Annotated in this window: 50 protein-coding genes (2 of these 50 only partly in view); 21 read left to right on the top strand and 29 right to left on the bottom strand. The window is 53.7% G+C overall.

Features of this window, described 5'->3' with window-relative positions:
• The 5 genes from BXP70_RS12780 to BXP70_RS12760 form a co-directional block, all read left to right on the top strand.
• Positions 1-2,484: the 3' portion of a sensor histidine kinase gene (locus BXP70_RS12780; protein ID WP_179197678.1), read on the top strand. It extends 609 nt beyond the left edge of the window; only the last 2,484 of its 3,093 coding nucleotides appear in the window; the start codon falls outside the window, past its left edge; it ends in the stop codon at positions 2,482-2,484.
• Between the two features lie 193 nt (positions 2,485-2,677).
• A complete protein-coding gene (locus tag BXP70_RS12775; protein WP_086594462.1) occupies positions 2,678-3,334 on the top strand; it encodes a response regulator in 657 nt (218 codons plus the stop codon).
• Between the two features lie 397 nt (positions 3,335-3,731).
• On the top strand, positions 3,732-4,526 hold the full coding sequence (locus BXP70_RS12770) for a 3'-5' exonuclease (RefSeq protein ID WP_245849621.1): 795 nt from the start codon (positions 3,732-3,734) through the stop codon (positions 4,524-4,526).
• Between the two features lie 181 nt (positions 4,527-4,707).
• The gene (locus BXP70_RS12765) at positions 4,708-5,985 is read left to right on the top strand and encodes an OmpA family protein (protein WP_086594461.1); all 1,278 of its coding nucleotides are present in this window, start codon (positions 4,708-4,710) and stop codon (positions 5,983-5,985) included.
• A 188-nt stretch (positions 5,986-6,173) separates the two neighbouring features.
• Entirely contained in the window at positions 6,174-7,451 is a 1,278-nt protein-coding gene (locus BXP70_RS12760; RefSeq protein ID WP_179197677.1) for an OmpA family protein, read from the top strand.
• A 357-nt stretch (positions 7,452-7,808) separates the two neighbouring features.
• Here BXP70_RS12760 and BXP70_RS12755 read toward each other — a convergent pair whose 3' ends face one another.
• From BXP70_RS12755 to nuoK, 5 genes are all read right to left on the bottom strand, one after another.
• Positions 7,809-9,206, bottom strand: a complete 1,398-nt coding sequence (locus tag BXP70_RS12755) for an NADH-quinone oxidoreductase subunit N (RefSeq protein WP_086594459.1) — start codon at positions 9,204-9,206, stop codon at positions 7,809-7,811.
• Positions 9,207-9,319: 113 nt separating this feature from the next.
• Complete coding sequence (locus BXP70_RS12750) at positions 9,320-10,777, bottom strand: complex I subunit 4 family protein (protein ID WP_086594458.1); 1,458 nt, start codon at positions 10,775-10,777, stop codon at positions 9,320-9,322.
• A complete protein-coding gene (locus BXP70_RS12745) occupies positions 10,777-11,124 on the bottom strand; it encodes a superinfection immunity protein (protein ID WP_218779786.1) in 348 nt (115 codons plus the stop codon). Before BXP70_RS12745 ends, BXP70_RS12750 begins: the two co-directional genes overlap by 1 nt.
• A gap of 11 nt (positions 11,125-11,135) precedes the next feature.
• Entirely contained in the window at positions 11,136-13,085 is a 1,950-nt protein-coding gene (gene nuoL / locus BXP70_RS12740; RefSeq protein ID WP_086594456.1) for an NADH-quinone oxidoreductase subunit L, read from the bottom strand.
• An 83-nt stretch (positions 13,086-13,168) separates the two neighbouring features.
• The gene (gene nuoK / locus BXP70_RS12735; RefSeq protein WP_086594455.1) at positions 13,169-13,501 is read right to left on the bottom strand and encodes an NADH-quinone oxidoreductase subunit NuoK; all 333 of its coding nucleotides are present in this window, start codon (positions 13,499-13,501) and stop codon (positions 13,169-13,171) included.
• Positions 13,502-13,974: 473 nt separating this feature from the next.
• Between nuoK and BXP70_RS12730 the strand changes: the two genes are divergently transcribed.
• From BXP70_RS12730 to BXP70_RS12720, 3 genes are all read left to right on the top strand, one after another.
• A complete protein-coding gene (locus BXP70_RS12730) occupies positions 13,975-14,772 on the top strand; it encodes a hypothetical protein (RefSeq protein WP_086594454.1) in 798 nt (265 codons plus the stop codon).
• A 151-nt stretch (positions 14,773-14,923) separates the two neighbouring features.
• On the top strand, positions 14,924-15,526 hold the full coding sequence (locus BXP70_RS12725) for an RNA polymerase sigma factor (RefSeq protein WP_245849620.1): 603 nt from the start codon (positions 14,924-14,926) through the stop codon (positions 15,524-15,526).
• A gap of 76 nt (positions 15,527-15,602) precedes the next feature.
• Entirely contained in the window at positions 15,603-15,989 is a 387-nt protein-coding gene (locus BXP70_RS12720) for a hypothetical protein (protein ID WP_179197676.1), read from the top strand.
• Between the two features lie 73 nt (positions 15,990-16,062).
• Here BXP70_RS12720 and BXP70_RS12715 read toward each other — a convergent pair whose 3' ends face one another.
• The 15 genes from BXP70_RS12715 to BXP70_RS12645 form a co-directional block, all read right to left on the bottom strand.
• Entirely contained in the window at positions 16,063-16,575 is a 513-nt protein-coding gene (locus BXP70_RS12715) for an NADH-quinone oxidoreductase subunit J family protein (RefSeq protein ID WP_086594453.1), read from the bottom strand.
• A gap of 94 nt (positions 16,576-16,669) precedes the next feature.
• Complete coding sequence (locus tag BXP70_RS12710; protein ID WP_086594452.1) at positions 16,670-17,245, bottom strand: NuoI/complex I 23 kDa subunit family protein; 576 nt, start codon at positions 17,243-17,245, stop codon at positions 16,670-16,672.
• Positions 17,246-17,312: 67 nt separating this feature from the next.
• Entirely contained in the window at positions 17,313-18,386 is a 1,074-nt protein-coding gene (nuoH, locus tag BXP70_RS12705) for an NADH-quinone oxidoreductase subunit NuoH (RefSeq protein ID WP_086594451.1), read from the bottom strand.
• 3 nt (positions 18,387-18,389) lie between these two features.
• Positions 18,390-19,397, bottom strand: a complete 1,008-nt coding sequence (locus BXP70_RS12700) for a 2Fe-2S iron-sulfur cluster-binding protein (RefSeq protein ID WP_086594450.1) — start codon at positions 19,395-19,397, stop codon at positions 18,390-18,392.
• A gap of 113 nt (positions 19,398-19,510) precedes the next feature.
• The gene (gene nuoF, locus BXP70_RS12695) at positions 19,511-20,851 is read right to left on the bottom strand and encodes an NADH-quinone oxidoreductase subunit NuoF (protein ID WP_086594449.1); all 1,341 of its coding nucleotides are present in this window, start codon (positions 20,849-20,851) and stop codon (positions 19,511-19,513) included.
• A 30-nt stretch (positions 20,852-20,881) separates the two neighbouring features.
• Positions 20,882-21,457 (bottom strand): NADH-quinone oxidoreductase subunit NuoE family protein, encoded by a 576-nt coding sequence (locus BXP70_RS12690; RefSeq protein ID WP_086594448.1) that lies wholly within the window; start codon positions 21,455-21,457, stop codon positions 20,882-20,884.
• 22 nt (positions 21,458-21,479) lie between these two features.
• On the bottom strand, positions 21,480-22,742 hold the full coding sequence (gene nuoD / locus BXP70_RS12685; protein ID WP_086594447.1) for an NADH dehydrogenase (quinone) subunit D: 1,263 nt from the start codon (positions 22,740-22,742) through the stop codon (positions 21,480-21,482).
• Positions 22,743-22,759: 17 nt separating this feature from the next.
• Positions 22,760-23,224, bottom strand: coding sequence for an NADH-quinone oxidoreductase subunit C (locus BXP70_RS12680; RefSeq protein ID WP_394334987.1), 465 nt, complete (start codon positions 23,222-23,224; stop codon positions 22,760-22,762).
• Positions 23,225-23,404: 180 nt separating this feature from the next.
• Positions 23,405-23,962, bottom strand: coding sequence for an NADH-quinone oxidoreductase subunit B (locus BXP70_RS12675; protein ID WP_086594445.1), 558 nt, complete (start codon positions 23,960-23,962; stop codon positions 23,405-23,407).
• 75 nt (positions 23,963-24,037) lie between these two features.
• Complete coding sequence (locus tag BXP70_RS12670; RefSeq protein WP_086594444.1) at positions 24,038-24,436, bottom strand: NADH-quinone oxidoreductase subunit A; 399 nt, start codon at positions 24,434-24,436, stop codon at positions 24,038-24,040.
• Between the two features lie 418 nt (positions 24,437-24,854).
• Positions 24,855-26,525: an L-glutamate gamma-semialdehyde dehydrogenase gene (gene pruA, locus BXP70_RS12665; RefSeq protein ID WP_086594443.1), complete on the bottom strand. Its 1,671-nt coding sequence runs from the start codon at positions 26,523-26,525 to the stop codon at positions 24,855-24,857.
• Positions 26,526-26,613: 88 nt separating this feature from the next.
• Positions 26,614-26,970, bottom strand: a complete 357-nt coding sequence (locus tag BXP70_RS12660; RefSeq protein ID WP_086594442.1) for a hypothetical protein — start codon at positions 26,968-26,970, stop codon at positions 26,614-26,616.
• Between the two features lie 4 nt (positions 26,971-26,974).
• Positions 26,975-27,673 carry a YjjG family noncanonical pyrimidine nucleotidase gene (locus tag BXP70_RS12655; protein ID WP_086594441.1) on the bottom strand — a complete coding sequence of 233 codons (699 nt, stop codon included), beginning with the start codon at positions 27,671-27,673 and terminating at the stop codon, positions 26,975-26,977.
• Between the two features lie 50 nt (positions 27,674-27,723).
• Positions 27,724-28,041 (bottom strand): (2Fe-2S) ferredoxin domain-containing protein, encoded by a 318-nt coding sequence (locus BXP70_RS12650; protein ID WP_086594440.1) that lies wholly within the window; start codon positions 28,039-28,041, stop codon positions 27,724-27,726.
• Entirely contained in the window at positions 28,038-28,433 is a 396-nt protein-coding gene (locus BXP70_RS12645) for an ArsR/SmtB family transcription factor (RefSeq protein WP_086594439.1), read from the bottom strand. Before BXP70_RS12645 ends, BXP70_RS12650 begins: the two co-directional genes overlap by 4 nt.
• Positions 28,434-28,542: 109 nt before the next feature.
• On the opposite strand from BXP70_RS12645, the gene BXP70_RS12640 reads away from it, so the two are divergent.
• Positions 28,543-29,232 carry a carboxypeptidase-like regulatory domain-containing protein gene (locus BXP70_RS12640; protein ID WP_086594438.1) on the top strand — a complete coding sequence of 230 codons (690 nt, stop codon included), beginning with the start codon at positions 28,543-28,545 and terminating at the stop codon, positions 29,230-29,232.
• Positions 29,233-29,437: 205 nt separating this feature from the next.
• On the top strand, positions 29,438-30,817 hold the full coding sequence (locus BXP70_RS12635; protein ID WP_086594437.1) for an NAD(P)/FAD-dependent oxidoreductase: 1,380 nt from the start codon (positions 29,438-29,440) through the stop codon (positions 30,815-30,817).
• Positions 30,818-30,872: 55 nt separating this feature from the next.
• Here the strand turns inward: BXP70_RS12635 and BXP70_RS12630 are convergent, their stop codons facing one another.
• Together BXP70_RS12630 and BXP70_RS12625 are read right to left on the bottom strand one after the other, a co-directional pair.
• Positions 30,873-31,247, bottom strand: a complete 375-nt coding sequence (locus tag BXP70_RS12630; protein ID WP_086594436.1) for a PH domain-containing protein — start codon at positions 31,245-31,247, stop codon at positions 30,873-30,875.
• Between the two features lie 42 nt (positions 31,248-31,289).
• Entirely contained in the window at positions 31,290-31,721 is a 432-nt protein-coding gene (locus BXP70_RS12625) for a hypothetical protein (RefSeq protein WP_086594435.1), read from the bottom strand.
• Positions 31,722-32,468: 747 nt separating this feature from the next.
• Between BXP70_RS12625 and BXP70_RS12620 the strand changes: the two genes are divergently transcribed.
• Both BXP70_RS12620 and BXP70_RS12615 read left to right on the top strand, forming a co-directional pair.
• Complete coding sequence (locus BXP70_RS12620; protein WP_218779781.1) at positions 32,469-33,581, top strand: glycoside hydrolase 5 family protein; 1,113 nt, start codon at positions 32,469-32,471, stop codon at positions 33,579-33,581.
• Positions 33,582-33,603: 22 nt separating this feature from the next.
• Entirely contained in the window at positions 33,604-34,683 is a 1,080-nt protein-coding gene (locus BXP70_RS12615) for a glycoside hydrolase family 43 protein (RefSeq protein ID WP_086594434.1), read from the top strand.
• A 315-nt stretch (positions 34,684-34,998) separates the two neighbouring features.
• Here the strand turns inward: BXP70_RS12615 and BXP70_RS12610 are convergent, their stop codons facing one another.
• A complete protein-coding gene (locus tag BXP70_RS12610) occupies positions 34,999-36,720 on the bottom strand; it encodes an arylsulfatase (protein ID WP_086594433.1) in 1,722 nt (573 codons plus the stop codon).
• A 759-nt stretch (positions 36,721-37,479) separates the two neighbouring features.
• Here BXP70_RS12610 and BXP70_RS12605 point away from each other — a divergent pair.
• From BXP70_RS12605 to nhaA, 5 genes are all read left to right on the top strand, one after another.
• Complete coding sequence (locus BXP70_RS12605; protein ID WP_086594432.1) at positions 37,480-37,956, top strand: hypothetical protein; 477 nt, start codon at positions 37,480-37,482, stop codon at positions 37,954-37,956.
• 111 nt (positions 37,957-38,067) lie between these two features.
• The gene (locus BXP70_RS12600; protein ID WP_086594431.1) at positions 38,068-40,554 is read left to right on the top strand and encodes a glutaminase family protein; all 2,487 of its coding nucleotides are present in this window, start codon (positions 38,068-38,070) and stop codon (positions 40,552-40,554) included.
• A gap of 232 nt (positions 40,555-40,786) precedes the next feature.
• Complete coding sequence (locus tag BXP70_RS12595) at positions 40,787-41,023, top strand: hypothetical protein (protein ID WP_086594430.1); 237 nt, start codon at positions 40,787-40,789, stop codon at positions 41,021-41,023.
• A 214-nt stretch (positions 41,024-41,237) separates the two neighbouring features.
• Positions 41,238-42,641 (top strand): chloride channel protein, encoded by a 1,404-nt coding sequence (locus BXP70_RS12590; protein WP_086594429.1) that lies wholly within the window; start codon positions 41,238-41,240, stop codon positions 42,639-42,641.
• 474 nt (positions 42,642-43,115) lie between these two features.
• On the top strand, positions 43,116-44,432 hold the full coding sequence (gene nhaA, locus BXP70_RS12585; protein WP_086594428.1) for a Na+/H+ antiporter NhaA: 1,317 nt from the start codon (positions 43,116-43,118) through the stop codon (positions 44,430-44,432).
• Positions 44,433-44,608: 176 nt separating this feature from the next.
• On the opposite strand, the gene BXP70_RS12580 is transcribed toward nhaA, so the two are convergent.
• The 4 genes from BXP70_RS12580 to BXP70_RS12565 form a co-directional block, all read right to left on the bottom strand.
• Positions 44,609-46,969 (bottom strand): M1 family metallopeptidase, encoded by a 2,361-nt coding sequence (locus tag BXP70_RS12580; RefSeq protein WP_086594427.1) that lies wholly within the window; start codon positions 46,967-46,969, stop codon positions 44,609-44,611.
• A gap of 125 nt (positions 46,970-47,094) precedes the next feature.
• Entirely contained in the window at positions 47,095-47,706 is a 612-nt protein-coding gene (locus BXP70_RS12575; protein WP_086594426.1) for a HupE/UreJ family protein, read from the bottom strand.
• Between the two features lie 217 nt (positions 47,707-47,923).
• Complete coding sequence (locus tag BXP70_RS12570) at positions 47,924-50,536, bottom strand: pectinesterase family protein (protein WP_086594425.1); 2,613 nt, start codon at positions 50,534-50,536, stop codon at positions 47,924-47,926.
• A 351-nt stretch (positions 50,537-50,887) separates the two neighbouring features.
• Positions 50,888-51,892, bottom strand: coding sequence for a hypothetical protein (locus BXP70_RS12565; RefSeq protein ID WP_086594424.1), 1,005 nt, complete (start codon positions 51,890-51,892; stop codon positions 50,888-50,890).
• A gap of 259 nt (positions 51,893-52,151) precedes the next feature.
• Here BXP70_RS12565 and BXP70_RS12560 point away from each other — a divergent pair, with 259 nt between their 5' ends.
• Positions 52,152-52,646 carry a hypothetical protein gene (locus tag BXP70_RS12560; RefSeq protein ID WP_086594423.1) on the top strand — a complete coding sequence of 165 codons (495 nt, stop codon included), beginning with the start codon at positions 52,152-52,154 and terminating at the stop codon, positions 52,644-52,646.
• Between the two features lie 14 nt (positions 52,647-52,660).
• Positions 52,661-53,233 carry a hypothetical protein gene (locus tag BXP70_RS12555; RefSeq protein ID WP_086594422.1) on the top strand — a complete coding sequence of 191 codons (573 nt, stop codon included), beginning with the start codon at positions 52,661-52,663 and terminating at the stop codon, positions 53,231-53,233.
• Between the two features lie 193 nt (positions 53,234-53,426).
• Here the strand turns inward: BXP70_RS12555 and clpB are convergent, their stop codons facing one another.
• Positions 53,427-56,042 carry an ATP-dependent chaperone ClpB gene (clpB, locus tag BXP70_RS12550; RefSeq protein WP_086594421.1) on the bottom strand — a complete coding sequence of 872 codons (2,616 nt, stop codon included), beginning with the start codon at positions 56,040-56,042 and terminating at the stop codon, positions 53,427-53,429.
• 281 nt (positions 56,043-56,323) lie between these two features.
• Positions 56,324-56,950: a porin family protein gene (locus BXP70_RS12545; protein WP_086594420.1), complete on the bottom strand. Its 627-nt coding sequence runs from the start codon at positions 56,948-56,950 to the stop codon at positions 56,324-56,326.
• A gap of 194 nt (positions 56,951-57,144) precedes the next feature.
• On the opposite strand from BXP70_RS12545, the gene BXP70_RS12540 reads away from it, so the two are divergent.
• Together BXP70_RS12540 and BXP70_RS12535 are read left to right on the top strand one after the other, a co-directional pair.
• On the top strand, positions 57,145-57,417 hold the full coding sequence (locus BXP70_RS12540; protein ID WP_086594419.1) for a barstar family protein: 273 nt from the start codon (positions 57,145-57,147) through the stop codon (positions 57,415-57,417).
• A gap of 121 nt (positions 57,418-57,538) precedes the next feature.
• Positions 57,539-57,671 carry the start of a carboxymuconolactone decarboxylase family protein gene (locus BXP70_RS12535; protein ID WP_086594418.1) on the top strand. Its footprint extends 302 nt past the window's final position, so only the first 133 of its 435 coding nucleotides appear in the window; it begins with the start codon at positions 57,539-57,541; its stop codon lies off the right edge, out of view.

Raw genomic sequence — 57,671 nt, 5'->3', positions numbered from 1 at the left:
GGTACGGGTGAGGGGAGGGTCAGCCGGCTCGACCCGCGCACCAATCAGCTGGTGCCACATCCACGTTGGCAAGCCGCCAGCTCTATTACTTCCTTATTCCCCGATTTGCAAGGAGGCCTGTGGGTTGGTACTGAAACGGATGGTATTGCGTACTTAGGTGCCCACGGGGAAGCGGCGCAAGTAATCAGGGCTACTAACCAACCTGGCGGTTTGCCCAGCAACAACATCCACGCCTTATTGCTGGATAAGCTAGGTACTATGTGGGTGGGTACTGCCACGGGCCTAGCCCGCTACCGACCGCAGGACAAGAATTTTGACACGTTCCTACACGCGCAGCATGACCCGCATTCGTTGCCTGGCAACGTAGTGCAGTCGTTGTTTGAAGACCGCACAGGTCTGTTGTGGGTAGGGACCGAGGCCGGCCTGAGTAGCTTCAGTGGGCAGCCCGCCGCTTTCGCGAGCTACCCAATTAGTAAGCGTGGAGGCGGGCCGTTGTGGGCGGTGTGCGAAGATGTGGCTGGCCGCGCTTGGGTCGGGACGGAAAGTGAGGGGTTGGTATGCTACAACCCTAGCACGGGGGCGCGCAGCGAGTTTCGCCACAACCCACAAGACCCTGGCAGCCTCAGCGAAGACCATGTGCGAGCAATATGGTTTGACCGCAAAGGTCGTTTGTGGGTAGGTACCCAAAGCCAGGGGCTAGACTGCCTAGAGCCGGGCAGTACCCAGTTCCGCCATTACCGCCACGACCCGGAAGCGCCCTACACAATCAGCGATAATTTTATTCGGGCGCTGTACGAGGACCGGCAGGGACGCCTGTGGATTGGTACCGAAAATGGCCTAAACCAGTATGATGCTACCTCTGGAAGATTCATCACTTTTCAGAACAATCCGAAAGATCCGGCTAGCCTAAGCAACAACTTTGTGCGGGCTATTTGCCAAGATCATCAGGGCAGGCTTTGGATCGGGACAGGTGGTGGCGGCTTGTGCCAATTTGATGCGCAGGCAAGAAAGTTTCGAGCCTTTAAAGCCAATACCCGGCGGACGAAAACGCTGAGTAGCAACTTCGTGCGTGCCATCTTGGAAGATCGGACGGGCACGTTATGGATTGGGACGGAAGGTGGCGGCTTTTGCCGACTTGATGATGCCCAGCAGGGTTATTTTACCACGTTCCGCGAACCGCAGGGCTTGCCCAATGATATGGTGTATGGCCTGTTGGAGGACGCACAGGGCAACTTATGGCTTTCCACCAACAAGGGCATAGCGCGCTTTATGCCACGCACGCGGCAGTTTCACAACTTCGACACGCGCGACGGGTTGTTGCAGGACGAGTTCAACGCGGGCGCCTGCTACCGGGGCCGCAGCGGCCGCTTCTACTTTGGAGGCGTGAGCGGGTTGGTCGTCTTCCGGCCCGGTGAGGTGCGCGTTAACAACACGCCGCCGCCAGTCGTGCTAACAGAGTTCCGCAAGTTCAACGAGCCCGTGACGCTGGATACGTCTATTACGGAGCGTCACCTGATCCGCTTAAGCCCCCGCGACTATTTCTTTTCCCTACGCTTTGCCGCCCTAAACTTCCGGCGCCCCGACAAAAACAAGTATGCGTACCGGCTCGAAAACTTTGATCGGGGCTGGGTAGTAACGGGTAGCCGCAACGAAGCCACTTACACCAACTTAAGCCCTGGAACTTATACTTTCTGGGTGCGGGCCACTAACAACGATGGCGTGTGGAACCAAGCCGGCACGGCGCTTATCATTGTAGTAGAGCCACCTTGGTACCAAACGTGGTGGTTTCGGGTGCTTGGCAGTTGGGGCGTGTTTGGGGTGTTGTTCTTCGCGTACCGGGTGCGGGTGCGCCAATTGCTGGCTATGGAGCGGGTCCGCCACGGCATCGCCCGCGACCTCCACGACGATATGGGCTCCACGCTCAGCAGCATCTCCATCCTAAGTCAGCTAGCCCGCGACCACCAGCAGCACCAACGCCCCGAGCAAGCGAGCCACTTACTGGAGCAAATTGGAGACAGTTCGCGGCGTATGCTCGACGCCATGGACGATATTGTGTGGGCCATCAATCCTGCCCACGACTCGCTAGACGATGTAACGGCCCGCATGCGCCGCTTTGCCTCCGAAGTGCTCGAGAGCCGCGGCATCGACTTTAGCTTCCGAGTGGCACCATCTGTACAAGGACTGCGCCTGGATATGCAGGCCCGCCGGGAGTTTTTCCTGCTGTTCAAAGAAGCTGTGAATAACCTAGCTAAGTACGCCCAGGCCAAGGAAGCGGCTATCAACCTCTTGTATGAGCGCAACCGTCTGATCTTGAAAGTAGAAGATGATGGAGTGGGCTTCGACCCCAATGCGCCAGCCCGGGGTGGTGGCAACGGTATGGTAAATATGCAGGCACGGGCTGCCGTATTAAAAGGTACGCTTACCATTCAAACAGCGCCCGGCCAGGGCACGAAAATAGAGTTAAGCATTCCACTAGATAGCTAGGTTGGCAAGAATAATTAGCGCGCCGAGCAAAGGGAAGATGTTGAAATAGTAAACTGATAATTAGTTTGTTAACTTATGCATATGTGCCGTTTTAGGTAACAGCAAGTAGTTGTTAGCAGCCGCGGTATCACATGATTATGCAGTCGCGCGGCGTTCGGGGCTGTCGTACCTTGGTGACATAATTCAACTCGTTATGGAAACATCGACTCGCGTACTCATTTACGAAGACAATCCCGATTTGCAGGCTAGCCTAAGTCAGCTGATAGCAGGCGCCCCAGGGTTGTCGTTAGTAGGAGCTTTTGGTAATTGCACGCAAGTAACAACCGACGTGGCCCGTCTGCAGCCCCACGTAGTGCTAATGGACATCGATATGCCTGGCATCAATGGCATTGAAGGCTTACGCCGTATAAAGGCTAATGCGCCTACCATTAATGTGGTGATGCTCACAGTGTTTGAGGAAAACGACCGGGTTTTCGGGGCTGTGTGCGCCGGGGCTGATGGCTACTTGCTCAAGAAAACGCCCCCAGCCCGTCTGCTCGAAGCTATCAGTGAGGTGCGCGCCGGCGGTGCTCCCATGACGCCCGCTATTGCTCGCCAAGTGCTACAGCTTTTTCCAAAGGCACCAGCTTCTCCTTCCGCGGGCAACGACGAATCGGCCGCCAACCTAAGCGCCCGCGAACGGGAAATCCTGCGGCTCTTGGTCGAAGGCTACAGCTACAAAATGATTGCCGCCGACCGAGGCATCAGCATTGATACGGTGCGTTCGCACATCAAAAAGATTTACGAAAAGCTTCACGTGCGCTCGATGACGGAGGCCGTTAGCAAAGCTTTGCGCCAGGGCTTGACCTAGGCCAGCTGGGGTCAACTTATCACATCATTATGTGATTGACGGCGGGTGCCAAGAATGAGTATCTTGTAGGGTTAGCAGTAGTGCTCACTTTGCAGAGCAAGTTCCATCATGAACGCACGGCGCCCCAAGGGCGCCTAAACCTCCCCTCTGTTGTATGGCAAAGCCACGTCGTCATCTCGCCCTGATTCTGTTGGGTCTCTGCCTCACCAAGCAGCCCGCCCTAGCCTGAGCTAGGTCAGCAACAAAGTGCCACCCCCGCGGTTTTCTGCCAACAGCTTATCTTCTCTGTGGTAGCCAATTGGCGGGCTTCAGCCCTGATCTGACCTAGATTCCATTGCGTGCATCGGGGTGAATAGGCTATCTTCGGAGTAGTTACATTCCGTTAGCAGCCTTTCCCATGCAGATTCTGCAAAAAACCTCGCTCGATCAGCTCTTCATTCTCGACATCGAAACGGTGCCGTGCGTGGGCTGTCACGATGAGCTGAATGATATGTTGCGGCTGCTGTGGGAGCACAAGTGCCACGCTTTGCGCCGTGAGAAAGGCTGGAGCTCGAGCCGCGCCGACGTGGAAGAAATGCCTTCGCACTTGGAGGCTGCCAGCCTCTTCGAGCAAGCAGGCATCTACGCTGAGTTTGGCCGCGTGGTGTGCATTTCGGTTGGGTGCTTTTACCTAGATAAGCAGGAGGAGCAGTGGCGCTTCAAAGTGAAAAGCTTTGCCGACCACGACGAGAAAAAAATGCTGCAGGAGTTTTCGACGCTGCTAGCGCGCAAACCAAACTACCTGCTGTGCGCGCACAATGGGAAAGAGTTTGACTTTCCTTACCTAGGTCGTCGCCTGCTTATTAATGGCTTGCAACTGCCACCTCAGCTCGACATCGCGGGCAAAAAACCCTGGGAGATACCCCACCTCGACACCATGGAGCTGTGGAAGTTTGGCGACCGGAAATCCTTCACATCGCTGGCTTTACTGGCGGCTATGTTTGGCATTCCAACGCCCAAAGACGACATCTCGGGAGCCGATGTAGCGCGCGTGTACTACAGCGACAATGACTTGCCGCGCATTGTGCACTATTGCCAAAAAGACATTATTACTACCGCCCGACTGCTCCAGCGCTTCCGCGGCGAAGTGCCCTTTGGTGATAATGCCGTGGTGTACGCCGACGAGGTTGGCGTGGTTATGCGCCGCGTATGAGATTTGCACGTCTGCCACGGGGCGTTGCGTTTGAAAGTAGGGTGGGAGTAGGCATGCAAAACGCAAGGTTGAGCTAGCTGCTAAATCCGAGTGGTAGGTGCCTGTCGTATGGATCTTTTCTTGAATAGTAATAATCAAGAAAAAAGTTGCACTAGGCTTTCGCCTTACGACCACGCTCGCCATGATCTTAACCCAAAGCCTATTAGAGGAAGTAAAGAACTTCGTGTTGCGCAACGAGCTGATGCAAGTGGGCAGCATTGCCGATGAGCGGGAAAGTGCCGCGCAGAATGCTTTAGGACGCATAGTGCCCCTAGCAGTCAGTAGTTTAATTGAATTAGCGGAGCAAGCAAGCGGCCGTGAGGTAGTGTGGAGCATGGCTCACGAAGCAGCGAAATCGGAGTTGTTAAGCAACCCTCACAAAACCTTGTACGCCACTAAATCTATTTCGAGCCGGGGCGCCAAACTAATCAGCTCACTATTAGGGGAGCGGTACGACAGCGCCGTGCAAAGCATTGCCTCAGCTACGGACATTCAACCTGCGTCGGTCACCAACCTGCTGAACATTGTAGTGCCTGTTGCCCTCGGTCTGCTGGGCGAACAGGCAAGCGAGCACAACTGGAATGCTGAATCGCTGAGCCAGTGGTTGCGCACTCAGCAAGGTCAGCATACGAGCCCATCCGGCGTTCCTACGCTGGTAATGCCAGCAGCAACCTTCAAGACGCCAACTCACTCCCAACAGCGTACCACACATTCAGCCGAAAAAACAAGTCGTTGGCTCTGGATTGCCTTGGTGGTGGCTTCTTGCGTTATCGGTTACTTGCTAGGTTATCAACCTACGCAAGAAAGCTATCCGCAGGCAGGCAACTTAGCATCTCGAGCAGCGGGCGGAACTGCTGCCGATGGGCCCTGGGATGCTGTGAACCCAGCTGCTATTGCGGCCAACGGCAATTACAGCACCGCTAACGGGAGCTACATCTACGGGCAGGCCGGCGTGCCAGCTGTGCTCAAACTCAAAGGGGGCCTACGCCAAATAATTGGTGTGAACTCTACGGAGAATAAGCTGTATCAATTCTTGGCCAACCCAGCTGCTCAGGTCGATACGCTTAGCTCGGGCAACGACTGGATTACTTTCGACCGCATTTATTTTGAACCGAACAAGGCGATCCTGACGCCGGAATCGATGTGGCAGCTATCAAACGTAGCAAGTATTCTCAATACGTTTCCCCAGGCCCATGTTCAGCTAGGGGGCTATACCGACAGCACAGGTGGGTTTGTGCTCAATGAAAAGCTGAGTGCGGCGCGGGCACAAGCAGCAAAAGCGACGCTCGTCAAGATGGGCGTTGAGGCCGCCAGTGTGAAAGCGAAAGGATATGGCTCGCGGCACAACATTGCCAGCAATACTACCGAAGACGGACGAGCACTAAACCGGCGCGTAAGTATTCGGGTAACAAAAAAATAAAACGTCTTTTTAAAGGAGGATAATGAAAAAGAGCGGCCCCATTAGCCGCTCTTTTTCATTGGGAAACGTATAAGCAGCTCGTCAGTTGGCGCTTGATTACCAAGTATTTGTAAACTAAGTATTTGGTGTTTATCCGCTAACTTTTTGTATTATCACGTCCTCAAAACGTAACTGCTAATCCTATGATTATGACGCAAAGTCTACTGGAAGAAATAAAGAGCTTTATCCTCCGTAATGCTCTTACGCAAACCGGCGACCTAGCCCGCGAGGAAGAGCTAGGTATTCGGAGTGCCCTGCGTCGCATTGTACCCCTCACGGTGAACAGCCTGATCGAGTTGGCCGAGCGCGTAGGAGGTAGAGATGTCGTGTGGGGTATGGCGCGTGAGGCATCGAAAGCGGCCGTGCTGAGTAGCCCGCAGCAAATGCTACGGCACGAGGCAGCCGTAGATGCCAACCGCGGCGTGAATCTGATCAAGTCATTACTTGAGGACCGGTATCAGGGTGCCGTGCGTAGCATTGCAGTAGCCGCTGGGATTCAAACAACTTCCGTCGCTGACCTACTCAATATTGTAGTGCCCGTAGCATTGGGAATGCTAGGGGAGCAGGTAACTGAGCACGGCTGGGATGCTGAAGAGCTGAGCTTGTGGCTGCAAAGTCAACGGGAACACCACCCGGCGCAGCCAGTAGCCGCTACGCCGTTGCTCGCCAGCATTCCTCATATAGAGATGGCTAGGCCAGCGACGGTGGCACAAACAGTTGACAAAACAAGCCGCTGGCTGTGGGTGGCACTAGTCGTGGCGGCGGCCCTTATTGGATACCTAGTGGGCTACAAGCCCGGAGCGGTGGAGGCACCTAGCTCGGCAGCGCTGACTGGTGTTGATGGGTTTGCTACGCCCGCCAACGCTACCAATAAGAAGTCAGCAACAGAAACAAACACCGCCGCGACCGTTAACGGCCATTACGATCAAGCTAGCGACAGCTACATCTACGACACTGGGCTCCCGACGGTGCTAAAGCTGAACAACGGAACCAAGCAACTGGTAGGCGCCAATTCGACGGAGAGTAAACTTTATCAATTCCTGGCGGACGCTAACACACAAGTTGACTCGGTGAACCGCACCAAGGGTTGGATCAGTTTCGACCGTGTGTACTTCGAGCCAAATAAGACGACGCTTACGGCCGAATCATTGGTACAGCTGCAAAACGTAGCCGATATTCTGAAAAATTTCCCGACGGCCAAAGTGAAAATCGGCGGCTATACCGACACGCGCGGTGATGCTTTCAAAAACCTGAAGTTGAGCGAGGACCGGGCGAAAGCTGCAATGGCTACACTGATTAATATGGGAATTGCCACAGCGCGCATTGAGGCCAAAGGTTACGGCGACAAACACGGTATTGCCAGCAACGACACCGAAGATGGTCGTGCCCTCAACCGCCGTATCAGTCTTCGCGTTACGAGAAAATAGAAGTGATTTTAGGCTTTTGGCATAGTAGTTGTAAAACCACCTATTACAACTACTTACCATACCATAATAGTTAAAGCCTATACAAAAAGTTTACTACTTTACTACTTACACAAAGGGCGACCATTATGGTCGCCCTTTGTGGTTTTAAAGAAGTTGATTGCTAAGTAGTTTGAATAACCAGTTGGCATCAGAAAGAACCTAGCTAAAGCGTGTAGATGACTCTGTAGAAGATGTTTGCCATTGACTAATACGAATTCACATTCTACTGCAAGGCAGTACGCAGAAGCCCCTTCTTGGTAGTCCCTAATTTAGGATTACCAAGAAGGGGCTTCTGCGTAATATAGATTACAACAGGTTTTACAAGAGGCTGCTTGCAATCCCTGGTAGTACGCCTAAGAGAATAGTCAACAAAGCTAGGATCACCAAGACAGCTGATTGAAACCCACTAACTACGATTGGGGTCGTGGCTGCTTCGTCAGCAGCAGGACGCATGTACATGGCAATAACTGGGCGCAGGTAATAGTAAATACCTACCATCGACATAACCACGGCAAACACGACCAAGCCAATGTAGCCTTTGTCGACAGCCGCGCCGAACAGGAAGAATTTGCCGAAGAAGCCACCCGTGAGCGGGATGCCAGCCAATGAGAGCATCGCTACCGTCAGGACGAAGGCAAGCAAAGGGTTTGTTTTTGCTAGGCCATTTAACCCGTCATAGTCTTCGCGCTGGCGTTGGTCGATGACAAGCTTGAGCACGGCAAAGGACGCGACAGTTGCAATAGAATAAGCCAGCGAATAAAAGAATATACCGTTTTCGGAAAGTTTGCCATTGAGTGCTACCAGCCCGATAAACAAGTAGCCAGCGTGCGAAATGCTAGAGTAAGCGAGCATACGCTTAGCGCTGGATTGCGCCACCGCTCCTACGTTGCCGATAAGTAAAGTCAGCACCGTCATGGCCATAATGGTCGGAACCCAGAAGCTTTGGGCCGTGCTGAAAGCAAACAGCAACAGCTTCAGAAATGCGGCGAAGCCAGCGGTTTTTACCACTGTGCTCATGAAGGCCGTGAAAAAGGTGGGCGTTCCTTCGTACACGTCGGGAGTCCAGTAGTGGAAGGGGGCTGCCGAAACTTTGAAGCCTATGCCAATAAACATCAGCAACATGCCGATGTAAAGCATAGGCATAAAGCTAGCATTGGCTGGGTTGGCAACACCGGCGCCGATTTGGGTGAGCTGAAATGTGCCCGTAGCGCCATATACCAGCGCAATGCCAAATAGTAGAATGCCCGTGGCAAATGAGCCCATGAGGAAGTACTTCAGCGCGGCCTCGTTGGAGCGCACGTTACGCTTGTCGGAGCCAGCTAGTACGTACATCGAAATGCTTAGAATTTCGATGCCTACAAACAGCATCAGCATGTTATCGTAGCTCACCATCATGATGGCGCCTACCAGCGCAAATAATAACAGTGAGTAGTACTCAGCTAGGTTTGCTTCGCCATCGTGCACATATTTCTCGGAGAAGGGGAGGAGAAGCAGTGTCGTAAGAACCACAATGCCCGTGAAAGCCACCGAATAGTTATCGATGGTGAGCATATTATTGAAGTACGACTGCGGCGCAGCTCCCCAATCCAGCACATTGGCGCCAAAAGCTAGCAACAGGATAACGAGGGCTGCTGGCAGCAAAATGCGATTGGAGCGCAAAAAGCCTAAGAACAGATTGGCAATGCCGAGAACAGAAAGAAGAACAATAGAAGTCATATCGGCTGAATGTAATGCGAAGCAGAAGCTTCACGCATCGTTGAACGACAATCGATAAAGGGAAACACAGGGCCCAGACGCCACACGAAGCGCAGGCTTCGCGCCGCTGCACACTATCGTTTTACAATATCGAGCAGCTGAATAATGCTAGGTTCGGAGATGTGCAGGAAGGTGTTAGGGAACAAGCCGATCCAGAATACTAGCACAATCAGTGGTGCCAACACAGCTAGCTCAGCGCCCGTCAAGTCGCGGAACGTGGCCGTGAGTGATGTGTCAGGGCCGAGCATCACGCGCTGGAACATGCGCAGCAGGTACACTGCCGCAAAGATGATGGTCAAGCCGGCGGCAGCTCCTAACCAGGCGTTGTACTCGTACACACCGGCTAGCAGCAGAAATTCGCCCACAAAACCCGCCGTGAGTGGCAAGGCCACCGTGCTGAGCAACATAACGAGGAAGGTGACGGACAGCACCGGTGTATGGCGGGTAAGACCACCTAGGTCAGATATTTCGCGGGTGCCCGTGCGGCGCTCAATGGCGTCGGCCACGAAGAACATACCAACAGCGTTTACGCCGTGGGCAAGCATCTGAATAACAGCACCTTGCAGGCCAATTTGCGTGAGCGAGAACACGCCCGCGGCCATCAGACCAACGTGCGAAAACGACGAGTAAGCTATCAGGCGCTTGAGGTCGCGCTGACGAATGGCGATGATGGCGCCGTAAATGATGCCAATGACCGCTAGGATCATTACCAGCTTGCTCCACTGGCTTACGCCCAGCGGCACAACAGGCAGCAGCCACCGCAACGTGCCGTAAATACCCATTTTCAGCATGATACCCGACAGCAGCATGGTTGCTGGTGCAGGTGACTCGGTGTAGGTATCCGGTTGCCAAGTATGAAAGGGAAAGATGGGCATCTTCACTGCGAAAGCAATGAAAATCAGCCAGAACAGCCAGGATTGCTGCGCAGCGCTCAGGCTCAGGTTATAAAACGCGAGTAAGTCGGAACTGCGTTCGGCACCATTAACACCCGTTTGAAAGTAGAGGTACACGAAGGCCGCCAGCATGAACAGCGAGCCAATAATGGTGTAGAGGAAGAACTTAAACGTGACTTGCACGCGCCGCTCGCCACCCCAAACGCCGGCAATGAAGTAGATCGGGATAAGTGCCACTTCCCAAAAGAAGTAGAACAGAAAGGCGTCCAGCGACACAAACACGCCAATCAGACCCGTTTGCATGAATAGAATGAGGGCGTAAAAAGCCGACGCATTCTTATAGTCGTGGCGGAAAGAAGCTAGTATGATCAACGGCACCAAAAAGGTGGTGAGCAGTACCAGCAACAAACTCAACCCATCGAGCCCGATGTGAAACCGAATGCCAGAGGAGGCAATCCAGGGTTGATCGATGGCAAACTGGGTTGCCGCTGATGATTTGGAAGCAACGGCCACTACTACCGCCAGCACAAATTCAAGCAACGCCGCCCCAAACGCCACCACGCGGGCAGTGCCACCTTTAAAGAAGTGCAGCAGCAACGCAGCCGCTAGGGGGAAAAAAAGGAGAACAGCTGTAAGCATTAGGTAAGCAAGTTATTCTTTTGACGCTCGAATTCTTCTTGCGTGAGTACGCCTTGGTTGCGCAGATCACGAAGCTTCGTGAGTTCATCAGCTAAAGAAGGAAAAGAAGGCGCAGCAGGAATGACAGTAGGAGTTTTGCGAAGAGCTAGGTAAAAAGCAGCAAACCAGCCAACTATTGACCACCCTGCTAGTAGATTCACCAGAAAAATAATTAAGATATCTGGCCGTTTACGGCCAAGAATAGACGGTAGGAAATGCAGTACTGCTCCAATAGGAAGAGCCATGAGCATAATGAGCATCAGCTCACTGCTGCTTATATCTCCCAGGAAAAGAAGGATACTGCGCATTGATACAAAGCTTAAAGCCGAAAGAGGTTAAGCGCGAGAATCAGCACGATGCCTACCACCATCAGAATCAGATACATTCCGGTAGTGCCTGTCTGGACGTAACGCAGGAGCTGTCCACCGCCAAGGGTGATACGGCCAAAGCCGTTCACAATGGGGTCGATGATGCCTTGCTCGACGAAGCGATACAAGCCCCGCGACAAAATCATGACAGGCCGCACAAACAAGGCATTATACAGTTCATCCACATAGTATTTGTGGTATACCAGACTTTCGGGCGCCGAGCGCTGGCCTTCATCCTCGGCGGGCAGCACGGCGCGGCTCACGTACTGCACGTAAGCTAGCACAATGCCAAGCACACCTGCTGCCACAGAAGCACCAATGAGCAGGAGCTCTGTGCTGTGGTCCACTTCGGCAGCAAAAGCGGCTGGGTTGAGGCGTTGTGAGTAAGTAAAAATTGGAGCTAGGTAGTCGGCTAGGTAGTGCTTGCCTAAGAACATAGGAGCGCCCATGAAGCCGCCTACTGCCGCCAGCACCGCCAGAATGATAAGCGGCAACGTCATGGAAGCGGGCGACTCGTGCAGGTGATGCTTCTGCTCCTCAGTGCCACGGAATTGACCGAAGAAAGTGAGGAACAGCAAACGAAACATGTAGAAGGCCGTCAGAAAAGAGGTGAACAGGCCGATAGCCCACATGAGCTTATTGTGCTCATATACGTGACTCAGAATTTCGTCTTTGGAGAAAAAGCCCGAGAAAGGCGGGATTCCTGAAATAGCTAGGCAGCCAATCAGAAAAGTTAAAAACGTAATTGGCAAAGCTTTCCGCAAACCACCCATGCGACGCATGTCTTGCTCGTTGCTCATGGCGTGAATTACGGAGCCTGCACCCAAGAACATCAGCGCCTTGAAGAAAGCGTGCGTCAGGACGTGGAACATGGAAGAGGTGTAGCCCATCACGCCCAAGGCCAAGAACATATAGCCTAGCTGCGACACGGTAGAGTAGGCCAACACCTTTTTGATGTCGTTTTGGGCCAAGCCAATTGTAGCGGCAAAAAAGGCAGTAGCCAAGCCCACAATGCCCACGACTTCTAGCGTGGTAGGAGCTAGGGTAAACAACACGTTGGAGCGCAGCACCATATAAATACCAGCCGTTACCATGGTTGCGGCGTGGATAAGAGCCGAAACGGGCGTGGGGCCAGCCATTGCATCGGGGAGCCACGTATAGAGCGGCAGCTGGGCCGACTTACCCATCGCGCCCACGAAGAGCAGCAGCGTAATGGCCGTGCAAATCTCCTTGGTGTATGGGCCGAATTGTGCTAATGATGCCTTGTGAAATACCTCTCCGTACTGTACCGAGTTGAAGGTGAGGTAAATAAGAAAGATACCAAGTAAAAAACCTAGGTCACCAACGCGGTTGATGATAAAGGCTTTCTTGGCGGCGTTGTTGAAGTTTTCGTGCTTATTCCAGAACCCAATGAGCAGATACGAACAGAGCCCTACGCCTTCCCAACCGATGAACAGAATGACAAAGTTGGCTCCAAGCACCAGCACCAGCATGCTGAACACAAACAAGTTCAGGAAGCTAAAGTACTTGCCCACGTTTTCGTCGTGGTGCATGTAGCCAATGCTGTACACGTGAATCAGGAAGCCAACGCCCGTCACGAGCAGCAGCATGATGAGGCTGAGCTGGTCGATTTGGTACGCAAACGGAATCTGCATGGAGCCCACCGAAATCCAGTCGAACAGCGTGACCGTGTACTGGTACTGAAAGGTGCTGAATAGGTAAGCCGAAATCAGGAACGAGCCTAAAACGGTAGTGCTGCCGATGATGCCAGCCATCGTTCCCGACAAACGTTTGTTGAGCAAGCCGTTCAAAAGAAAACCTAGGAAGGGCAGCAGCGGAATAAGCAGGTACACCAGCGTGGGGAGAGGCGCGCCGGCCGCAGGAAGAACAGTTTCTTGCATAAGTTGATGCGAAAGAGAAGTCAGATCGTCAGATTGCGCCTATCAAAATAGATAAGTAGCGCAATGCCACGGCTATAGGAAGGCTACCACTTAAGGCGATTAAGAAGGTTGACGTCCGTAGTTTGGAAGTTTCGGTAGATCATCACGATAATACCAAGGCCAACCGATACCTCGGCTGCAGCCACTGCCATGATAAAAAACACGAAAATCTGACCATTGGGGTCAGATCGATAGGCGGAGAAAGCCGTCAGCAGCACATTTACGGCGTTGAGCATGAGCTCCACACACATAAAAATGATAATGGCATTGCGGCGGGTGAGGACGCCCGTTACGCCGATGGCGAACAATGCGGTAGCAAAATAGATATAGTACTGAAGCGGGACAGTGCGGATAACTTCTGGGATATTCTGTTCCATGCAGTTGGGCGGTCCGATAAAACGGCGAAACAGCCGAAGCTCGGCTGGGGTGAGTACCTAGCAAAGGTATCCGAAATTCGGAAAAAGCCGCGAAGCCAAGAACATTCTGCGCAGAACTTAATTAGCGCAAGCGCAAAGCAGTAGGCGAAGTCTCCTTTTTGCGGGCTATCGAGTCCTTGCGAAAGCAGCTTTAGCAGAAAGAAGAAGTAAGCCGCTCAATAACGAGCGGTTTCACTAGGAGTGGATATAACATGTTGATGTGACTACAAGACGGAAAAGCTAGTCAGAACACACGTTGCATTATAAAATTATAAATAGAAGAATATCACATAATTGGGTGAGACGCGTCACATGATTAGGCGATTGACGTCAGGAAGTGGGTAGCGTAGTTTTGCATCGTTCCTAGTCGGAATTGCACTTCTATCGGGTGCTACTTTCTAATGCTTACTACTCATAACGCTCAAGTTACTACCATGAAAAAGTACTTTACTCCCGCCTTCCTGTTTTTCGCCCTAACGAGTGCCTCCGCAGTGGCCCAAACTAAAGCGCCTGCTCGTCCGGCTACCACCAAAACAACGGCAGCTACCAAAGCAACAACCGCCAAGCCAGTGTCCAGCACCAGCTTTAAAGCAACGGCCAAGCCAGTCGCCAAGCCAGCGGTTAAGCCAGCAACACTAACTCCCGCTAGCAAGCCCGTTGCTGAGGCGCCAGTTGTTGCTGAAGTTACGACTCCTCCCGCTCCTGAGCCTACCGCAGTAAACAAGATGGTAGCCACAAGCCAGCTTTTCGTCAAGGGCAGTAAGGCTGTGAACCTAGGGGTAGGCCTAGGTCTTGGCTACGGCTACGGATTGTCAGGTCTGCATTCTACCCCAGCCATGAGTGCATCCTTCGAGTATGGTATTGCCGATAACGTTGGACCGGGCACTATCGGCGTAGGTGGCATGGTAGGCTACAAGTCCTACGGCTGGAAGTCGGGAGGCTACAAGGGCTCTTGGAGCAATATTATGGTCTCGGCCCGCGGCACCTATCATTATGATGTCTTCGAAAACCCGAAGCTTGATACGTATGCTGGTATCTCGCTGGGCATCCGGCACGAACGTTACTCCGACAACGCCGGCACCGATATCTATTACTCTAAAACCAGTGCCAGCTACGTCACCTCAGGCATCTTCGTCGGTGGTCGGTACTACTTCTCTGATAAGCTAGGTGCTTTTGGCGAAGTGGGCTATGATATGTCATACCTGAAGCTAGGTCTTACCGCCAAGTTCTAGCAAGTAAGCCTTGAGATAAGCCAGCTTTTTGGGCAGGCCCACGCCACTGATCCGTGAACGATCAGCAGCGTGGGCCTGCTGCTATTGAGGCTTTCGAAAATAATTGTCGTCTTTAAAATATTTCGCAGCCATATTCGTCTGCGCTAGTAGAATGGAATCTCTAGCTCTCACCACCGGCGCAACCACGGCCACCATGACAGGACAGGACCGGCAGATACAGGAGGCTGTACAGGAGCAACGTGCTCGCTTGCTCGCCTTTATCCGCCGTCGCGTACCCGACGAAGCTGACGCCGAAGACATTCTGCAGGATGTTTTTGGAGAGTTAGTGGAAAGTTACCGTTTGCTTAAGCCAGTAGAAAAGGTCGCCGCTTGGCTGTTTCGTGTGGCCCGCAACCGCATCACGGATCTGTATCGGCGCAAAAAAACCAGTTCTCTGGAAACCGAAGCGCTCCGCTACACCGATAATGAGGAAGGTAGCCTGCTGCTGGCCGACGTGCTACCTGCACCCGACGACGCGCCCGAAAATCGATTGCTCCGCGAAACAATCATGGAGGCTCTGGCGGAAGCCTTGGAGGAACTACCTAGAAACCAGCGCGACGTGTTCGTGTGGCACGAGCTGGAGGGCAGAACCTTTAAAGAGCTTGTGGAAGAGACTGGCGTGCCACTCAAAACCCTGATTTCACGCAAGCATTACGCCGTGCAACACTTACGGCAGCGCTTGCAAGCGCTTTACACTAATTTGTTCACCGATTGATGCGACTTGCCTTGTTAAAAGCGTACTTACTAAAACAAGCAAGCCTCCCAACATCATCACCTTCGCATCTCACCCCATGGACCGTAACTTTTGGCTACTTCGTGGCCTTCGTTTTGTAGCCTTCGCTGCCTTGTTTGTGGCTGCTGCAGGCTTTGTTACTATGAGCCTTTGGAACTGGCTAGTGCCCGTACTCTTCCATGGACCTAGCATCAACTTTGTGCAGACTTTAGGACTGCTGGTGCTCTCACGCATTCTATTTGGTGGCTGGGGCCGTGGCGGCCATAGCCAAGCTAGCTGGGCACGCAAAAAGAAAATGTGGCGGGAGAAAGTAGAATCTCGCCTGGCTGGCATGACGCCAGAGCAACAAGAGAAGTTTCGGCAGAAGATGCAAGCTAGCTGTAGTGGCGCGACATGGATGCGACGCCAGCCTTCCGAAACAGCACAGCCAACTCACGCCGAGTAACGACGAGCAAAGCACAAAAAGAAAAACGGCACCTGAAAGTTCAGGTGCCGTTTTTCGTAGATCGTATCTGATTTTAAAAGTGCCGCTCGCCGGCTTCGCGCTTGCCGAGCATCACTGCGCCTACCATTGCCGTGAGAAATAACACAGAAGCTAGCTCAAACGGTAAAAGATATTTCTGGTACAGCACTAGTCCTAGCTGACCTACCATGCCAATCTGCGAGTCGAAAGTGGTAGCGTTGTAGGTTGTTCCGGGTTGCACATCGCGCAGGGCCGCAACCATTACCACGAACAACAAACCCCCTGCTATAGCCGCCGCTATTTTCGAGACAGTCGATTTATGTGGTTCCGTTTCGGCGTTCAGGTTCAGGAACATAATCACGAACAGGAACAGCACCATAATAGCACCGGCGTACACAATGATGTTGACAGCCGCCAAAAATTGCGCGTTCAGCAGTAGATAGTGCCCTGATAGCGTGAAGAACGTTAAGATCAGGAACAATACGCTGTGCACCGGGTTTTTGGCCAGCACCACACCCAACGCGCTGAACAGCGCCACAAACGACAGAAAGAAGAAGAGAGGTGACATTGCGCAGAATGTAACGCGAAGCTCCAGCTTCGTGCATCAGTGAACGGTAAGTGTCCAATCGGACAATAGGCGAAGCTGGAGCTTCGCACTGTACCTAGGCGGGTTGAGCTAGCTTAGTACTCAGAACTTGAGCCTGCTCTGGCGTGAGTTGAATGCCACGCTTAGAGCGTGCATCGGGTGCCACAGGCTCCACAAGGCGGTCTTTGCCATAGATAAACTCGTCGCGCTCAAAACGCGGTGGAGCCATCTTATCAGCTTGCAGGTAAACAGCTGCTTTAGGACACGCTTCTTCGCAGAGGCCGCAAAAGATGCAACGCAGCATGTTGATTTCGTAGCTGACAGCGTACTTCTCTTCCCGGTACAAGCCTTCTTCGCCCTTTTTTCGCTCGCCGGCTACCATCGTGATGGCTTCGGCGGGGCAAGCCACGGCGCAGAGACCACAAGCTGTACACCGCTCCCGGCCTTGCTCATCTCGTTTCAATACGTGCAAGCCGCGAAATACAGGCGAGAACGGCCGCGTCTCCTCCGGATAACGAATAGTTGCTTTCTTCGAGAAGAAGTGCCGTAGGGTAATGCTCAAGCCTTGGAAAATAGCCGGTAAGTAGGCCCGCTCGGCCAGCGTCATCGGCTTCTTCTCTAGCTTTTTGGCTCTATTGCTTAAAGGTTGCATAGTCTAAATGTTGTTCAAAGACCTAGGTTAGTATCACACCAAACCTAGGTCGACGCTAGATGAGCACTTACTGAATAACGCCGAACAGAATCAGACCACCCGTGAGGATGATGTTGAAGATAGCCAGCGGAATCAGAATCGTCCAGCCTAAGCGCATGAGCTGGTCGTAGCGGAAGCGTGGCAAGGTCCAGCGCACCCACATAAAGAAGAAGATAAACGAGAAGATCTTGATAAAGACCGCCACTACACCTAGAATGGTGATGATGTTCTGGGCCGTTACGGCTCCTTGCGACTGCGCAAGGAAGTCGCGTAGCTCATATTGGAACGGAAAGTTGAAACCACCGAAGTAGAGCACGCTCATCACAGCCGAGGCTACAAACACGTTGATGTACTCAGCAAACAGGTATAATCCCATTTTCATGGAGCTGTACTCCGTGTGGTAACCACCAACTAGTTCGGTTTCGCACTCTGGCAAGTCAAATGGCGTACGGTTCGTTTCGGCAAAGGCACACACAATGAAGATGATAAAGCCGATTGGCTGCTTCACGATGTTCCAGAAGTGCCACTCGCCGGGCACCGACTGCTGCAAAGTTATTTCGCGCAACGACAGCGTGCCCGACATCATCAGCACCGCAATTAGGGCCATACCCATTGCTAGCTCGTAGCTGATATTTTGCGAAGCTGCCCGGATAGCACCTAGCAACGAGAACTTATTATTAGAGGCCCAGCCGCCAATCATAATACCGTATACACCCAGCGACACGACGCCGAACACGTACAGCATTCCAATGTTTACCTCAATGCCTTGCAAGTGAATGATGGTGGTACCAAACTGCAAGTAATTGCCAAACGGAATAACAGCTGACGCCATCAGCGCCGTTACCATAGCTAGGCACGGGCCGAAGACAAACAGCGCCCGGTTAGCACCGGCTGGAAAAAACTCTTCTTTAGTGAAAAGCTTCACAGCGTCGGCTAAGGGTTGCAAGATGCCGAAAGGGCCGGCACGGTCAGGTCCTACCCGATCTTGCAGAAAAGCGGCAATAACCCGCTCCGCATAAGTGGAATACGTAGCGATAAGCAGCGAAATGCCAAATACCACCAATATCACAAGGGCTTGCCAGCCCAGTACAGGAAGTTCCATTGTCTAGTTACCTAATTTCATGGGTGGGTTCTGCTCTAGGTCGCGCACGGAGCTTTCAGGCAGATCAGCAATCACTTGCTGATTGAGTACCGGCAACTCATAGTGATTGGCCGAAATTACCGATGAACGGTCAATGTGTGCTGGACCTTCAATCACCCAGTCGGCCGTTTCCTTCTTTTCGAAGCGACACTCGTTGCAGATAAACTCTTTTACCTCGCCATACTGGTCCTTGCGGGCCGTTACGCGGAGCACATCCTTGCCTTTGTACCACAGCACCACGCGGCCAGGGCACTTCTCATGCGAGCAGTCGCGGTGGGCATTAACGGGTTTGGTAAACCATACCCGTTGTTTGAAGCGCCAGGTTTTATCCGTTAAAGCGCCCACTGGGCACACGTCAATAACGTTACCCGAGAAATCGTTGTCGATAACATTCTCGATGTAAGTACCAATTTCTGCCGCGTCGCCACGGCCTAGCACGCCGTGCACGCGGTTGTCGGTAATCTGATTGGCCGTGTACACACAGCGGTAGCACAGAATGCAGCGCGTCATGTGCAGCTGGATCAGCGGACCAATGTCGATTTTCTCGAACGTGCGGCGCTCTTCTTGGTAACGGGTGGTGCTCACGCCATGCTCGAAAGCAAAGTTCTGCAAATCACACTCACCGGCTTGGTCGCACACAGGGCAATCGAGTGGGTGGTTGATGAGTAGCATCTCCACGATGCCTTTGCGCACGTTCAGGACTTGCTCGGACGTGGTATTTTCGACCACCATGCCGTCTTGCACCGGCGTCACGCACGAGGCTACTAGCTTCGGCATGGGGCGTGGGTCTTTGGCTGAGCCCGCTGCTACGCGTACTAGGCAAGCGCGGCACTTACCGCCCGAGCCTTGCAGTGGCGTATAATAGCACATGGCCGGCGGCACGATGCTGCCGCCAATCTTGCGCGCCGCGTTGAGAATGGTGGTACCGTCTGGTACTTCCACCTCAACGCCATCGAATGTTATTTTAGCCATTTAGATTCTTGATTGAGAGCGTGGATGCTAGAACTTGGAGCGTAGACCGCGTTATGCAATCTTATGCTGTTGTCGTTCAGTGGTTCTACGCTTTAAGTTCTTACTTCTAAGTTCTATGCAAGCACTGCCTTACCTGGATACACAGCACCGGGGCGTGTAGCTTCTTGTGGGTGTTTCACGTGCCACTCAAACTCATCCCGGAAGTGACGCACGGCAGCCGCTACGGGCCATGCGGCTGCTTCACCGAGGGGGCAAATAGTATTGCCCTCAATTTGCTTGGCAACGCTTACCAGCAAGTCAATATCCTCCATATGGCCGTGGCCGTACTCTAGACGGTGCAGCACTTTCTCTAACCAGCCCGTTCCCTCACGGCACGGCGAGCACTGCCCGCACGACTCATGGTGGTAGAAACGAGAGAAATTCCACGTATTGCGCACGATGCAAGTGGTTTCGTCCATGGCAATGAAGCCACCCGAACCTAGCATAGTGCCCGTGATAAAGCCGCCATCAGAGAGTGACTCATAGGTCATGAGACGATTTTCACCGGCGGCAGTTTTTAGAATCAACTCTTTAGGTAGGATTGGAACAGATGAGCCACCGGCTACTACCGCCTTTAATTCGCGTCCTTTCCAGATGCCACCACAATACTCGTCGGAATAGATAAACTCTTCAACCGGAACACCTAACTCGATTTCATAAATGCCGGGCTTATTCAGGTGGCCACAAGCCGAAATAAGCTTAGTGCCTGTGCTACGACCCACACCGATTTTAGCATACTCATCACCGGTCATGTTCACAATTACCGGAATAGCAGCAATTGACTCGACGTTGTTTACCACCGTCGGGCGGGCGTAGAGGCCTTGTACAGCCGGGAATGGCGGCTTATTACGCGGGTTGCCGCGCTTGCCTTCCAATGATTCGAGCAATGCCGTTTCCTCGCCGCAGATGTAAGCGCCGCCGCCAGGATGCACGTGCAGGTCTAGGTCGTACCCTGAACCTAGGATATTCTTACCTAGAAAACCGTTGGCATATGCTTCAGCAATAGCCTTTTCTAGAATGCGTAGCACGTACAACAGCTCGCCGCGGATGTAGATGTACGAGGTGTTGGCGCCTAGGGCGTACGAACTCGTGATCATCCCCTCGATAAGCAAGTGCGGCAGCTTCGACATCAACTGCCGGTCCTTGAAGGTGCCCGGCTCCGATTCGTCGGCGTTGCAGACAAGATAACGCGGTACACCTTCGGGCTTCGCCAGGAAGCTCCACTTCATGCCGGTGGGGAAGCCAGCACCGCCGCGGCCGCGTAGCCCCGACTTCTTCACTTCTTCCACCACCTCGTCGGGTGTCATCGTTTTCAGGGCTTTTTCCACTGAGCGGTAGCCGCCATGTTTGCGGTATACCTCAAAGGTGTCGATGCCTTCAACGTTGATATGTTCGGTTAATAGCTTGCGGCCCATAGTAGTAAGCGTTGTGCTGATGGCCAGCTGTTAATTATTTTTCAATGAGTTAGGCAGGCCCACTTCTTCCCAAGGCAAAATAGGACGATGTACCTGATTACGGAGCTCGGTTAGCATAGCATCTACTGCTTCTGGGGTATCAAGCTTTTCGTAGTATTTCTCCCGAACCTGAACGATAGGAGCAAAGCCGCAAGCGGCTAAGCATTCTACCTCTTTCAGCGTAAACAAACCGTCTTCGGAGGCTGGACCGCCCACTTTAGCGCCCGTAATGCGCTCCAAGTGAGCCGTTAGCTCATCAGAGCCACGCAACATGCACGGACCTGTCCGGCAGATTTCCAGCACATGCTTGCCAACTGGTTTGAGATTGAACATGGTGTAGAAGGTAGCTACCTCATACACTTCAATCGGCTGAAGACCTAGGGTCGCAGCCACTAAATCTTGTACTTCGGGACTCACCCAACCACCAAATTCAGCTTGCGCAATGTGAAGCACCGGCAACAACGCCGACTTCTTACGGTCGTCGGGGTAGTGCGTGAGCAGGCGCTTAATTTCAACTTGAGCAGCAGGTGAGAACTGGGGTTTGGTGGGCGCAGTAGTAGGTTCCATAAGGGTCAAGTTCGGGCAAAAACTACGCGTCCAGCTCGCCGGCAATTACGTTCATAGAGCTCAGCGTCACGATAGCGTCGGAGAGAGACTGGCCGACCACCATTTCCGAATAGGCTTGGTAGTAGATGAAGCAAGGACGACGGAAGTGCAAGCGGTAAGGCGTGCGGCCACCATCCGAAATCAGATAGAACCCTAGCTCGCCGTTGCCGCCTTCTACAGAGTGATACACTTCACCCACAGGCGCTTCAATCTCGCCCATGATGATTTTGAAATGGTAGATCAACGCCTCCATGTTTTTGTACACGGCTTGCTTGGGAGGCAGGTAATAGTGTGGCGCGTCGGCGTGGTAGGGGCCTTCGGGTAGGTTTTCTAGGGCTTGCTCAATGATGCGCAGGCTCTGCCAAATTTCCTCATTGCGCACCAAATAGCGGTCATACGTATCGCCGTTGGTGCCTACCGGAATGTCGAACTCGAAGTCTTCGTAAGACGAATAAGGGTTCATCACCCGCACATCGTAATCAACGCCGGCGGCACGCAGGTTAGGACCTGTGAAGCCGTAGTTGAGTGCTTTTTCTGCCGTGATACCACCCACGTATTGGGTGCGGTCCATGAAAATGCGGTTGCGGTCAAACATGCTCTGGAACTCCCGCATAACAGCAGGGAATTCTTTTACCCACTTCCGTAGCTTCTCCAAGGCTACCGGCGTGAAGTCGCGCTCCATACCACCAATACGGCCCATATTGGTCGTCAGGCGGGCACCGCAGACTTCTTCGTAAATCTCGTACACCTTCTCGCGCTCCTGAAACACGTACAGAAAGCCCGTGAAAGCACCCGTGTCAACACCTAAGATGGAGTTACAAATCAGGTGATCGACGATGCGGGCTAGCTCCATCATAATCACGCGCATGTACTGCGCACGCTTCGGAACCGTAATGCCAAGTAGCTTTTCCACCGTCATGTGCCAACCCATGTTGTTGATGGGCGACGAACAGTAGTTCATCCGGTCGGTGAGCGGCGTAATCTGGTATAAGGGACGACGTTCGGCGATTTTCTCGAACGCCCGGTGGATGTAGCCAATGGTCGGTACGCCCGACACAATCCGCTCGCCATCCATTTGCAGGATATTCTGGAAAATGCCGTGCGTGGCCGGGTGAGTAGGGCCTAGGTTTAGCGTCGTCAGCTCCTGGTTAAAATCATTAACCGTCGGAACCAGCTGGTTGTGCTGCTGCTCGCGCGCCTCCTCAATAATTTTATGGGTGCCCGCTAGCGTGTCATTTACTGCCATAAGGATCGGGTCAGGGCCTAACGGCCGAAGAATAAGTCTGTTTTGTCTTCACGGGTACCATCTTCCAGCGGATATTCTTTGCGCATGGGATGGTAGTCCATGTCTTCCACATTCAGAATGCGGATGAGATTGGGGTGGCCGGGGAAGATAATGCCGAAAAAGTCATAGGCCTCACGCTCCATCCAGTTGGCAGTGGCATAAATGTCCGTGAGCGTAGGCACTACCGGATCAGCAATGGGGAAGAAGATCTTCAAGCGTAGTCGCACGTTGTGTACCAAGCTGTGCAGATGATAGATCATTCCTAGCTCCTTGCCCTCATGATCAGGATAGTGAATCCCGCACATGGTAGTCAGGAAGTTGAACTGCATCTCCTGATCAGCTTGCAGTGCCTCGATGATGTCGTGAATCCGCTCCCGCGTGGTTGTGGCCGTGAGCAAGCCGTATGGCTCTTCCACATCGGTGAAGGCATCTTCGCCAAACATCCGCTGCAAATTGGTCAGCACACGTTTATTAGAGAGTTTGTTCGGATCTTCTTCAGCAACAGCAGCAGCTTGAGCGGCAGCAGATTCTTCAGTCGGTTCAGCCATGAGGAGTATAAAGTACTTGGTAGTGGGTAATGAGTCGCAAAAGATAGTAGCGACTCACTACCCACTATGCACTACTTACTTGATGTTATAGGATGCTAATAGCGCCTGGTACTCGGGCGAGTTGCGACGACGCAGCGACTCGTTCTTGGCTAGGTCTTGCACGCGCATCAGGCCGTCGAGGACTTGCTCAGGGCGGGGCGGGCAGCCGGGTACGTACACGTCAACCGGGATGATACGGTCAATGCCTTGCAGCACGGAGTAGCTATCGAAAATGCCGCCTGAGCAAGCACAGGCGCCCATAGCTAGCACCCAGCGGGGCTCGGCCATCTGCTCGTACACTTGCTTCACGATGGGAGCCATCTTCTTGGCAATGGTGCCCATTACCATCAGCAAGTCGGCTTGGCGCGGCGAGAACGACGGGCGCTCGGAACCGAAGCGCGAGATGTCGTAGTGGGCACCCATCGTCGCCATAAACTCAATGCCGCAGCATGAGGTAGCAAAGGGCAGTGGCCAAAGCGAGTTAGCGCGCGCAATGCCTACTACTTTCTCCAGCGAAGTAGCAAAGAAGCCAGCACCTTCAATGCCCTCAGGGGCAGCAACAGTTTTAATTTCGGGAACTCGGATATCGTTCATGAGAGAAGTCGGGTAGGAAGTAAGGACCTATAAAGCCAACACTCGCCAAAAAGTAAAAGTTTGCTAGTGTTAGACTTAGGCGTTGGTGCCCGTCCACTTCAGAATGCCCTTTTTAATGACGTACACGAAGCCCGCCATCAGCAAGGCCAGGAATACTATCATCTGCACGAATCCTTCAGTGCCTAGCTGGCGAAAATTAACTGCCCAAGGATACATAAAAATAACCTCCACGTCGAAGAGCACAAACAGAATGGCGGTAAGAAAGTACTTCACCGAAATCGGGGTGCGGGCGTTGCCCACCGACTCAATGCCGCATTCGAAGGAGCTATCCTTCACCACGCTCTTGCGCTTTGGGCCTACTAGGTGCGACACCACCATGGCAAAAGCCACGAATGCTAAAGCAAAACCTAGCTGCGCTAAGATGGGAAGGTAATCGGAAGGTTGATATTGGGTAGCAGGAACGACAAGTAACATACGAACTGCGCGTAAAGACAAAAGTGAAAAACGGATAAAGGCAAATGTAGCAGTTCAGTGCTTGGGAACAAAGGTTTGCGGAGGCAGGGGCGTAAAGGGTATATTTGAGAGGGAAGAAGACTGCGTTCTATGGCAGAAGCACAACCACTATCAAGGGTTTACACGGTTGAGGAGTATCAAGCCGTAGAAGAAGGCTCTCAGCAGCGCCCCGAATTCACCAGGGTGAAATTATGGCAATGCCTGGTAGCACTGCTAATCACAATGAGCTTATCCTGAACTGCGCCGCTGCGCTAAGACAAGCCGTTCGTAACCGAGGCTGGGATATTCTGGAAGCGCTACTGTCTCTGTATTAAACGATAAAAATGAAGAAGCCGCTTCAGCTTGCTGAAGCGGCTTCTGGCCTGCCTTAACCTAGGTTTTAAAAACCGCCCTGGCCGGTTACATTCAGGTTCTCGCCAGTTTCTACGCCCATGAAGGGGTAGCGGTAGTCAACGGGCGGCACGAAAGTTTCCTTGATGGCGCGGGCCGAGGTCCAGCGGAGCAGGTTCAGCATGGAGCCAGCTTTGTCGTTGGTGCCGCTAGCGCGGGCGCCACCGAAGGGTTGCTGACCGACGACGGCACCGGTCGGCTTGTCGTTGATGTAAAAGTTACCGGCTGCATTCACGAGGCGCTTCGACGCTAGGTCGATGGCGTAGCGGTCTTGGGAGAAGATGGCGCCGGTGAGAGCGTAAGGCGAAGTCGTGTCGATCAGGGTGAGGGTTTCCTCGAATTTTGCATCCTCGTACACGTACATGGTCAGCACAGGGCCGAAGAGTTCCTCGCACATGGTCACGTACTTCGGGTCTTTCGCTACAATAACTGTTGGCTCGATGAAATATCCTTTCGATTTGTCGTGGCCACCGCCGGCAATGATTTCTACGCTGGAGTCAGCCTTGGCCGCATCAATGTAGCGGGCTAGCTTGTCGAAAGAACCTTCGGTGATAACGGCGTTGATGAAGTTGCCGAAATCTTCCACGTCGCCCATCTTGAACGAAGCTAGGTCTTGCTGCACGTAACCTTTCACTTCCTCGTACAAACTAGCCGGGATGTACACCCGCGAAGCCGCTGAGCACTTCTGGCCTTGAAACTCAAAAGCACCGCGCGAAATAGCGGTGGCTACTTGGCGAGCATGCGCCGATGGGTGCGCAACAATAAAGTCTTTGCCGCCTGTTTCGCCTACAATGCGCGGGTACGACTTGTACTTGTGGATGTTCTGCCCAATGAGGCCCCAGATGTTCTGGAAGACGCCCGTTGAGCCCGTGAAGTGAATACCAGCAAAGTCGCGGTGATTGAAAATCACGTCGCCAGCTACGGGACCGTCCACGTAAATCAGGTTAATCACGCCATCGGGCAGGCCAGCTTCGCGGAACAGCTCCATTAGCACGTACGCCGAGTAAACTTGCGGATAAGCGGGTTTCCACACCACCACGTTGCCCATCATAGCTACGGAGGTAGGCAGGTTGCCGGCAATAGAGGTGAAGTTGAACGGCGTGAGGGCAAACACAAAGCCTTCGAGTGGGCGATGCTCCAAGCGGTTCCACATGCCCAGCGCCGACTCTGGCTGTTGCTTGTAAATTTCCTGCATGAAGTGCGCGTTGAAGCGGAAGAAGTCGATCAGCTCGCACGCCGCGTCAATTTCGGCTTGGAAGGCGTTCTTACTCTGCGCTAGCATGGTGGCCGCGTTCAGACGAGCACGGTAGGGACCAGCTAATAGTTCTGCTGCTTTCAAGAAAATACCAGCGCGGTGCTCCCACGGCATCGCAGCCCACTGCTCACGAGCGGCGAGGGCCGCCTCAATGGCCTGGGTTACGTGACTGGCATCACCTTCGTGAAACTGACCTAACTTATACTGGTGGTCGTGGGGAGGCGAAATAGTAAGCGTATTTCCGGTGCGCACCTCTTTGCCACCAATATACATCGGGATGTCTAGGTGCTGCTGCTTTAGCTCCTGCAGAGCTTGTTGAAGCTCAGCGCGTTCCTTGGTGCCGGGGGCATAGCTTTTAACCGGTTCGTTGATCGGGGTGGGAACGTTGAAAAAGCCGTTGGCCATTGTCTTCGGGGTTGGTTAACGTAAGTGAGGGAGCAGCAAAGGTAAAATAATGGTGGGCTAAGTGCCCGGATAAAGATTGATGCCGCTTCTAAACAGAAGGATGGTCTACTCGCCATGGCGAGTTAAAGAGCGTAGGGTCTACTTCTAATTCTGCGAGTTGCTGATAAAGTTCGTTTTCATTAGAAACGAAATACCTAGCCTCGTTAATCAGGGCTAGGTCTTCATTCATTTGAAGCGCGTGAACTTGTAGCTGCTCAGCATCATAAAGGCTGTCCATAATGCAATATTGGTAGTAGGGGAGAGGGTCTGGAATGACAGCAGAAGGTAGATTAGGCAGAATAGCTATCCAACGACGGTAGCGCGCATCATTTGTGTTGATTTCTGCCGCAATAGGCGATTCTAGCAGCGCAATTCGGTTCCAAACTTTCAGTGGGATTTTCTCCATATACCTACTGCAAAATCTGCTTCAACTCGCTTAAGCAGCTGATTTCATAGGTAATCTGAGCGAAGTGGCGGCGCTTCTCGGGATTGAAATACACCTGATCAATGCCGGCGTTGAAGGCACCTAGCACATCGCACTCGAGATTGTCACCAATCATCAGGCTTTCGGCAGCAGTGGTGCCCGCCCGCTCCAGCGCATGATCGAAGATGCGGCGGTCGGGCTTGAGGCAGCCGATGTGCTCGGAGGTGACTACTTCCACGAAGTAGTCGGTAAGGCGCGAAGAAGCTAGCTTGATGTGTTGAATATCCTGAAAGCCATTCGTGATGAGGTGCATCACATACCCCTTGTCACGCAGGTAATCGAGTACTTCGTGGGTGTAAGGAAAGACGGCTGACTTGTAAGGTAGCAGGTCAGTAAACTGCGCCGAGATATCAGCTGGGTGTTCTTCCTCAGGTACTCCTAGCTTTGTTAAAGTGCGCGTAAAACGGATGCTGCGCAGTGCTTTCTGGTCGATTTTGTTGGCTTGGTACAGTCGCCATAAGGCATGGTTTACTTCACTGTAGCGTGCAATAAACGTATCCACGGAGAAACCATAGCGACCTAGGTCGTGAAGTTCAAACAGCGTTCGTAACGTCTCATCCGCATTTTTTTCAAAATCCCAGAGGGTGTGGTCGAGGTCGAAGAAGAGGTGGCGGTAGGTTTTCAAGTAACAAGAATCAGTTGACAGTTAACGGATGAAGCGGCTCGGCGAGCTAGTTAGTCTAGCAACAAGCGCTTAACAACTTGTCCTTCACCTAGGTGGTCGTGCACAATGTCGGCGGCATCGCCGGGCTTTACATCGCCGTAAAAAATACCTTCGGGATATACCACCACAGCCGCGCCAGAGCCTTTCTTGCAGTGTTTGCACAGATCGAGGCAGTTGCAGGTTTGTACCCGGTTCTTGTATTTCTCTCCATCCGCTACCACGGATTTGAGGTGTTGTTTCTTTAGCTCCTTCTTCAGGGCATGCGCAACGTCGTCGCCGACGCCGCTTTTCTGGTTCGTGCAAACGAAAAGGTGGTGGTCGAGTTTCATTCGGAGATGGTGCCGGTCCAGCGGCGGTTCTGCAGTTTGTACGCGGCTAGCTCCCGATTCGACCACAACGTTTTATAAATCTGTTGGTCGTGCATTAGCTGCGGGTCGCGTTCCATGAAGGCGAGGAGTTGTTGAACCAGATCGGCCGTTTCTTCCTTCAGGAAATAGAACACCCAGTTATCAAGCCTGCGGAAGCTGACAAGGCCCGCATTTTTGAGGTATAAGAGTTGGCGCGACGTTTTCGTTTGCGTGAAGTCAAGTACCTGTTCCAGGTCGGAAATGCACATTTCCTGGTTGCGCCAGAGCAAGTTCAGGATGCGCACCCGCGATTCGTCGCCGAATGCTTTAAATACTTGCTGGCCGAATGCAACGGTAAAGTGTTTCAGGCGCATCTTTTAGTAGAACGCGGGGCAAAAGTGCCTCGCTAACGTGAACAAATTTACGGCAAAGGGGCCGGTGCCCTCCGAAAGTGCCGTATTATTGTAGTCTATCCTACCCAGTATGTTTGGTTTTGTTCGATTTCGTTTGCTTACGGCGGGCCTGGTTCTCGCTCTAATCATAGTGTTGGTCGGCTTGGCCGCGCCAGCACGCGCGCAAGGGCAGCGGGCTGTCGTGCAGTTCACGGGTATCGTGGCCACGGGCGATAGTTTGCTAGGGGTGCCGGGTGCCTCTATCTTCGTTCCGAAAGCAGGCCGCGGTACGGCCACCAACGAGTACGGCTACTTTTCGCTGCCTGTATTAGCCGGCGATAGTATCATCATTCGGTCGTTGGGCTACCGGAATCAAACCGTGGTAGTGCCGGCCGACTACACCCGCCAAAGCTACTCGGTGATTGTGCAGCTGAAAGAAGATGCCACCATTCTGCCCGAAGTACGAATCTTTCCTTACGCTACCGAAAAGGAGTTCAAGCAAGCCTTCCTAGCGTTGCGCTTGCCCAAGCAGCGCGGCTCGCGAGCCGCTGACAACCTTAGTCCCGAGATTATGCAGCGCATCTTCAACAACGCCCCGGTTACGAGCATGGGTAACTACCGGCAAACGATGCAAATGCAACAAAATGACTTCAACCGTCGGATGGGTACAGCGCCCTCGCCCTATACGTCTAACCCTCTGTTGAACCCTTTCAGTTGGCTACAACTGATCAACCAGATCAAAAACGGTGATTTCAAAAAGAAGGATAACGGCGATGACTAAGCCAACCGCCGCCACGCACGCCCAGCTTCAGCTGGGCGTTTTTGTTGGTAGCTAAGTCGTCCTGACAAGCCATAACCTAAGCCAAAGTAGTGAGCTGGCTAGGTATACCGACAAGCCATGCGGGACAAAATTTACAGAACCAGGTGCCCACTTTTGAAGTTAAGGCTAGTGGTGCGCTAGCACTACCCTTTCTTTTTGAAGAAGTATGGATGCAAATATTCCAGTTTCTGCCCATCCGCGTGTTGTAATTGTTGGATGTGGTTTTGGTGGTCTGCGGTTGGCAAAAGAGTTGCGCGACGCTCCGGTGCAGGTCGTTATGATTGACCGCAACAACTATCATAAGTTTCAGCCGCTGCTCTACCAAGTAGCCACGGGCGCCCTCGAAGCCGATAGCATTGCCTACCCAATTCGCAAGATTTTCGCTGGGCAGACCAACTTCTTCTATCGCATGGCCGACGTGCAGTGCGTCGACTCGAAGCGTAACGTGATAGTAACGACAGTAGGCGAAATCCACTATGACCATTTGGTGCTTGCCACCGGCTCCCTCACCAACTTCTTCGGCAACGAGACCATCGAGAAGCATAGCATGCAAATCAAGAGCATCCCGAATGCCTTGAACCTGCGCAGCTTTATTTTTCAAAACTTTGAGAAAGCGCTGCTCACCACCAACCCCGAGGAATACCAAGCCCTCATGAATATTGTGGTAGTTGGGGGCGGGGCAACTGGAGTGGAAATCAGCGGCTCGCTGGCCGAAATGCGCCGCCACGTGTTGCCCAAAGACTACCCCGAGCTAGACCTTGGCCAGATGCAAATCTTTCTGGTGGAGTCGGGCGGGGCGCTGCTGAAGCCCATGTCGAAGAAATCGCAGGACGACTCGCGGCGGTACTTAGAGGACCTAGGGGTGAAGGTGCGGCTGAATACCAGGGTGTTGCGCTACGAAAATAGCCGCGTGTATTACTCCGACACTGAGTACATCCCGACGGACAACCTGATCTGGGCCGCGGGGGTGAATGGTGCCGAGGTGCCCGGGCTGCCGCCTGAAGCCATTACGCGCAACAAACGCATCAATGTGAATCGTTGGAACCGCGTCGACGGCTTCGAGAATATCTACGCCATCGGCGATGTGGCGAATATGATAACCGACGACATGCCTCAAGGCTTGCCAATGCTGGCCCCGGTGGCCCAGCAGCAGGGTACACACCTAGGGAAGAATTTTAAGCGCATTCTGAAAAACCAGCCACCGCTCGATTTCAAGTATTTCAACAAAGGCGTAATGGCCATCGTGAGCCGCAACAAAGCCGTTGTTGACTTGCCCAAAGACGTTCATTTCAACGGCATCTTCGGTTGGTTTACGTGGCTCTTTGTGCACCTGATGACGCTGGTTGGCTTCCGCAACAAAGTGGTGGCCTTTGCCGACTGGGCCATTGGTTACTTCAGCTCCGATCAGGCATTGCGCCTTATTATTCGGCCTTTCAACCGGCTCGATATGAAGGATGATAAAGGGAAAAAAGCTGCCGAACGCCAGAACGCTACCCCAGAGTACATCCCTACGCCGCCAGCCATCCAAACGCCGGTAACGAGCTAGGTTATCCTAACCAAGAACGTCAGGCTCAACCTGACGTTCTTAGTTGTAAGCGGTACTATAAAGCGTGTTCGCTCAGCGTGCGGTACACGTCGTAGATGCTGGTATCGTTGCGGAAAGTAAATCCGATGGGCTCTACTTGTCCTCTTACCCAAATCTTCAACTCCGATTCAAGATCAAAGTGACCTGTAGTCTCCATCGAAAACCGCTCGATGCTGCGATACGGGATGCTTAGGTACTCCACTTTTTTCCCCGTCACACCTTGTTTGTTTGCTAAAATGAGGCGTTTGTTGGTGAAGATAAGCTGGTCGCGGAAGATGGCGTACGCTTTTTGTATCTGTTCGCCTGCACCTAACAGGCGCGTAAGCTCTTGCTGCAACGATTGGGCATCGCTTTCGGAAGCGTTACCAAGAAGGCTATCAAGAATTCCCATGAGGTGAGCGGTTGGTGAGTGACCAAGCTACGAGGAAAACTATTACTCCTCAACGCGCATGGCGCAAGCCGTTTCGGAAATGTTCGTCAGTACCACTTGTGGGGCCTCGTACCACGGCCGATTAGCTATGCAGTAGTTGTGCACTACTTCCTCCTCTGTTGCTGGGCGAGCGTCGAAAAACAGATGTTGGCCCCGGCTAATACCGCTGGGCAGTGCCGTAAAAGTCTCCACGACGTTAGCATAGGTAGTGCCCGCCGTGCCTTCTGGCCCGGGCAGCACTAAGCCGCCGTCACCCTGAAAAACGAGGCTCCTGCCTAGGGGCATATCTGTATCTAGCTGAATAAGATAAGCTCCATCACAAGTAGTGCCTAGCACAATGCCGTTTACGCACTGAGGTGTAATGGCTTCTTTGTCACAAGCGGTAAGATTAGTTAGCAATAAGGCACTTAGGCAGTACAGAGCCAATTTTTTCATAAAGTGGGAAGGAACAGTAGGTAGGGCACTTACAAGATTCTAGCAAGAATAAATTGGTTGCATAGCCAAAGGAAAAACAGAGCAACAGCAGCCCTCTAGGAGCTTATAATATTAGCGCTAAATAATGTTTTTTAACAGCGCTTCGGATGCGACTGAAAAATATTCTTAGGAATGGGTTGATGCTTCTGCCGCATGGCTGAAATAATGAGTTTGGCTACTGCAAGAGAAAACTAGCAACAGGCCAGACACAAGGAACCTAGGGACATGCATGCTTCTATAAGATTGGTAACAGCAGTATCAGTAATTTGTGCAATCCTTTGCACGATCCGGCTCTGTGCAACTGGAACAACGTGCTTAGGATACGCCTACCGTTGCTGACCATTTTGCATCCTTTACCTAGGTGAGGTAGGTACTGTAGCTGCACAGTTAGTATCTGAGAAAACCTAGCTACTGAGTTGACTAGAGTTATCCTATTAATAAATGAGGGACGCGAAATAGCGCTATAGCGAAGCAAAGTATATCAACTCACACTCACGGAGGCAGCTTGCCCTACTCAATACAGAAGTACGTTGGCTAATTCTTCTGTGCAGTCGATAAGCCATTGCTGCACTTCGAATCAAAAGAATATGCAAACGATTGCACATTCTTTTATACTTTAGGGCGCTTATCAGGTCATAAGCTTAAGTCTGAATCCACTACTACTGCTCTACACCCTCGTTTCCAAAATCCACCTTATACCGTTCCCTTATGAAGAAAATCTCCGCTCTGCTACTTGGTCTGATGCTGCTCGGTGCGCCAGCAGTACAGGCTCAAAAAGTTAAAGCAAAAGCAAAGGCAACTAGTACTGTCACGCCTGCTAGCCAGGGGGCGCGTTGGTCCACTGAGAAAGCCAACGCGTGGTACAAAGGTCGGCAGTGGATGTCGGGCGCTAACTTCATTCCGAGCACCGCCATCAACCAGCTGGAAATGTGGCAAGCCGATAGTTTTGACCCAAAAACTATTGATAAGGAGTTGGGATGGGCCGAAGGCGTTGGTTTCAACACCATGCGTGTCTTTCTGCACAGCTTGGCTTGGAAGCAAGACCCAGCAGGTTTTAAAAAGCGGATGAATGACTACCTAGCCTTGGCCGACAAGCACCACATCCAGACGATGTTCGTGTTTTTCGACGATTGCTGGAATAAGACTTACCAGGCCGGTCCCCAGCCGGCTCCAAAGCCGGGCATCCACAACTCGGGCTGGGTGCAGGACCCCGGCGACCCGGCCTCGCGCGACTCAGCTACGTTCATGCAGCTAAAGCCTTACGTGACGGACGTGCTGACCAGCTTCGCCCACGATCGGCGCATTCTGCTGTGGGACTTGTATAACGAGCCCGGTAACCGCGACAAGGGTATTGCCTCGTTGCCATTGCTGCGTAATGTGTTTGCGTGGGCGCAAGCCGCTAACCCCGATCAGCCGTTGAGCGCAGGGCTTTGGAACTGGGATTCGGGGTTCAAGGAGCTAAATGCGTTTCAGGCAACCCACTCCGATGTAGTCACTTACCACTGCTACGACGATGTGCCGGCGCACGAGCGTGTTATATCGTTGCTTTCCACGCACAATCGGCCACTGCTTTGTACCGAATACATGGCGCGGCCTCGCAACTCACGCTTCGTCAACATAATGCCCCTGCTGAAGAAATACAATGTGGCCGCCATCAATTGGGGCTTAGTAGCGGGCAAAACGAATACAAAATACCAGTGGGATGTGCCTATTGCCGACGGCGGTGAACCGAACGAGTGGTTCCACGAGGTATTTCGCCCTGATGGCACGGCGTACCGCCAAGACGAAGCCAATTTTATTAAGAAGATGAACAGTAAATAGCGAAGCTACTCACAAGCGTCTTATGCGTCTTTTTCTTGGCTATATTCTGAGCGTCAGTCTGCTAGTTGGGGGTTGTGCCCGTCCGCACAACCAACCGGCCGCAGCCTCGACCTCAGCGGCAGCTACCTTTACCAACCCGCTGCTACCCTCCGGCGCCGATCCGTGGACTACTTACCACGACGGCTACTACTATTACACCAACACCACGGGCCACAACCTCACGCTTTGGAAAACTAAAAGCCTTGCGGAGCTGAACACGGCCGAGAAAAAAGTGGTGTGGACGCCACCTGCCACTGGCCCCAACAGCCGCGACATTTGGGCGCCCGAGCTACACTATCTGCAAGGCAAGTGGTACCTGTACTACTCAGCGGACGCGGGCACCAACCAAACGCACCGCGTATGGGTGCTCGAAAATAGCTCTCCCGATCCGCTACAGGGTACTTGGACCGACCGCGGAAAGATCGCAGACCCTGCCAACGACAAGTGGGCCATTGATGGGTCGGTATTTGAGAACAACGGCAAGCTGTACTTTATTTGGTCGGGATGGGAAGGTGATACAAATGGGCGCCAAAACATCTACCTAGCCCCTATGAAAAACCCCTGGGCGTTGGCTGGGCCCCGAGTGCTCGTATCGACCCCCACGTACGATTGGGAACGAAACGGTGATCTGAACAGTCCCAACGACCCAGCTCACGTCGACGTCAACGAAGGGCCTGAGGTATTGCGGCACGGCAACAAGCTGTTTTTGGTGTATTCAGCCAGCGGTTGCTGGACCGATTTTTACGCCCTCGGGATGCTGACTGCTTCGGCAAACAGCGACTTGCTTAACCCAGCTTCCTGGAGCAAGACGGCGACGCCCGTTTTTCAGCAGTCGGCCGCTACTAAAGTGTACGCACCTGGGCATAACTCCTTCTTCACGTCGCCCGACGGCAAGCAAAACTGGCTTCTCTACCACGCCAACGATGAGCCAGGCCAAGGGTGCGGTCGTTTCCGCTCGCCAAGAATGCAGCCCTTCACGTGGCGCGCCGATGGCACCCCCGACTTCGGCACGCCCGTACCAACCGGACAAGTGCTGGCGCAGCCACCGGCGGCACGTAAGTAAGCAGAGATAAATAAAAAGAGCCCCTAGCTCATCATGTCAAGTTGGTGGCATGGTAAGCTAGGGGCTCTTTGTTGTTGGCCCTGCAACCACAAAGGCCCTAGGTAGTACCCTGAAAATCGGGGTTGCTACTGGTTTCAGTTGTTGCCAAAATACCTTCGGTACTCTTCGATATAACCCAGCCCGAAATATTGATAGCTGGCCCGAAGCTGGCTTTCAAGCTCAGGAAGAGTGCAACAAAGCAGCACACGCTGCTAGGCTAGTTTTTCCAGCAGCGGTAATTCCGTAGATAGCTCGCTGATGCGTGAGAAAAGCTACTTACTGCGGAGTAGTAGGCTTTGGGAATGCTTGGTAAACTTCGGCTAGCTGCTGCCAGCGCTGGCTCATTGCCTGCACGCGTTCTGGCTGTTGAGAAGCTAAGTTCTTAGTTTCGGACCGGTTGTTTCGGAGGTCGTACAGTTCCCAAGGTGCTTGGGCATTCAGGCGCACGATTTTCCAGTCTTGCTGCCGGAACGCGGCCGCGCCGAAGTGTTCCCAAAATAGCTCTGGGTGCAGGCGTTGGGTGGGAGCCTTGGCCGAGGTCAGCAGCGGCACAAAGCTTTTGCCGGGGCTAGGGGTGATGCTCCGACCTTGGTACGTGCTAGGGTAAGGGGCTTTAGCCAGAGCTAGGCACGTGTTCATCATGTCGATTACGTGCAAGGGCTCGCGTACAATGCGACCGGGTTGTTGCACGCCCTGGGGCCAGTGCACAATCAAAGGAGTGGTAATACCGCCCTCATGTTGCTTCGCCTTGTAGTAGCGAAACGGCGTGTTGAGGCTGTGGGCCCATACTTCTCCGATACCGGCGTGCACCAGCTCGCCGTTGGGCAACACTTCCTTCTGCTTCGGGAAAGCTACCGTCTGCCCAGTGCGGGTGCTGCCGGCGCGGTCGAAGCCGGGCCCAAACTCCGTCGGGTCTTCTGGGCTAGCTCCGTTATCTGACATAAACAGGATGATGGTGTTGTCGAGCTGTTTCGTGCGCTTGAGCTCAGCAATCAGGTGGCCAATGTTTTGGTCCATGCGGTCGACCATGGCGGCGTGTACGGCCATGGCGTGGGCGTCCCACTGCCGGTTTGGGTTGGTGGCCCAGTCTTTAGCAGGGAACATAAACTCGGGCAGGGGCGTGGTAGCCGCATCAAACAGCTTTAGATCTAGGAGGCGCTGGTAGCGCTGCTGGCGCAAGGCCTGCCACCCATCCTTGTACATGTTCTCGTATTTTTTGATATCCTCGGGCAGCGCCTGAACCGGCCAGTGCGGAGCCGTGTAGGCCACGTACATGAAGAAGGGCTTCTGCGATTTCGTAAACTGGTTGACGAACGCAACAGCTGAGTCGCCAAGAGCATTGGTGTAGTAAAAGTCCTTCGGAACCGTTTTCACCGGCTTGTTGCCGTACACTAAGCTGAACGGATCGAAGTAATCGACCACGCCCCAAATGGAGCCGTAAAACTTATCGAAGCCACGGGCAGTAGGGTAGGTCTTAAGATCGGCAAAGTCGCCGAACTCTTGCTGGTGAGCTAGCCACTTGAGTTGCTCTGCCTTGTCTTTGCGCTCCACGGTTTCGGAGATGTGCCATTTGCCCACCATGCCCGTTTGGTAGCCTGCCGAGCGGAGCGCTTCTGCAATGGTCACGGTATGCTCGTTGAGCGAACCCACGTAGCCAGGTGCTCCTTCATTGAAGGTCATCTTCCCAATGCCGGCTTGGTGTGGATATAACCCCGTGAGCAACGAAGCACGGGTTGGGCAGCACCGGCCCGCGTTGTAGCACGCGTTGAAGCGAAGTCCGCCTTGGGCTAGCTGGTCTAGGTTGGGTGTGCTAATCTCTCCGCCGTAACAACCTAGATCAGAATAACCTAGGTCATCGGCCATAACGATGATGATATTTGGGCGTTTGGTTTCTTTCGAAGGAACCAGTGTAAGTGCGCTGGTACTAACAACCGCCACGAACCCCAGAAAAGCAGCTACTGCTCGAAAGGAAAAACGACTAGTAGTTTTTGTTCGCATGGTGAAAGAGCATAAGTCATACAAGATGGAGCAGTGGCACCTGCAAGAAGCTTCCTAAATCCCTTGCAAATAATTCGCTGCCTACTTTGCCGCTACAAAGGCAGCATGCTTCTATACCGAATAGATTATCACTCGCTAATCGCATGAGCCTTGTAGGTAAGCACACTCAATTGAGAACAGTATTTTGTATTTTTTAAAGATATTTTCTTTGCTAATTCGTTTAAGCAGAGTGGAAATGGCATAAGCGTATTCGAAACAGATCCGTTGCTTTATACGGATTGCAATGACCGAATATTGTGCGAGCTACAACCTTAGCGCGAGGGCGAGGATTGTGGTTTAAATATGCAAACGATTGCTTTGATCACAAATAATCCTTGCGCTAAGCAATGCGAACAGGGTTGCTAGCACAGCCAGCAGTAGAGGAAGTATTCTCAGGTTCCTTTCGCTCTAGCCGTTTTACAGCAATGGAAAGAGGAGAGAATCTATTTTGTTCTATAAGCTTGATAATGACATAGTAACGTTGCTAGTAGACGAAATATTCACGATCTATCACTGAGGACAAGACTTCGATAGACTCTGGTTTCTAGTAGTATGAATTTTCTTGCAAACGTTTGCACATAGTATAGGCTTTTATAGCTTTACCCTCGAACCCTGTCTGCTGCTAGGATAGCAATGCCACCATCCGCTCCGGAATTCCACCTCGTTGGCTATTACATCGCACTAGTGTTCCTCACAGTGGCATGCAGCTGGTGGGCGGTCATGTCCATTATAGCCGTCGGTGGTATACAAGGTGGTCAATGTCAAAGTGTTATTACGTCGGTAATTTTCGAAACGGCGCCTAATTGTACGGTTGTGCCGTCCTATGCCTTGCGCAATACAGAAGGCGCCTTAGCTGCTATTACCAACTATAGCGGCGCGCTCACGAAGCTGTTCGTGTCAGCCCAGGAACGCAACCTAGGTACTGCCCCATGTGGCTTGGACGGCTTGGCTAGCTATGCCCGCCCCAGCAATCGGTACTTCGGCGATACCACCCGCAACTTCCTAAAAGGTAAGCTGCGGGACATAGGTAGCGTAACGGCTGGACAGCACTACGGCTTTGCACGTGAGACGCAGCACTTTTCTGATTCAGACAACCAACTGGCTTTTCCGAGCACCGTGCTGCGACCTAGCGAAACGTTTTGCTCAAGTACGAAATGTCGCTTTAATGTGCGCCAGCAACCTAGGTATCACACCTAACTGATTTATTATCAACGCCACTATCATACGGCGTACGCTCACTCTAAATATTTTTCCAACCACAGACTCAAGCCAGAGCCGATCGGTTCTTTCACTTTTTTTCCACGAAAAATGTTGCTCAAAAAGACTACCCTGCTACTGCTCATGAGCGGGATGAGCTGGTCTCAGCTTCAGGCTCAAACCCTGCGCCCTCCGGCTTACCCACTTGTGACGCATGATCCGTACTTCAGCGTATGGGCCTTTCAAGATGTGCTGACTGACGCTCCAACGCGGCACTGGACCGGTGAGGCCCAAAGTCTGGAAGGGGTGGTGCGGGTAGATGGGAAGGCCTACCAGTTTATGGGAAAAGCTAGCCAGCAGTATCGCGCCATCATTCCGATTGTGGGCGAGCAGCCTTACCGGGCCCGTTATACGTTCACGAAACCTGCCGCAGGGTGGGAGAAGACCGACTTTGCAGCTACTGCGTGGAAAGAAGGCGCGGCACCGTTTACCGATAACAAAGGGCTGAATGGCACTACCTGGACGGAAGGCGACATTTGGGTACGCCGCACGGTGCGCGTAGCTAACCCGCGCGCAGCGGGGCAAGTGCGCCTCCTCATGGAACACGACGACGACGTGGAAGTGTACCTGAATGGGGTGATGCTTACCAAGCAAACCGGCTTCAACAGCAAATACGACTTCTTCACCATTCCGGCCGCGGGCTTGCAGGCCTTGCACGCTGGCGACAACGTGCTGGCTATGCACGCCAACAGTCCGCAGGGTGGGGAATACCTCGACGCGGGCCTCTACGAAACCTTGCCCGATCAGACGCAGATAGGTACTGCTCGCCAAACGGCCGTAACCGTAACGGCCACCCAAACGACCTACACTTTCGCCGCCGGGCCGGTGCAGCTGACCGTCAACTTCTTGTCGCCGCTGCTGCTCGATGAGCTGGAAACCGTAGCCCGGCCGGTGAGCTACGTGACGTACACGGCCACCGCCACCGACGGTAAAAGCCACGCCACCCAGGTCCTCCTCACCGAGGCCGGTACCCTAGCTTCCAACACGCCCTACCAAGAAGTGACTACCCGCGCCGGCTCGGCTGGCAACATGCGTTGGCAGTCAATGGGTACTACGGCGCAGCCCTTACTGAAGAAGGCCGGCGACAACATCCGCATCGACTGGGGCTACGCGTATATAGCAGCGCCAAGCGGAACGCTTAGCGCCGGCAACCCGCAAGCGCTAAAAACTAGCTTTGCTCAGAAAGGAACGCTGCCCGCTGCTCAAACCCAGCCAGGCCAAGCCCAGCGTGTGGCCCAAGTCGCTATGCTGGACCTAGGTAGCGTATCTGCCAAGCCCGCCGAGAAGCACCTGCTGTTGGGCTACGATGAGCAATACGCCGTGCAGTACTTTGGCCAGAACCTGCGCCCTTGGTGGCGACGCGACGCCAGCATGACGATGGAGAAAGCGCTGCAAGCCGCTGAAGCCGATTATACGCGTCTGCGCAAAAAAGCCACTGACTTCGACAAGAAGCTGTATGCCGATGCGCAAGCCGCCGGCGGCCAGAAGTACGCCGACTTGTGCCAGCTAGCATATCGTCAAGCCATTGCGGCGCATAGCATTGTAGCCGGCCCCAAAGGCGAGTTGTTCTTCTTCTCGAAGGAAAACTTCTCTAACGGTTCCATTGGTACCGTGGACGTGACTTACCCTTCGGAGCCCATGTTTTTGCTCTACAACAACGAGCTAGCCAAGGGTATGCTGCGCTTCATCTTCGATTACTCGGAGTCGGGGCGGTGGAAAAAGGACTTCCCGGCTCACGACGTAGGAACGTACCCCTTGGCTAATGGGCAAACCTACGGCGAAGATATGCCCGTGGAAGAAGCCGGCAACATGCTGATTCTGACTGCGGCTGCGGTGCGCATGGATGGCAAAGCCGACTTTGCCCGCGAGCATTGGCCTACGCTCACCAAGTGGGTGGGCTTCCTGAAGCGCGACGGCTTCGACCCAGCGAACCAGCTTTGCACCGACGACTTTGCCGGGCACCTAGCTCGTAATACCAACTTGTCGCTGAAGGCTATTATGGGCATTGCCTGCTACGCGCAAATGGCCCAGCAACTCGGCGACCAGAAAACGGCCACCGAACACTTTACCCTGGCCCGCCAGCTAGCCGGCAAGTGGCAGGAGATGGCCAAAGACGGTGACCATTATGCGCTCACCTTCGACAAAACTCCCGGCTCCTGGAGCCAGAAATATAACTTGGTGTGGGATAGAGTATTGGGCTTGAATATTTTTCCGCCAGAAGTGGCGCAGCAGGAGCTAGCTTTCTACCTGAAGCACCAGCAGCGCTACGGCCTACCGCTCGATAGCCGCCGCACGTACACCAAGTCGGATTGGATTATGTGGACAGCCACGATGACGAAGAGTGAAGCCGATTTCCAAGCGTTGGTGGCGCCCGTGTGGCAGTTTGCCAACGAGACCCCCAGCCGGGTACCGCTCAACGACTGGCACGAAACCACCGATGCGAAGCAAGTAGGGTTCCAGGCCCGCTCCGTAGTAGGTGGCTACTTCATGAAAATGCTGGATCAGCAGTTGAATGGCAAAGGCGCCGTTCCGAAATAACGGTAGCAGCCGGTAGTCGTGACCTAGCTCGGTAGGGTTTGGGTGCTGCCAGCAAAGCACCAGGCTGGGTCACGAGATAAGGGCATTTCAGGCCCGTCATTCGGCTGTAACAGCCGAGCGGCGGGCCTGACGTGTGTACAAGCTAGCTTAAGCTAATAAAGGTAAATCAGAAGCTAACGCTAGTAAATCGCCCTGTATTTCGCGCCTTACCCAAATCACCATCCGGCGACAATTGCGCGAGCTGCACCGGCAGGCGTTCGTGTTTTTTACCAAGGGCGACAACGTCTCCAACCTCAACAAGGTAATGGCTTATGTCGTGGAAAACGAATCCACGAACCGCCTCAAAATTGTGACGGTGCTGCGGGAGGGCGAGGCATTTCCGCAGGAGCTGATTACGGACATCCCATTTCCCCTACCAGATTTCCGAGCCAGGTGGCGTCCGGCTGATTATTTAGAAGGTAATCGTTGAACGTAGCAAGCTAGTTCATTCGAGCTACTTCCTGCAAAAGGGCCAAGTAAGTACTAATTGCCTTCGGCTAAAACCGGGTTTACTTGGAGTGCTGAGCAACTTTGTTGGCTAAGGATAGTATCCGTTTGTAGGTCGTTTGATAGCGCATTGCGCCGATATAGCCGAGCGGCTCAATTCATCGGTACCACAGAAACGCACGCCTACCTTCGCCTGAATGCCTACTTCCCCTACTCGCTATGCTAGGCTGCTTGCTTGGCTTGATCAGCATTTTCTCCAGCGGCTCTACACCGACCGGGTGCGGCGGCTTATTCTGCAAAGCTTTCCCTTCTGGTTTGCTTCCGTTATTACGGGCATCGTAGCTGTGGGCTACGAACGCTTATTTGAGTGGGCCGAGCACACCAGTTTCACCTGGCTACGGCGTGAGCCCCTGCTCGCTTTTGGCCTTACGCCGCTTGCTTTTTTTGTTTCGTGGGTGCTGGTACAACGCTTCGCGCCCGCCGCTCGCGGCAGCGGCATTCCGCAGGTGATGGCCAGCATCGAGCTATCGAACCCCGCTAACTACCGACGGACGGGCTACTTACTTAGCCTGCGGGTAGTTTTCATTAAGGTGCTGAGTAGCGTAGCGCTGCTGCTAGGTGGTGGCGTAATTGGGCGGGAAGGGCCGACCATCCAGCTATCGGCGGCTATTTTTCGAGCTATCAACCGCTTGCAGCCAGCCGGTTGGCCGAAGCTTTCTCGCCAAATTGCGCTGGTGACGGGTGGCGCGGCCGGGTTGGCAGCCGCCTTTAATACCCCGCTGGGCGGTATCGTGTTTGTGGTGGAGGAACTCACCCAAATGCACCTAGCACGTTTCCGCATGGCAGTGTTTTCGGCAGTCATCGTGGCGGGCCTCACGGCGCAGGCAATCCTAGGGCCCTACCTGTACCTAGGTTTCCCGAAAGTGACGGCGCACGCGGGTTGGTTTCTGGCTACGGTTGTGCTGGTAGCCATTATCTGTGGTTTGGCGGGGGCCGTGTTTGCCAAAGCGTTGCTGTGGCTAGGGCACTACCGCCGCCGGTTCGATACTTTCGCCAAGCAGGCGCTGTGGGTGCTGGGCTGCGGCTTGCTGATGGCCCTACTAGCCTACGGGGTAGGGCAAGAAGGCGTGGGCACTGGTAAGCCTATTATCAACCGGCTTTTGTTTCAGAATGATGGACAAACGCCTTGGTACTTGTTTCCCGTGCGTTTCATGGGGATGGCGCTGAGCTATAGTGGGGGAGGAGCCGGGGGGATCTTTGCTACTTCCCTGAGCGCGGGTGCTATTCTGGGCGATGCCCTGGCCCGGCTGGGCATGGTGCCCATAGAAGACCGTAACCTATTGATTCTGGTGAGCATGGTCAGCTTTCTAACGGGTGTAGTTCGCTCCCCCTTCACGGCGGCTATCTTGGTACTGGAGATGACAGACCGGCACTCAGCTATTTTTCAGCTGCTGCTCAGCGGAATGATGGCGCAAGCCGTTGCTTCCTTGGTCGATCCGCACTCTTTCTACGAGCACCTTAAAGCGGGATTCTTGCGCGAAGCGTTGGCCCAGCCAGCACCGCCGGTCGCGCCACGCACCACTCGGCCGGCACAGGAATAACCTTGGTTTAGTGAATAGCAAGCTTACTAAGCCCTGAGGTTTCTTGTGTTCCTTGACCAAAGCCGCCACGATAGTCGATAGGAGGTCTACGCCAACCCTCGTTGCCTGTGTGTAAGTCTTCGAGTGGGCCGCTGCGTATAAGTGTATCTGCCGAAGCAGTTTGTGCTAAATCTTGCCGCACTGTGCGGTGAGCATTCGCTAAGCAGCAGCTACCTAGGTTGGTGCCACGTCCACGCCAACGCGACAACATGTGTTACTAGACAAGCGGAGGCGAAGTAGTCATTCATCCACAGGTTGTTACGCGTTGTGCATGAAGAGCAGTGAGACAATAGGAAGACGCACACGAGAAGTGGGTACTGGTACATGTTTTTCGCGCTTATTGCAGCATATTTTGCGCTCGTGCGTACGCACAGTACGTGAAACTAGAAGCTGCTGAAGCGTTCTGGTACGCGCCTATCTGTTTTCTTACTGCCTATGGCTCTTACTCAACTCGTCCGGCCGTTGGTGCGGCCTTTCGCAGAATTCTTCCGACGTGAAGCGGCCGGTGGTATAGTTCTCTTATGTAGTGCCGCGCTGGCGCTGCTGCTCGCTAACACGAGTTGGGGCATTGCGCGCTACTTTCCCGCTGTGTGGGACGAACATTTGGGCATCGCTTTTAATGGCTGGGCCCTCGACAAGAGCCTGTTACACTGGATTAATGATGGGCTCATGACCATCTTTTTTCTGATTGTCGGGCTGGAGATTAAACGTGAAGTACTAGAAGGCGAGCTTTCTTCCTGGCGCCAGGCCGCTTTGCCCATTGCTGGCGCTCTTGGCGGGATGCTGCTGCCGGCGCTGCTATTCACCCTTTTCAACCGCGGTACCCCCACGGCCAGTGGGTGGGGCATTCCGATGGCAACTGATATTGCCTTTGCTTTGGCCGTTTTGCAACTGCTTGGCTCGCGCGTGCCGCTAGGGCTGAAAATATTCCTCACGGCCTTGGCCATCGTCGATGACCTAGGGGCGGTGCTCGTTATTGCTGGTTTCTACACCCGCGAGCTGCACCTGCCCTTTCTTTACTTAGCCGCCGGCACGTGGGCAACACTGTTGCTCCTAAACTGGCTAGGAGCCCGTAGTTTATGGATTTACCTGCCGCTAGGGGTGCTGCTGTGGTACTTCACCATGCAGTCGGGCGTGCACGCCACGCTGGCCGGCGTGCTGCTCGCGGGAGCTATCCCATTTCGCATTGGCCACGAGCGGCCCGTGCTGCTACGGCTGCTCAACGACCGGCTGAATTACCTAGGCGATGAGGCACGCACGACCGAAGCCGACCCGCGCACTATTAGCGAGGAGCTGGAGCATCTGGCAACCGTTATCAGCTCACCGGCTCAAAAGCTGGAGGAACGGCTGCACTCGGTGGTCAGCTTTGGCATCATTCCGCTGTTTGCTTTCGCCAACACGAGCTTGGCGCTAGATGCTTCTGTGCTGGGTGAGCTATTTTCCCCTTTGGGGCTAGGTATCTTAGCTGGGCTAGGGCTTGGCAAGCCACTGGGTATTGGGTTATTGTCGTGGGGTAGTGTGCGCTTGGGCTGGGCAACATTGCCGCCCGGCGTGTCGTGGCGCCATCTGTGGGGAGCGGGCGTCTTGGGTGGTATCGGCTTCACGATGTCGCTGTTTATCACCTTGCTAGCTCTGGGCGAACATTCCGAAGGCGAAGCTGTGGCCAAATTTGCTATTCTGGTCGCTTCCCTGCTTTCGGGCACGGTAGGCTACTTATTGCTGCGCAGCGCTCCCGCTATTTCGGAATCGTGAGCAATAAACTTCAGCACAGTTTGCTACCCAGGAGAGCGAGCATTAAGGCTATAGTCCATCAGTGGCAATGAAATAGCGAGCTTCCCTCAACGCTTATCGTCAGTTGTGATGCTAGGAGACACAAAAAGAGCTAGGCCAAAAGGCCTAGCTCTTTTTGTGGTAGGAAGGGGACAAACTTAGTTCGTGCCGCTGGTGCTGCCGGTGCCGTTAGCCTTTTTCTCAGGAGTAGCCGCGCTGGACTGCATCTGCATTGGGTTCGGTACCGCTTGCTGCTGTTGCTGGAATAGCTCGAACCGCGACGGCGCTAGCTTGCGGGGGAAGCTATTGTTGCTCAGGTCGGTGTCGGCGGTTTGCAGATAAGGGTCGAGGGAGAAAGCCACGACGGGCTTTTCCGTTATGAAGACCTTCGTAACCACTTCGTTGTTCTTGCGCCAGATTTCGGCCGGAATGTTTACCAGTTCCTGCTTGCCATCCTCGTAGGTCATCTGCACGATAACAGGCATAACCAAGCCACCTAGGTTGCGCAAATTTACTTCATAGAACTGCAGGCCGTTGTTGAGGCGCTTCTGCTGCTCGGGGCTCAGGGTCTGGATATACTTTTGGTAACGAGCACGGTCGGCGTCGGTGGTGGCCGTCGGGTCGTAGGTGTTGTAGAAGTCCTTGAGTTCGGGCTTATCATCCACCAGCGTCTTTTGCAGGTCGGTGAGGTTGCGTTGCTGGGTAATGGTTTTGGGTGCCGCATTGATCATTTCCCGTTTGCGGGCATTCTCAATTTCGGGGTTCTTCGAGTCCACGGTGTACCACTTCACGCCCTCAATGCTAAGGTCGGTGTGGTCGGTGCCGTAGAACCAGCCGCGCCAGAACCAGTCGAGATCCACGCCCGAAGCATCTTCCATGGTGCGGAAGAAGTCGGCCGGCTCGGGATGCTTGTAGGCCCAGCGCCGCGCATACTCTTTGAAGGCGTAGTCGAACAGCTGCCGGCCCATCACCGTTTCGCGCAGCACGTTCAGCGCGGTGGCGGGTTTGCCATACGCATTATTACCGAGCTGCAATACCGACTCCGAGTTGGTCATGATCGAGTTTTGCAGGTTCTTATCCATGCTCATGTAGGGCACGATGTTCTTGGGCTCGCCGCGGCGCGAGGGGTAGTCGCGCTGCCACTCCTGCTCGGTCAGAAACTGCACGAAGCTGTTTAGGCCCTCATCCATCCACGTCCACTGGCGCTCATCGGAGTTGATGATCATGGGGAAGAAGTTGTGACCAACTTCATGAATAATCACCGAAATCATTCCGTACTTCCGCTCTGCCGTGTAGGTGCCGTCCTTCTCGGGGCGGCCACCGTTGAAGCAGATCATGGGGTACTCCATGCCGCCTACTGGCCCGTGCACCGAGATAGCAACCGGGTACTCGTACGGAATCGTAAACTTCGAGTACGTCTTGATGGTGTGGGCGACAACCTGCGTCGAGTACTGACCCCACAGCGGGTTGCCCTCTTTGGGGTAGTAGCTCATGCACAGCACATCCTTGCCGTTTTGCTTGATCCCTAGGGCATCCCAGATAAACTTGCGTGAGCTGCACCACGCAAAGTCGCGTACGTTTTCGGCGGCAAACGTCCAAGTTTTGGTGCCTTTGGCGCGGCTCCGCTCAGCCGCTACGGCTTCGGGCTGCTCCACAACCAATACTGGCTTCGTGGCTGTTTTGGCTTGTACTAGGCGCTTGCGCTGAGCGGCCGATAGCACTTGGTCGGGATTTACCAGAACGCCGGTAGCGCCTACTACGTGGTCGGCGGGAGCCGTAATGCTCACACGATAGTCGCCGAAGGGCAGCGTGAACTCGCCCTGACCTAGAAACTGCTTTTGCTGCCAGCCCTTGGCGTCGTGATACACGGCCATGCGCGGATAGAACTGCGCAATTTCGTAGAGATAGTTTTTGTCCTCGGGGAAGTACTCGTAGCCCGACCGCTCGCTGATTTTGAGCTGGTCGTTGATGTTATAGTGCCAAGCTACGCTGAACGTCACCGACTGCTTGGGCCGCAGGGGCGTGGGCAAGTCGATGCGCATCATGGTGTGGTTGATGGTGTGCGGCAGGTCTTTGCCACCCTTCATCTTCACCGACTCAATCTTGAACCCACCGTCGAAGTCCGACTTCATTAGGTAGTCCATCGCCTGAAACGACATTTTCTCCTGCACCTGCGCCACCTGCGTGGCGGTGGTGATGGAGTTCTTGTCCAACACGTTCTGATCGAGCTGCACCCACAAGTAGGTCAATACGTCGGGCGAGAGATTGGTGTACGTAATATCCTCTGAGCCCGTAATAGCCTGTTTCTCATCGTCGAGCTTCACGCGGATGTTGTAGTCGGCGCGCTGCTGCCAGTAAGCGTGGCCGGGGGCTCCGCTGGCCGTGCGGTACTCGTTGGGCGTCGGCAGCAGCGTTTCGAGCTGCGCAAACTTGTCGGTGCCGGAGTTGGTGGTTTGGGCCCGCAACGGCGTAGCAGCCAGCCCGAGGGCGCCAGCTGCTAAAAGTAAGTGTTTCAGCATATTAATGAGAGTATTTCGAAACGGCGGAAAAACAAATATACAAAAGCCAGCGCCAGAACGTGCTTACAGACAAACCCCCGAAAAGCAAGTTGCACGCAGAAGCTAGGCTGCCCGTTCTTTCCACGTCAAACTCCTAGCAGGAGCACCACGGCAATGCCGGCTGCCGCGCTGCTCGTCGCCAAGATCCAGTCGCGGCGCCCTACCCCGAATACTTGCAGCACCGTAAAGCCTGCCAGCAGAATAAGAAGCACAATAAGCAGTTGGCCGAGCTCCACCCCTAGGTTGAACGCTAGCAGCTCCAGCACGGGGCGGCTCTGGCGGCCAAGCAGTTCGCGTAAGTAGCTCGAAAATCCTAGCCCATGGATCAGCCCGAAGACGGCTGCGAGTAAGTTGGGTAGCGCCAGCACAATTGGCCTATCCCGCAAGGAGTTGCGGTCGAGGCGGCGCGACTCCTCACGGCTGGCTTGCCGGATGTTCAGCACGCACGTTAGCAAGATGGTAATCGGAATCAGCGTCTCAATCACTTGCGCGTTGTAGTGCACAAAACCTAGGGTGGCGAGTGCCAGCGTGAGGCTGTGCCCCACGGTGAAGCTCGTTACTAGGGCCACCACCCGGCGCCAATCAGCCAGCACGTAAGGCGCACACAGGGCCAGCAGGAACACGAGGTGGTCGTAGGCCTGCTGGTTGAAGATGTGGAAGAAGCCGAGTTTGAGGTAAGTCTGAAAAACGGAAATCATGCCCTAAAGCTAGGCTTCTCCCGAAATATCAGCCGGTACATCCACTCATCTTAGCGCTAGCACAGCTGGTTTTGACAAAATTTTACTGCCTTTTCTGCCCTAGCTCCTTTGGGCTGTGTGAGCGTTTATTCGGTAGCCAAAGGTCTTTGCTAGCATGAAAAAGGCCCGCTAAACTTGCTAGCGGGCCTTTTTGCACCATAGGTATGTGCTGCACGTGCTACTCCCGCACAATCCGGCGCACATCGGTGCTGCCTTGGCTTTGGGCCCGCAGGATATATACGCCCGAAGCTAGCTTGCCAAGCGGCAGCATTTTTTGGGTTTGACCAGCTTGCACCGTGGTCGAGAAGAGCGCCTGGCCTAGGGCGTTGCACAGCGTTAGGTGCACATCTTGCGCGTAGCCCCCTAGCGCTACCATTAAGTTGCCGTCGGGCGTGGGGTTAGGATAAACCTGGAACGACGTGCCGGCTAGTGGCTGGTTAGCCGCCGTTACGGTGAGCCGTTCGCCCTTAAACAGCACGTCTTTCAGCAAAGAATAACGGCCGGCGCTGGTGGTGCCCGCTGAGAAGTATAGGCGAGCCGTCAGCTTCTGGCCTGCGCCAAGGGTGAGTCCAGTTGTGCTATTCAAGGGGTAGCGAAAGACGGTTGTCACGCCGTTGGTCTGGTTGGCCAGTACCAGCGGGCTTGCAAAGGTGCCGAGGCCCGTGCTGCTGTTTAGGCTACCCGCCGGCCCGCGGCCGCCCGTCAGTTCTGTAGAGTCGGATACGAAGCCACTGCGCGAAACCAAAACAGCTAGGCGACCATTAGCTGTGCCGTAGAAACCCGCCGTGAACACCAGGGAGTCGAGCCGAACAGAGGTGCTATTGGGCGAAACCGTTACCGTGAACTCCTCATAATACCGGCGGTTTGGGTTGCTGCTGGGGCTAGGCACCCACGTCCCATCCCCGTTGGCCGAAGCGCCTAGCGCCTGGCCGAAGGCCTTGGAATACGCCTTGATAGTCGGTACTGTTGTACCATTCGACACGTAGAAATTGCGCAGCGTGGAGTTGCTGGCGGCTACACTAGCGTTGCGGACGGCAGTGCTGTCTTGGTTGTTCGCCTTGAGCGGCCACCACTGAAGCGGTACCGATACGGGCTGTGGCGTATTTACCTTCGTGCCGGTCACGGCTACGTTCACCGGGGCAGCGGCGGTGCTGGTGTGCACAATGTTGCCGCTGTATGTGCCCGCGGCTGTAGCATTCAGCCGCACACTAATAGTGGTGTTAGCTAAGGTATTATTCGTTTGGGCAAGAACGAGGGGCATCGCCGAGGTATACCACGTTGTACCGTTGGCCGACACTTCGTAATTAGCCGGCGGCGTGATGGTTACGTTGCCCAGCAAGTTTGTGCCCGCCAGAACGTAAGTCTGCGGAGCCGAAGGGCCGTTGCTGTACTGCGCAAACGCGTTAGTACCACCCGTGATGGTAATAGTAGGCACGCTCGACACCTGAATGGTAGGAGTCGTATGCGTGGCTAGGCCCGCCTTAGAAGCGCGCAGATAATAATAGTAAACGTTGCCGGCCGCTGGTATCGCGTCGGTTGCCTGGAAGTTGTAGGTGGAGTCGTTCTGGGCCGTGGTTTCGTAGATTTTGTTGAAACTCACATTGTCCGATGAGCGGAACAACTCATACTTAATCTGGCTCGCGGCCCAGCTGATATTCCAGTCGATGGTTGCTTGCGTGGCGCCCTTCGCAGCTCGGAAGTTCGAGACGGCAATATCGGGCGTGTTCATCGTTGTGCAGAAGCCGGCGGCGACGGCGCATGGGTCCCAGGCGCCAAACAGCTTGGCTTTCACATACTGGGCGGTATCAGTAGCTGTGAGTTGCTTCGACCACGGCACGCGCTGGGTTACTGGCACCAGCTTGCCGTTGAAATAGCGGGTCTGGTACTCGGCGTAGGTAATCTTCGTCACGTCGGTGCCAGCGTCCCACGTGACCCAGCCGGCAGGCAAGATCTGGTTGGCGCCAATCGTGGTTTTCAGGAACACTACTTTGTTTTCGGCTAGTGGTGAGGAGCCCGTTGAGTTCTGCCAGGGCCGACCTAGGTAGTACTGCGTGCCGCCCGTATTCGAGGGGATTTTGGCGTTGCGGAACACGTAGCCATATGCCTGGCCGGGAGGAGTATTAGCCGCAGTGATGAAGGAGCTGCCCGCCGTCGTGCGCGTCTTGGCGTAGATCACGCAGTTGTCGAACAGCGCAATTGCGTTGCCGAAGATGAAGTCCACGTTGCCATCGATGTAGCAATCCTTGAAGTACTGACGGCCGTTGCCATAGTTGAGCAACGTGTCTTGGTTGCCTTGAAACCGGCAGTTCTTAAACGCTGCCCGATCGGCGTATAAACTCACGGCTACTGCTTGCGACCCATCGCCGAAGGAGTTGACGAACGTGATGTTCAGCGCCGAAAAATCAGTGGCATTCACTGTCACGCTGCCCGAGCCACCGGTGCCTAGGGTGCCACCCGTGCCGTTTGGGGTGTTGGCGTTGTCGTTCCAGGTCAGGATAGTGTTGGCCACACTCTCCCCGATGAGTTGCACGAAGGGCTTAGTAGCTGGCACCGTTACCTTCTCTTGGTAAAGGCCATTCTTGATAAAAATGGTGTAAACCGATGTGCGGCCCGTTGGTACGGCATCAATCGCCGCCTGCACGGTCCTGTAGTTGCCGCTGCCATCTTTTGCCACTACCAGGTCGTAGGCATAAAGCGGAGAGCAAACGGCTGAGCAAAGCAGCACTAGGCAAAGTAAAAGCCAGCGCTTGCCGTAAGTTAGGGTCGCAGAAGGAGTAGAGGGTGAGAGCATAGAAGGAAGTTTGGTGGGGTTAGAAATAAGCAGCAAGGCATATTAACGGGGTTTGCTGCTAATGAGCCGGGCATATGTAGAAAAATCTGTGCAATCGTTCCCGGCAACGATTGCACAGATTTAACTTTTTATATACTTGCTCGAAATCTTCCCGTTTCTGTTGTCATTCGAGAGACAAAAGCTTACAAACAATACTTGTTAGCTGGTAGATAAACAAAGCACAGGAACTTCGTTTTAGCCTAAGTACTCACGCTGTGTCACAACTACTTGTAAACACAGCAAGGCCCCGCTGACTAGCTGTCAACGAGGCCTTGCTGGTATTATGTAATAATAAAGCCTAAGAGGGCTAGCTTAGAACTTCACCTTCACGAGGTCGAACTGTGCGGCAGTGCTTTGGTAAGGATAAAGCACATAAGCATCCGAGATGCTGCGACGCGTGATAGTTGTGGGGCTGGTTGGACCGGTAGCAAAGCTCCCCGTAGCGCTAGTGGTTGCCCAGGAGTCATTGCTGGTCAGGCGGAACACGGTGCTCTGCGAGCCTGATACTAGTAGCAACGTTTTGGGGTTGAGCAACAACAAACCATCGGCGCCTACTACGCTCTGGCTGCTGGTAACGCGGGTAAAGCTCTTGGGGTTGTTGATCGGTACTTTAAACAACACACCTTCCGTCGTTTTAGCCACAATTAAGTAACCATCAGGGTGAAACACGATGCCATTCAGCCCAAAGCCAGTAGTGGCACCTAGCTGCGCATCTTCCAGGAAGATAGAGGCATTGCCCTGCTGATCGACTTTATAAATAATGGGCGAGAAGCTGTCGGTTACGTAGGCGTTGCCCTCAATATCCACGGCAATATCATTGGCGAAGTGCCGTTGATCGGGCCGCAAGGCACCTAGGTTCACGTAGTTGACGAGGTTGCCGTTGTTCGAGTTGAAAATAGCCAAGGCCGCCAACTTGTTCAGCGTGGCCGGCGAAGTACGGGTAGTGTTCGAGCCGTTGTCGGACACGGCGGCCAGCAAGCGGTGGCGAACCGGGTCGATGTTCAGGCCAATGGTGGAGATCAACCGGGAGTCGTCGCCGAATACGGTGTAAGTGCCATCATCTTCCACGGCACCAACGCGACCTAGCCGGCGCGAGCTCACCAAGAAGCGTTGGTTGAGCTCGTCGTACTGCACGCCTTCCGGGAAGATGCCCGACTGTGCAACAGTGACTTTGTCAGGAGTAAAAGGGTTGGGCAGGGTGCCATCTTCCGAGCACGAGGACAGGAAAGAAGACGTGCCAGCCGCCAACACGGCGAGCGAGAAAAAGCGGCGTAAGGCAAACCGTTTGGTTTGCTGAAGAAAGAAAAAGTTGGGCATACTGGGTAGGGTTAAGGTGTAGTAGGTAAGAAGTAGGTTGCGGTGTTCCTATACGAGCCTAGGATGAGCTGCGATTGCCTTGAGACACAATTATATACGCACTAAGGCAAGACTACGCAAGCTAGGCCACTATTTCCCGCGAAGCGAGGCGGCTTTTGTGGGCCCAGTAAGATAACGCCTGCAAGCTATACTTAGGAAGAATTATTGCTATAGCCGCATGACCTATTATCTGGAATATTCTTTTTTCTAATCATAGCATATGATAAAAACCCTACTTATCAGTGGTTTGCTGAGCGTGTGTGTTGGTAGCGCGTTAGCCCAAGCTCCTTCCAGCAATCTGAAGTCCGAGACGTTTAAGCAGCGTCTACGCGCGCAGTACCTGAACAACGACACTGCGCAAGCCATTATCAACTTATATGGTCGGCGACAAGCGGGCGGCGCCAGCTGGATTTTCTCGTCGGCTTTGGTCGGCGCCAGGGCTGCCACTGCTTCCAATAGTACGACGGTTAATAATGCGTACGTAGTGCAAGATAACAGCAGCAATGGCGCGGCAGCAGCTTTGGTATTGGTGCCATTTGCGGCCTACGGGCTAGGCAAGATGCTGCACTACAGCAACGGCAACCTAGAGAAAACGCTCACGGCTTATGCCTCGGGGCAGCCGCTAGCCCGCAGCACCCGGCGGAAGCTCAAACGGCGGTTTTTCAACCAGCCTATTATTCAATACAAATCAGTTGACTACAAACCCGCTAAATAGCTAGCTAGGTATTTATGCTTAAATCAGTTTGCTTATTCGTAATCCTATTGCTGTTTAGTACGACGCTCTTTGCTCAGTCGATGAGTACGAGCGTGCCTGCTGCACCAACGACCACCTCGTCTGCTGATTCAGGCGCGGTACTGCTGTTCAACGGCTGGTACTTGCCGCGCTACCAACCCAAAAGCGCGGAAGCCGACACAACGGGGGCATTACTAGCTATGTTCCGGCGTCGCCGCGTAGCTGGCTATGCCTTCACCATTCCCTTCATCGTGGGCATGTCGTTGGCGCTGCCTATTTCTAGTACGGATAGCTACGGTCGCACCACCGTGGCCTCGGAAGCCATATCACCGCCCCTGGGTATTGCCGTGTTGGCGGGTACGGTCGCGGGGTTTGTTGCCCATGCCAATACGTATAACAAAAAGCATCTGCTCACCGTGGATCATGCCTACGCTGCTGGCAAGGCAATACCGGCCAAGTATCGGCGCGGCCTAAAGCAGCAACACTTTGACGAGGCAGCCTACCTACGAGAAGCGCTACGGCAGCAAATGCAGCGCGAGCAGCTACAGACGAGCAATACGCCTAAGTAATACACCGGGTAGTAGGACATCAGCAGTAGCCCCACCAGTGCAATAGCTACGTTGTTCAACTAATGAATGCAAAGCTAGGAAGCTGAAGAAAAAGCTAAAGCCGCTTTGTAGATTGACTCCCCAGGAAACAGAACAGCCCCGCCGACCTAGGTCAGCGGGGCTGTTCTGTTTACCAATCACAAAAAGCTAGGTCTTATAACCCAGGAATCTGCACGTCTACGTTCTCGAAGCGAACCTGACCATCTTGCAGCACGGCTTCCACCACCGCGTCTTTGCTCACGCGACCCGAAAGAATGTCCTTCGACAGCTCGTTCAAAATCACACGCTGCAACACGCGCTTCAAGGGGCGAGCCCCGAACTGCGGATCGAAGCCTTGCTCGCCCAGGAAGTCGAGTACCTCGTCGGTGGCTTCTAGGCGGATGCCGGCTTCTTCCAGGCGCTGCTGAATCTGGCGGAACTGGATGTCCACGATGCGGCGGATTTCGCGGCGCTTGAGCGGCTGGAACATGATGATTTCATCAATCCGGTTCAGGAACTCAGGGCGCATGTGCTGCTTGAGGCGGTCGACAACTTCCTCGCGGGTGCGGTCCACCACTTCATCATGGTTGTACTCATTCAGCTCTTTGAAATTCTTCTGAATGATGTCGGCCCCGGTGTTAGAGGTCATGATGATAATGGTGTTCTTGAAGTTCGCCACCCGGCCTTTGTTGTCGGTGAGGCGGCCATCATCCAGCACTTGCAGCAGGATGTTGAACACATCGGGGTGGGCCTTCTCAATCTCGTCGAGCAAGATCACCGAGTACGGCTTGCGGCGTACGGCTTCCGTCAGCTGACCACCTTCGTCGTAGCCCACGTAGCCGGGAGGTGCCCCGATGAGGCGCGACACGGCATGACGCTCCTGATACTCACTCATGTCGATGCGCACCATGGCGTTTTCGTCGTTGAACAAGTACTCAGCCAGGGCCTTAGCTAGCTCCGTCTTACCGACACCGGTGGTGCCCAGGAAGATGAACGAACCAATGGGGCGGCGTGGGTCTTGCAGACCAGCCCGCGAACGGCGCACGGCATCCGAAATAGCCGCAATGGCTTCCGACTGACCGGCTACGCGCTTACCTAGCTCAGCTTCCAGATTCAGAAGCTTTTCCCGGTCGCTGGCGAGCATCTTGCTTACGGGGATGCCCGTCCACTTGGCTACTACTTCGGCAATGTCCTCTTGGGTCACCACCTCTTGCAGCATCGAGCCACCGTCTTTGTTTTCGCTGGCCTGGGTTTGCAGTTCTTTCAGCTTAGCCTCCGCTTCCTGAATCTTACCGTAGCGCAACTCGGCTACGCGGCCGTAGTCGCCTTGGCGTTCGGCTTGCTCGGCTTCCACCTTGAAGCGGTCGATGCTTTCCTTCACCGTCTGGATGTTGGTCAGCACGTCCTTTTCGCCTTGCCACCTAGCTTTAAGGTCGTCGCGCTTGGTAGCTAGCTCCGCAATTTCCTTGCTGAGCACGGCTTCCCGGTCGCGGTTGTCTTCGCGGCGAATGGCTTCACGCTCAATCTCCAGCTGCATGATGCGGCGCTGCACTTCGTCGAGCTCCACAGGCATAGAGTTCAGCTCGATGCGGAGCTTGGCGGCAGCCTCGTCCATCAGGTCGATGGCTTTGTCGGGCAGGAAGCGGTCGGTGATGTAGCGCGAGCTGAGCTCAACGGCGGCAATCACGGCATCATCCGTAATGCGCACGCCGTGGTGCAGCTCATACTTCTCCTTGATACCGCGCATGATGCTGATGGCGTCCTCAATAGTCGGCTCATCCACCATCACGGCCTGGAAACGACGCTCCAGCGCCTTGTCCTTCTCGATGTACTTCTGATACTCCTTTAGCGTGGTCGCACCAATGGAGTGCAGCTCGCCGCGGGCCAGGGCTGGCTTGAGCAGGTTGGCCGCGTCCATCGCGCCTTCGCCGCCCGCACCGGCACCAATCAAGGTGTGCATCTCGTCGATGAACAGAATGATCTGACCTTCCGAGTCCGTTACTTCTTTGATAACGGATTTGAGGCGTTCCTCAAACTCGCCTTTGTATTTGGCACCGGCAATCAGCAAGCCCATATCTAGGCTCATGATCACCTTGTCTTTCAGGTTTTCGGGCACGTCGCCGGCCACGATGCGCTGAGCTAGGCCTTCCACAATGGCGGTCTTACCCACGCCGGGCTCACCGAGCAGCACCGGGTTGTTCTTGGTGCGACGCGACAAGATTTGCAGCACCCGACGAATCTCTTCGTCGCGCCCGATAACCGGGTCCATTTTGCCGGTCTTCACTTGCTCGTTGAGGTTACGAGCGTAGCGGTTCAGGCTCTGGTACTGGTCTTCGGCGGTTTGGCTGGTCACCTTGCGGCCTCCGCGTAGTTCTTTGATGGCGGCTTTCAGCTCTTTCTCCGAGAAGCCTGCATCTTTCATCAGTGTGGCGGTGCTGTCCTTGCCGCTGAGCAGCCCCAGCAGCAGGTGTTCCACCGACACATATTCATCGTCAAATTCTTTCAGGTAGTTCGTAGCCCGTTGCAAAGCCGAGTTGGCCTCGTTCGACAGGTACGGCGACCCGCCGCTCACCTTCGGATAACCGTTCACGATGGTATCCAAGCGGGTGTTGAGCAGGTTCTGGTTCGCACCTAGCTTCTTGGTGAGGAAGCTAACTACGTTCTCATCCGATTTCAGAATTCCCTTCAGCAGGTGGCCCGTCTCGATGGCCTGCTGCTGGTTGGCGCCGGCAATTTCGGTGGCCTTCTGCACAGCCTCCTGCGCCTTGATGGTATAGTTATTAAAGTTCATTTTGCTTCGTCGTTGGTAGATACCTCGGGTTAAGAAGTTCTACGAGGGACATAGCAAATGAGGTGCAGAAGAGCTTTTTGTGACGTTTTGGCTGGAATAGGTAATGAGATTTTAGTGAAAGAAGACGTTATGTCTTGTGTTTCTGCTGCTAACAAAGACATAAGTACCATCTGTAATTTACAATAGGAATTGTATAGCCAGCTTGAAAAAAGCCAAGTGCTATGAAATGGGCTCACTCAGGTAAGCCTATTCCATGGCACTTGGCTTAACTAGATTATAAGCTATTGTACAGCTTGACGTTTACCAAATACATAACCTACATATAACTGGAACGCGTTATTACGCATATCTTCAGTTGCGTAGATTTTGCCGTCGGAAATGGCAGGCTTATTCATCCGTGTAATTCCTCCATTATAGCGAAATCCAATTCGGGGCCCACTAGCGAGCTGATATCCTAAACCAGCTACATAACCTATATCAAATTTCTCATACAGATCCCTCTCTTTGTACCTAGTGCCGTACCACTTAGAAACTACTTGGATTGTATAGCCGAACTGAGGACCAGCTTCGAAGAAAGCACCAGTTGAACCGGTTGAAATTTTTGCCAGAATAGGCAGATCGAGGTAGGAAAAAATCGTTTTTATTTTGGGGGCAATCTTATTCTGAGCTCCTTTTTGCGAGTACAGTAATTCTGCTTCTAACGAAAGTTTATTAATAATGCTCGCCTCTGCTGTCACTCCGCCGTGAAAGCCCACTCGGTAGGCATTGCTAGCGGAGGTAATTTGGGCGTGATCTACTCCATTAAGCTTAGTATACGAAGGACCAGCTTTGATACCTAGATGTACTTGTTGAGCCATTGTAGTTGATACGCTGGCAGCTAGGAAAATAGTGAAGACTAGTTTTTGCATGATATATAAGAGTGTATTCTGTGCAAAACTAGTTGAAGAATTGATGAATTATTGATAAATTATATTATTTTATTACTAACTATAGAAATGTACTTAATGAAGCTACCATCCTAATTATATCGCTTAAGAATTATGAATGTTTCCTGTGCTCAGTCAGCTTTGTAATCCCTATTACTTGTATTATTCAGTAGCCTATGACCATCGACCTGCGCGGTATCACCAGCAAACCCGCCTTTCACGAGCTAGTGAAGCGCGAGCTAGGTTTCCCAGAGTGGTATGCCGTGGGTTGGGCAAGTTGGGATGCCTTCTGGGACTGCATTGTGGCGGTGGTGCAAATGCCACCGCAACTGACATTCACGAACTGGCAAGAGTTTGAGCAGACGTGTCCCAAAGACATGGGCATCTTACGGCAAGTGATGCATGACTACGAAGAGTATAAGCCAGGCTATCATATGAACCTAGCCTAACAACTCTAGGTACTTGACTAACAAGCCTGTCAGCCTCCGCGCTTTCTTGAACTAGATTAAGTTTTTCCTGCGTGGCGGGGCGGACCTTTGTCGCATCATCAACCCCAAAAACACCACGACGATGCGACTCAACCTGCAGCAAATCGATCCTGAGGGCTACAAAGCCATGTTCGCTCTGGAGAAATACCTGAGCACGAGCAAGCTCACGGCCATCCAGAGGGAACTCATTAAAGTGCGGGCTTCGCAGCTCAACG

Origin of the sequence: Hymenobacter crusticola (genome assembly GCF_002154225.1) — a bacterium.
Taxonomy (GTDB): domain Bacteria; phylum Bacteroidota; class Bacteroidia; order Cytophagales; family Hymenobacteraceae; genus Hymenobacter; species Hymenobacter crusticola.
This window is presented reverse-complemented; position numbering and strand designations above follow the sequence as displayed.

Bases quoted from the DNA above. Each gene is read 5' to 3' on its own strand.
- BXP70_RS12775 (WP_086594462.1), top strand. From the start codon at position 2,678: ATGGAAACATCGACTCGCGTACTCATTTACGAAGACAATCCCGATTTG.
- BXP70_RS12570 (WP_086594425.1), bottom strand. From the start codon at position 50,536: ATGCTCTCACCCTCTACTCCTTCTGCGACCCTAACTTACGGCAAGCGC.
- BXP70_RS12725 (WP_245849620.1), top strand. From the start codon at position 14,924: ATGGAATCTCTAGCTCTCACCACCGGCGCAACCACGGCCACCATGACA.
- nuoL (WP_086594456.1), bottom strand. From the start codon at position 13,085: ATGCAAGAAACTGTTCTTCCTGCGGCCGGCGCGCCTCTCCCCACGCTG.
- BXP70_RS12575 (WP_086594426.1), bottom strand. From the start codon at position 47,706: ATGATTTCCGTTTTTCAGACTTACCTCAAACTCGGCTTCTTCCACATC.
- BXP70_RS12620 (WP_218779781.1), top strand. From the start codon at position 32,469: ATGAAGAAAATCTCCGCTCTGCTACTTGGTCTGATGCTGCTCGGTGCG.
- BXP70_RS12745 (WP_218779786.1), bottom strand. From the start codon at position 11,124: ATGCGCAGTATCCTTCTTTTCCTGGGAGATATAAGCAGCAGTGAGCTG.
- BXP70_RS12560 (WP_086594423.1), top strand. From the start codon at position 52,152: ATGATAAAAACCCTACTTATCAGTGGTTTGCTGAGCGTGTGTGTTGGT.
- BXP70_RS12635 (WP_086594437.1), top strand. From the start codon at position 29,438: ATGGATGCAAATATTCCAGTTTCTGCCCATCCGCGTGTTGTAATTGTT.
- BXP70_RS12610 (WP_086594433.1), bottom strand. From the start codon at position 36,720: ATGCGAACAAAAACTACTAGTCGTTTTTCCTTTCGAGCAGTAGCTGCT.
- BXP70_RS12615 (WP_086594434.1), top strand. From the start codon at position 33,604: ATGCGTCTTTTTCTTGGCTATATTCTGAGCGTCAGTCTGCTAGTTGGG.
- BXP70_RS12715 (WP_086594453.1), bottom strand. From the start codon at position 16,575: ATGTCACCTCTCTTCTTCTTTCTGTCGTTTGTGGCGCTGTTCAGCGCG.
- BXP70_RS12760 (WP_179197677.1), top strand. From the start codon at position 6,174: ATGACGCAAAGTCTACTGGAAGAAATAAAGAGCTTTATCCTCCGTAAT.
- BXP70_RS12650 (WP_086594440.1), bottom strand. From the start codon at position 28,041: ATGAAACTCGACCACCACCTTTTCGTTTGCACGAACCAGAAAAGCGGC.
- nuoD (WP_086594447.1), bottom strand. From the start codon at position 22,742: ATGGCAGTAAATGACACGCTAGCGGGCACCCATAAAATTATTGAGGAG.
- nuoK (WP_086594455.1), bottom strand. From the start codon at position 13,501: ATGGAACAGAATATCCCAGAAGTTATCCGCACTGTCCCGCTTCAGTAC.
- BXP70_RS12750 (WP_086594458.1), bottom strand. From the start codon at position 10,777: ATGCTTACAGCTGTTCTCCTTTTTTTCCCCCTAGCGGCTGCGTTGCTG.
- BXP70_RS12640 (WP_086594438.1), top strand. From the start codon at position 28,543: ATGTTTGGTTTTGTTCGATTTCGTTTGCTTACGGCGGGCCTGGTTCTC.
- BXP70_RS12580 (WP_086594427.1), bottom strand. From the start codon at position 46,969: ATGCTGAAACACTTACTTTTAGCAGCTGGCGCCCTCGGGCTGGCTGCT.
- BXP70_RS12770 (WP_245849621.1), top strand. From the start codon at position 3,732: ATGCAGATTCTGCAAAAAACCTCGCTCGATCAGCTCTTCATTCTCGAC.
- BXP70_RS12545 (WP_086594420.1), bottom strand. From the start codon at position 56,950: ATGCAAAAACTAGTCTTCACTATTTTCCTAGCTGCCAGCGTATCAACT.
- BXP70_RS12645 (WP_086594439.1), bottom strand. From the start codon at position 28,433: ATGCGCCTGAAACACTTTACCGTTGCATTCGGCCAGCAAGTATTTAAA.
- BXP70_RS12690 (WP_086594448.1), bottom strand. From the start codon at position 21,457: ATGGAACCTACTACTGCGCCCACCAAACCCCAGTTCTCACCTGCTGCT.
- BXP70_RS12555 (WP_086594422.1), top strand. From the start codon at position 52,661: ATGCTTAAATCAGTTTGCTTATTCGTAATCCTATTGCTGTTTAGTACG.
- BXP70_RS12660 (WP_086594442.1), bottom strand. From the start codon at position 26,970: ATGGAGAAAATCCCACTGAAAGTTTGGAACCGAATTGCGCTGCTAGAA.
- BXP70_RS12605 (WP_086594432.1), top strand. From the start codon at position 37,480: ATGTCCATTATAGCCGTCGGTGGTATACAAGGTGGTCAATGTCAAAGT.
- BXP70_RS12625 (WP_086594435.1), bottom strand. From the start codon at position 31,721: ATGAAAAAATTGGCTCTGTACTGCCTAAGTGCCTTATTGCTAACTAAT.
- BXP70_RS12630 (WP_086594436.1), bottom strand. From the start codon at position 31,247: ATGGGAATTCTTGATAGCCTTCTTGGTAACGCTTCCGAAAGCGATGCC.
- BXP70_RS12670 (WP_086594444.1), bottom strand. From the start codon at position 24,436: ATGTTACTTGTCGTTCCTGCTACCCAATATCAACCTTCCGATTACCTT.
- BXP70_RS12765 (WP_086594461.1), top strand. From the start codon at position 4,708: ATGATCTTAACCCAAAGCCTATTAGAGGAAGTAAAGAACTTCGTGTTG.
- nuoF (WP_086594449.1), bottom strand. From the start codon at position 20,851: ATGGGCCGCAAGCTATTAACCGAACATATCAACGTTGAAGGCATCGAC.
- BXP70_RS12565 (WP_086594424.1), bottom strand. From the start codon at position 51,892: ATGCCCAACTTTTTCTTTCTTCAGCAAACCAAACGGTTTGCCTTACGC.
- BXP70_RS12600 (WP_086594431.1), top strand. From the start codon at position 38,068: ATGTTGCTCAAAAAGACTACCCTGCTACTGCTCATGAGCGGGATGAGC.
- BXP70_RS12755 (WP_086594459.1), bottom strand. From the start codon at position 9,206: ATGACTTCTATTGTTCTTCTTTCTGTTCTCGGCATTGCCAATCTGTTC.
- BXP70_RS12710 (WP_086594452.1), bottom strand. From the start codon at position 17,245: ATGCAACCTTTAAGCAATAGAGCCAAAAAGCTAGAGAAGAAGCCGATG.
- BXP70_RS12675 (WP_086594445.1), bottom strand. From the start codon at position 23,962: ATGAACGATATCCGAGTTCCCGAAATTAAAACTGTTGCTGCCCCTGAG.
- BXP70_RS12680 (WP_394334987.1), bottom strand. From the start codon at position 23,224: ATGTTTGGCGAAGATGCCTTCACCGATGTGGAAGAGCCATACGGCTTG.
- clpB (WP_086594421.1), bottom strand. From the start codon at position 56,042: ATGAACTTTAATAACTATACCATCAAGGCGCAGGAGGCTGTGCAGAAG.
- BXP70_RS12700 (WP_086594450.1), bottom strand. From the start codon at position 19,397: ATGGCTAAAATAACATTCGATGGCGTTGAGGTGGAAGTACCAGACGGT.
- nuoH (WP_086594451.1), bottom strand. From the start codon at position 18,386: ATGGAACTTCCTGTACTGGGCTGGCAAGCCCTTGTGATATTGGTGGTA.
- nhaA (WP_086594428.1), top strand. From the start codon at position 43,116: ATGGCTCTTACTCAACTCGTCCGGCCGTTGGTGCGGCCTTTCGCAGAA.
- pruA (WP_086594443.1), bottom strand. From the start codon at position 26,525: ATGGCCAACGGCTTTTTCAACGTTCCCACCCCGATCAACGAACCGGTT.
- BXP70_RS12730 (WP_086594454.1), top strand. From the start codon at position 13,975: ATGAAAAAGTACTTTACTCCCGCCTTCCTGTTTTTCGCCCTAACGAGT.
- BXP70_RS12720 (WP_179197676.1), top strand. From the start codon at position 15,603: ATGGACCGTAACTTTTGGCTACTTCGTGGCCTTCGTTTTGTAGCCTTC.
- BXP70_RS12590 (WP_086594429.1), top strand. From the start codon at position 41,238: ATGCCTACTTCCCCTACTCGCTATGCTAGGCTGCTTGCTTGGCTTGAT.
- BXP70_RS12540 (WP_086594419.1), top strand. From the start codon at position 57,145: ATGACCATCGACCTGCGCGGTATCACCAGCAAACCCGCCTTTCACGAG.